This is a genomic window from Salinivibrio sp. PR919 (assembly GCF_001995355.1).
Taxonomy (GTDB): Bacteria; Pseudomonadota; Gammaproteobacteria; order Enterobacterales; family Vibrionaceae; genus Salinivibrio; species Salinivibrio proteolyticus.
Genome location: NZ_MUFL01000011.1, coordinates 1 through 57,671 on the forward strand (window position 1 = coordinate 1; position 57,671 = coordinate 57,671).

The 57,671-nt window shown below is 50.9% G+C and carries 46 protein-coding genes and 6 tRNA genes; 13 read left to right on the plus strand and 39 right to left on the minus strand.

Features of this window, described 5'->3' with window-relative positions; genetic code table 11:
- From BZG83_RS03335 to BZG83_RS03345, 3 genes are all read left to right on the plus strand, one after another.
- The coding region (locus BZG83_RS03335; protein WP_131825048.1) for an aminotransferase class III-fold pyridoxal phosphate-dependent enzyme at positions 1-422 on the plus strand (422 nt) is incomplete at its 5' end.
- Positions 423-449: 27 nt separating this feature from the next.
- Positions 450-1,280, plus strand: coding sequence for a 3-keto-5-aminohexanoate cleavage protein (locus BZG83_RS03340; RefSeq protein ID WP_077479370.1), 831 nt, complete (start codon positions 450-452; stop codon positions 1,278-1,280).
- Positions 1,281-1,422: 142 nt separating this feature from the next.
- Positions 1,423-2,394, plus strand: a complete 972-nt coding sequence (locus BZG83_RS03345) for a TAXI family TRAP transporter solute-binding subunit (RefSeq protein WP_077479371.1) — start codon at positions 1,423-1,425, stop codon at positions 2,392-2,394.
- 74 nt (positions 2,395-2,468) lie between these two features.
- On the opposite strand, the gene mltA is transcribed toward BZG83_RS03345, so the two are convergent.
- A complete protein-coding gene (gene mltA, locus BZG83_RS03350; RefSeq protein WP_069586646.1) occupies positions 2,469-3,548 on the minus strand; it encodes a murein transglycosylase A in 1,080 nt (359 codons plus the stop codon).
- 235 nt (positions 3,549-3,783) lie between these two features.
- Here mltA and BZG83_RS03355 point away from each other — a divergent pair, with 235 nt between their 5' ends.
- Complete coding sequence (locus BZG83_RS03355; protein WP_069586647.1) at positions 3,784-4,008, plus strand: hypothetical protein; 225 nt, start codon at positions 3,784-3,786, stop codon at positions 4,006-4,008.
- A 73-nt stretch (positions 4,009-4,081) separates the two neighbouring features.
- Here BZG83_RS03355 and BZG83_RS03360 read toward each other — a convergent pair whose 3' ends face one another.
- Complete coding sequence (locus BZG83_RS03360) at positions 4,082-4,432, minus strand: DUF2850 domain-containing protein (RefSeq protein ID WP_101494780.1); 351 nt, start codon at positions 4,430-4,432, stop codon at positions 4,082-4,084.
- 240 nt (positions 4,433-4,672) lie between these two features.
- Here BZG83_RS03360 and argA point away from each other — a divergent pair, with 240 nt between their 5' ends.
- Positions 4,673-5,998, plus strand: a complete 1,326-nt coding sequence (gene argA / locus BZG83_RS03365; protein ID WP_198929721.1) for an amino-acid N-acetyltransferase — start codon at positions 4,673-4,675, stop codon at positions 5,996-5,998.
- A 15-nt stretch (positions 5,999-6,013) separates the two neighbouring features.
- Here argA and recD read toward each other — a convergent pair whose 3' ends face one another.
- The 5 genes from recD to BZG83_RS03390 all read right to left on the minus strand — a co-directional run bounded on the left by recD (position 6,014) and on the right by BZG83_RS03390 (position 18,457).
- Positions 6,014-7,852 carry an exodeoxyribonuclease V subunit alpha gene (gene recD, locus BZG83_RS03370; protein WP_077479373.1) on the minus strand — a complete coding sequence of 613 codons (1,839 nt, stop codon included), beginning with the start codon at positions 7,850-7,852 and terminating at the stop codon, positions 6,014-6,016.
- Positions 7,849-11,430 carry an exodeoxyribonuclease V subunit beta gene (recB, locus tag BZG83_RS03375; RefSeq protein WP_077479374.1) on the minus strand — a complete coding sequence of 1,194 codons (3,582 nt, stop codon included), beginning with the start codon at positions 11,428-11,430 and terminating at the stop codon, positions 7,849-7,851. Before recB ends, recD begins: the two co-directional genes overlap by 4 nt.
- Before the next feature lie 151 nt (positions 11,431-11,581).
- Entirely contained in the window at positions 11,582-13,828 is a 2,247-nt protein-coding gene (locus tag BZG83_RS03380; protein WP_077479375.1) for a CehA/McbA family metallohydrolase, read from the minus strand.
- Positions 13,829-14,258: 430 nt separating this feature from the next.
- Positions 14,259-17,639 (minus strand): exodeoxyribonuclease V subunit gamma, encoded by a 3,381-nt coding sequence (recC, locus tag BZG83_RS03385; RefSeq protein WP_077479376.1) that lies wholly within the window; start codon positions 17,637-17,639, stop codon positions 14,259-14,261.
- Between the two features lie 134 nt (positions 17,640-17,773).
- Positions 17,774-18,457 carry a DNA-3-methyladenine glycosylase I gene (locus tag BZG83_RS03390; protein ID WP_077479377.1) on the minus strand — a complete coding sequence of 228 codons (684 nt, stop codon included), beginning with the start codon at positions 18,455-18,457 and terminating at the stop codon, positions 17,774-17,776.
- 83 nt (positions 18,458-18,540) lie between these two features.
- On the opposite strand from BZG83_RS03390, the gene BZG83_RS03395 reads away from it, so the two are divergent.
- The 4 genes from BZG83_RS03395 (at position 18,541) to pheA (ending at position 22,296) form a co-directional block, all read left to right on the plus strand.
- Positions 18,541-18,849, plus strand: coding sequence for a YebG family protein (locus tag BZG83_RS03395; protein ID WP_069586683.1), 309 nt, complete (start codon positions 18,541-18,543; stop codon positions 18,847-18,849).
- 225 nt (positions 18,850-19,074) lie between these two features.
- Entirely contained in the window at positions 19,075-20,106 is a 1,032-nt protein-coding gene (gene dapD / locus BZG83_RS03400) for a 2,3,4,5-tetrahydropyridine-2,6-dicarboxylate N-succinyltransferase (RefSeq protein ID WP_069586682.1), read from the plus strand.
- 396 nt (positions 20,107-20,502) lie between these two features.
- On the plus strand, positions 20,503-20,853 hold the full coding sequence (hpf, locus tag BZG83_RS03405) for a ribosome hibernation-promoting factor, HPF/YfiA family (protein WP_077479378.1): 351 nt from the start codon (positions 20,503-20,505) through the stop codon (positions 20,851-20,853).
- Between the two features lie 258 nt (positions 20,854-21,111).
- On the plus strand, positions 21,112-22,296 hold the full coding sequence (gene pheA, locus BZG83_RS03410) for a prephenate dehydratase (protein ID WP_077479379.1): 1,185 nt from the start codon (positions 21,112-21,114) through the stop codon (positions 22,294-22,296).
- 56 nt (positions 22,297-22,352) lie between these two features.
- Here the strand turns inward: pheA and BZG83_RS03415 are convergent, their stop codons facing one another.
- The 3 genes from BZG83_RS03415 to BZG83_RS03425 form a co-directional block, all read right to left on the minus strand.
- Complete coding sequence (locus tag BZG83_RS03415) at positions 22,353-23,054, minus strand: hypothetical protein (RefSeq protein ID WP_077479380.1); 702 nt, start codon at positions 23,052-23,054, stop codon at positions 22,353-22,355.
- Positions 23,055-23,221: 167 nt separating this feature from the next.
- A complete protein-coding gene (gene tyrA, locus BZG83_RS03420) occupies positions 23,222-24,355 on the minus strand; it encodes a bifunctional chorismate mutase/prephenate dehydrogenase (protein ID WP_077479381.1) in 1,134 nt (377 codons plus the stop codon).
- A gap of 3 nt (positions 24,356-24,358) precedes the next feature.
- The gene (locus BZG83_RS03425; RefSeq protein ID WP_077479382.1) at positions 24,359-25,435 is read right to left on the minus strand and encodes a 3-deoxy-7-phosphoheptulonate synthase; all 1,077 of its coding nucleotides are present in this window, start codon (positions 25,433-25,435) and stop codon (positions 24,359-24,361) included.
- 186 nt (positions 25,436-25,621) lie between these two features.
- Between BZG83_RS03425 and BZG83_RS03430 the strand changes: the two genes are divergently transcribed.
- Together BZG83_RS03430 and btsR are read left to right on the plus strand one after the other, a co-directional pair.
- Complete coding sequence (locus BZG83_RS03430; RefSeq protein WP_077479383.1) at positions 25,622-27,319, plus strand: sensor histidine kinase; 1,698 nt, start codon at positions 25,622-25,624, stop codon at positions 27,317-27,319.
- The gene (gene btsR / locus BZG83_RS03435; RefSeq protein ID WP_077479384.1) at positions 27,316-28,035 is read left to right on the plus strand and encodes a two-component system response regulator BtsR; all 720 of its coding nucleotides are present in this window, start codon (positions 27,316-27,318) and stop codon (positions 28,033-28,035) included. The genes BZG83_RS03430 and btsR overlap by 4 nt, the downstream gene beginning before the upstream one ends.
- 20 nt (positions 28,036-28,055) lie before the next feature.
- Here the strand turns inward: btsR and BZG83_RS03440 are convergent, their stop codons facing one another.
- The 7 genes from BZG83_RS03440 to ffh all read right to left on the minus strand — a co-directional run bounded on the left by BZG83_RS03440 (position 28,056) and on the right by ffh (position 33,738).
- On the minus strand, positions 28,056-28,445 hold the full coding sequence (locus tag BZG83_RS03440) for a DUF2799 domain-containing protein (protein ID WP_077479385.1): 390 nt from the start codon (positions 28,443-28,445) through the stop codon (positions 28,056-28,058).
- A 101-nt stretch (positions 28,446-28,546) separates the two neighbouring features.
- Positions 28,547-29,971 carry a carbon starvation CstA family protein gene (locus BZG83_RS03445; RefSeq protein WP_077479386.1) on the minus strand — a complete coding sequence of 475 codons (1,425 nt, stop codon included), beginning with the start codon at positions 29,969-29,971 and terminating at the stop codon, positions 28,547-28,549.
- A gap of 227 nt (positions 29,972-30,198) precedes the next feature.
- Positions 30,199-30,552, minus strand: a complete 354-nt coding sequence (gene rplS / locus BZG83_RS03450) for a 50S ribosomal protein L19 (protein WP_069586885.1) — start codon at positions 30,550-30,552, stop codon at positions 30,199-30,201.
- A 28-nt stretch (positions 30,553-30,580) separates the two neighbouring features.
- Positions 30,581-31,336: a tRNA (guanosine(37)-N1)-methyltransferase TrmD gene (gene trmD / locus BZG83_RS03455; RefSeq protein WP_069586884.1), complete on the minus strand. Its 756-nt coding sequence runs from the start codon at positions 31,334-31,336 to the stop codon at positions 30,581-30,583.
- A gap of 25 nt (positions 31,337-31,361) precedes the next feature.
- The gene (gene rimM, locus BZG83_RS03460) at positions 31,362-31,889 is read right to left on the minus strand and encodes a ribosome maturation factor RimM (RefSeq protein ID WP_077479387.1); all 528 of its coding nucleotides are present in this window, start codon (positions 31,887-31,889) and stop codon (positions 31,362-31,364) included.
- Positions 31,890-31,917: 28 nt separating this feature from the next.
- On the minus strand, positions 31,918-32,166 hold the full coding sequence (rpsP, locus tag BZG83_RS03465) for a 30S ribosomal protein S16 (RefSeq protein WP_069586882.1): 249 nt from the start codon (positions 32,164-32,166) through the stop codon (positions 31,918-31,920).
- Between the two features lie 198 nt (positions 32,167-32,364).
- A complete protein-coding gene (ffh, locus tag BZG83_RS03470) occupies positions 32,365-33,738 on the minus strand; it encodes a signal recognition particle protein (protein ID WP_077479388.1) in 1,374 nt (457 codons plus the stop codon).
- 184 nt (positions 33,739-33,922) lie between these two features.
- Here ffh and BZG83_RS03475 point away from each other — a divergent pair, with 184 nt between their 5' ends.
- Together BZG83_RS03475 and BZG83_RS03480 are read left to right on the plus strand one after the other, a co-directional pair.
- Positions 33,923-34,720: a cytochrome C assembly family protein gene (locus BZG83_RS03475; protein ID WP_077479389.1), complete on the plus strand. Its 798-nt coding sequence runs from the start codon at positions 33,923-33,925 to the stop codon at positions 34,718-34,720.
- A gap of 107 nt (positions 34,721-34,827) precedes the next feature.
- Positions 34,828-36,111 (plus strand): HlyC/CorC family transporter, encoded by a 1,284-nt coding sequence (locus tag BZG83_RS03480; protein WP_077479390.1) that lies wholly within the window; start codon positions 34,828-34,830, stop codon positions 36,109-36,111.
- Positions 36,112-36,199: 88 nt separating this feature from the next.
- Here the strand turns inward: BZG83_RS03480 and BZG83_RS03485 are convergent, their stop codons facing one another.
- The 22 genes from BZG83_RS03485 to BZG83_RS03590 all read right to left on the minus strand — a co-directional run bounded on the left by BZG83_RS03485 (position 36,200) and on the right by BZG83_RS03590 (position 57,569).
- Positions 36,200-38,779, minus strand: coding sequence for a LuxQ periplasmic sensor domain-containing protein (locus BZG83_RS03485; RefSeq protein ID WP_077479391.1), 2,580 nt, complete (start codon positions 38,777-38,779; stop codon positions 36,200-36,202).
- A gap of 6 nt (positions 38,780-38,785) precedes the next feature.
- A complete protein-coding gene (locus tag BZG83_RS03490; RefSeq protein WP_077479403.1) occupies positions 38,786-39,832 on the minus strand; it encodes a substrate-binding domain-containing protein in 1,047 nt (348 codons plus the stop codon).
- A 361-nt stretch (positions 39,833-40,193) separates the two neighbouring features.
- Entirely contained in the window at positions 40,194-40,712 is a 519-nt protein-coding gene (gene luxS, locus BZG83_RS03495) for an S-ribosylhomocysteine lyase (protein ID WP_077479392.1), read from the minus strand.
- Between the two features lie 30 nt (positions 40,713-40,742).
- Positions 40,743-41,351, minus strand: a complete 609-nt coding sequence (locus BZG83_RS03500) for a transglycosylase SLT domain-containing protein (protein ID WP_443216367.1) — start codon at positions 41,349-41,351, stop codon at positions 40,743-40,745.
- A gap of 17 nt (positions 41,352-41,368) precedes the next feature.
- Entirely contained in the window at positions 41,369-42,946 is a 1,578-nt protein-coding gene (gene gshA, locus BZG83_RS03505) for a glutamate--cysteine ligase (RefSeq protein WP_077479394.1), read from the minus strand.
- Between the two features lie 97 nt (positions 42,947-43,043).
- The gene (locus tag BZG83_RS03510; protein WP_077479395.1) at positions 43,044-45,890 is read right to left on the minus strand and encodes a M16 family metallopeptidase; all 2,847 of its coding nucleotides are present in this window, start codon (positions 45,888-45,890) and stop codon (positions 43,044-43,046) included.
- An 11-nt stretch (positions 45,891-45,901) separates the two neighbouring features.
- Positions 45,902-46,324 carry a YqaA family protein gene (locus tag BZG83_RS03515; protein WP_077479396.1) on the minus strand — a complete coding sequence of 141 codons (423 nt, stop codon included), beginning with the start codon at positions 46,322-46,324 and terminating at the stop codon, positions 45,902-45,904.
- 64 nt (positions 46,325-46,388) lie between these two features.
- Positions 46,389-47,345 carry an NADP-dependent oxidoreductase gene (locus tag BZG83_RS03520; protein ID WP_077479397.1) on the minus strand — a complete coding sequence of 319 codons (957 nt, stop codon included), beginning with the start codon at positions 47,343-47,345 and terminating at the stop codon, positions 46,389-46,391.
- A gap of 169 nt (positions 47,346-47,514) precedes the next feature.
- Complete coding sequence (locus BZG83_RS03525; RefSeq protein ID WP_069586871.1) at positions 47,515-48,645, minus strand: sodium ion-translocating decarboxylase subunit beta; 1,131 nt, start codon at positions 48,643-48,645, stop codon at positions 47,515-47,517.
- Between the two features lie 9 nt (positions 48,646-48,654).
- A complete protein-coding gene (gene oadA, locus BZG83_RS03530; RefSeq protein ID WP_077479398.1) occupies positions 48,655-50,439 on the minus strand; it encodes a sodium-extruding oxaloacetate decarboxylase subunit alpha in 1,785 nt (594 codons plus the stop codon).
- A gap of 32 nt (positions 50,440-50,471) precedes the next feature.
- Positions 50,472-50,717 carry an OadG family protein gene (locus tag BZG83_RS03535; protein ID WP_077479399.1) on the minus strand — a complete coding sequence of 82 codons (246 nt, stop codon included), beginning with the start codon at positions 50,715-50,717 and terminating at the stop codon, positions 50,472-50,474.
- A gap of 532 nt (positions 50,718-51,249) precedes the next feature.
- A tRNA-Arg gene (locus BZG83_RS03540) sits at positions 51,250-51,326 on the minus strand.
- A gap of 25 nt (positions 51,327-51,351) precedes the next feature.
- Positions 51,352-51,428: transfer RNA gene (locus tag BZG83_RS03545), tRNA-Arg, on the minus strand.
- Between the two features lie 55 nt (positions 51,429-51,483).
- Positions 51,484-51,560: transfer RNA gene (locus BZG83_RS03550), tRNA-Arg, on the minus strand.
- 32 nt (positions 51,561-51,592) lie between these two features.
- Positions 51,593-51,685, minus strand: a tRNA-Ser gene (locus BZG83_RS03555).
- Positions 51,686-51,694: 9 nt separating this feature from the next.
- Positions 51,695-51,771, minus strand: a tRNA-Arg gene (locus tag BZG83_RS03560).
- A gap of 24 nt (positions 51,772-51,795) precedes the next feature.
- Positions 51,796-51,888 (minus strand) — tRNA-Ser (locus BZG83_RS03565).
- A gap of 200 nt (positions 51,889-52,088) precedes the next feature.
- Positions 52,089-52,286 (minus strand): carbon storage regulator CsrA, encoded by a 198-nt coding sequence (gene csrA, locus BZG83_RS03570; RefSeq protein WP_069591103.1) that lies wholly within the window; start codon positions 52,284-52,286, stop codon positions 52,089-52,091.
- 442 nt (positions 52,287-52,728) lie between these two features.
- Complete coding sequence (gene alaS, locus BZG83_RS03575) at positions 52,729-55,311, minus strand: alanine--tRNA ligase (protein ID WP_077479400.1); 2,583 nt, start codon at positions 55,309-55,311, stop codon at positions 52,729-52,731.
- 146 nt (positions 55,312-55,457) lie between these two features.
- Positions 55,458-55,907 (minus strand): regulatory protein RecX, encoded by a 450-nt coding sequence (locus tag BZG83_RS03580; protein ID WP_232112028.1) that lies wholly within the window; start codon positions 55,905-55,907, stop codon positions 55,458-55,460.
- The gene (gene recA, locus BZG83_RS03585) at positions 55,907-56,953 is read right to left on the minus strand and encodes a recombinase RecA (protein WP_077479401.1); all 1,047 of its coding nucleotides are present in this window, start codon (positions 56,951-56,953) and stop codon (positions 55,907-55,909) included. The genes BZG83_RS03580 and recA overlap by 1 nt, the downstream gene beginning before the upstream one ends.
- Before the next feature lie 133 nt (positions 56,954-57,086).
- Positions 57,087-57,569, minus strand: coding sequence for a CinA family protein (locus tag BZG83_RS03590; protein WP_077479402.1), 483 nt, complete (start codon positions 57,567-57,569; stop codon positions 57,087-57,089).
- Between the last annotated feature and the right edge of the window lie 102 nt (positions 57,570-57,671).

The window sequence follows — 57,671 nt, forward strand, 5'->3', positions numbered from 1 at the left end:
CCTTTATGGCTCATCCAACGGCATGTGCCGCTGCCTTAGCAACACTCACCACACTTGAGCAAGAAGGATTAGTTGACGCGGCGGAAAAACAAGGTGAGGCGCTTAAAACGGCGCTACATCATCAGTTTGATTCACACCCTTTTGTCGGCGACATTCGCGGACGTGGACTGTTTGTCGCGTTAGAGCTCGTGGCAGACAAAACCAGTAAGCGCCCCTTTTCATCTGATCTCGCGCTCCATCAAACGATAAAACATACCGCCATGCATAACGGGCTGATGTGTTATCCCATGGGCGGTACCATTGATGGTAAGCAGGGGCACCATATCTTACTCGCACCGCCCTATATCATTGAATCAACTCATATCGCAGCCATCACCGACAAGCTAGCACTAACATTAGAGATGTGCTTGCCTTCTCAATAACGATACATTGATAGACGAGGGAAAAGAATGCAAGACGCAAGGACGATCATGGTTGCCCCCAATGGTGCACGCTTACAGCCCACACACCACCCGACTGTGCCTATCACCGGCAAACAACTGATCCACTGCCTGCACGAATGTGCAGAGGCAGGCGCAACCATGGCACATATCCACGCCCGAGATACACAGGGGACGCATAGCCTTGATCCCGCGCTAAACCAAACGCTATATCAGCAAGTGATGGATGCCGTCGGCGATCGTATGGTGATTCAACTCACCACCGAGGCCGTAGGCCGCTATTCTCCCCAGCAACAAATGGCTCTGATCCAAGCCGTCAAACCGGAAGCCGCTTCCTTTGCACTCAGAGAGCTTGTTCCTGATCATCAACCGACACACCAAGCCGTGAAAGATTTTTTTGCTTGGACAGTGGAGGCGCGCATCTACAGCCAGTTTATTCTCTATCACCCTCAAGAATTGGCACGCTATTACGCGTTACGAGAGCAAGGCATTCTTCCCTCGCAAGGTCATCACCTGCTTTTTGTTGCGGGCCGCGACCGAACGCCTCCCAGAGGCGCACCGGAAGATATCGTCGCCATGTATCAAGCTCGTCACTTAGATGAAACTGTTCCTTGGTCTGTCTGTGCATTTGGCCAGCGTGAGCTTTCCTGTTTAACCACGGCCGCCTTGCTAGGAGGAGATATGAGGATTGGTTTTGAAAACAACATCTTCGATGTCCATGGTCGCGCAGCCCCCAATAACGCATACCAGATCACACAACTGCGCAACACGCTGGAAAAGCTGGGATATTGTACTAAACCTGTACAAGCATTGAGGCAAACCATGACCCAGTCGTTTTAACCCAATACTATTGCTTGCAAATATTGTTAAAAGATTGAAAAAATAGCGCGGTGACACTTTTTTGTCATATTTGCATCGAGTGTCATACCATCTTCGAGGGTGCGCCCGGATAGCAACCTCTAACTAAAAAGGAATCTTAAGCATGAAAGCGATGAAACCGACTCTGATTGCGCTCAGCTTTTCCGCTGCACTAGGAACCGCAGCAACCGCTCAAGCAAATCAGTTTGTGACCAYTGGTACCGGTGGTGTTACTGGTGTTTATTACCCTACGGGTGGTGCAATCTGCCGTCTGGTCAATAAAAGCAAAGATGACCATGGTATTCGCTGCTCAGTAGAGAGTACGGGCGGTTCTATTTACAACATCAATACTATCCGTGCTGGCGAGCTAGATATGGGTATCGCCCAGTCTGACTGGCAATATCACGCTTACAAAGGCACCAGCAAGTTTAAAGACCAAGGCGAGTTCAAAGATCTGCGCGCGGTCTTCTCGATCCACCCTGAACCCTTTACTGTGGTCGCACGTGCGGACGCAGGGATTAAAACCTTTGATGATCTGGCTGGCAAACGCGTCAACATTGGTAACCCAGGCTCAGGTCAACGCGGTACCATCGAAGTATTGATGGACCAAATGGGTTGGGATATGGACAAGTTCGGCCAAATCTCTGAGCTAAAGGCGGCGGAACAATCCAAGGCATTGTGTGACAACAAAATTGATGCCATGGTCTACACAGTCGGCCACCCAAGTGGCGCAATCCAAGAAGCGACTACCGCCTGTGATAGCGTGCTAGTGGAAGTGGCGAACGATGCAGCTARACAGCTGATTGCTGACCGTGATTACTACCGTAAAGCCGTGATCCCAGGTGGCATGTACCGTGGTAACGATAGCGATGTCACGACTTTCGGTGTCGGTGCGACCTTTGTATCATCGACTCAAGTACCAGACGACGTGATTTACAACGTCGTGAAAGCAGTGTTTGAGAACTTCGATGATTTCCGCCGTTTGCACCCTGCCTTTGCGAATCTGAAGAAAGAAGAAATGGTAAAAGATGGCTTGTCTGCACCGCTTCACCCCGGCGCGGCACGCTACTATCGTGAAGCAGGTTTGATTGAATAATCAATCACGCTCAAAGGAAAAGCGAGCATGCAATGCTCGCTTTTTTATCGCTTCAACTCCGTGAATGACACTCTCTAAGGCTGACTCGCAAGCTGGGGTGCCAACGCTTCAAGCTTCCAAACTCGGCCAAAGTGTTTGTAATGCCCCGCTCGCTCTCCAGCGTCATTGCCCATACCGTGGTACAAATCAAGATGATTTTCTTTCACCGCCCCACCGGTATCTAATGCCATTAACAGTTTGAGTACATGCTCTCCCGTCCAGTTGCCTTGCTCATCCAACTGAGGCACTTCAGCAAGTAGCACACTCCCCATCGGTAAATAACGTCTATCCGCCGCCACAGACGCGCCGGCTTTCAATGGAATACCTGCCGTGCCACTCACGGGATCTGCCGCCTTAGGCGTAAAGAAAACATAAGAGGGATTTTGCTCCAGTAACTCACGAACTTCCTCTTCACCATGAGCCGCCACCCAGTCTTTGATCGCTTTCAGCGACATTTTTTCACGCGGCACTTCGCCGTTTTCAATCAAGACTTTACCGATGCTGACGTAAGGGTGCCCATTCTTGCCACCGTAGGCAAAATACTCGAGTTGGTCGTTATCGCCAAAGTGGACAAAACCACTGCCCTGAACTTCCATAATAAAGTTATCAATCAAAGAAGCGCTGTAGCCCAGCTCTAATCCCAACCCATCTAAGGCTCCATCGTAAATCGCTTTGCGATCTGGGCAGTCGTCATCGCAAAAGGGTTTGGCATAAACCGGATAGCGGAACAAGGCATCGGGTTGATGACGCATCTCAATCACTGGTGAGAAATAACCGGTAAACATCACGTTACCAAAGTCATCACCACCGCCCATTTGGTCGACACCCAGTCCAAACTCAGCAAGTGCTTCCACATTGCCTCCTGCATCCAACCACGCTTGCAAGCGCTGGTATACCGCTTGATGCTTGGCCACTAGCGAAGGCGATTTCGCTTTCACTTCGGCTAACTGATCATTAAACAGACTAAAGTCACGTGGGCTATCAGACACCACGTGTGGCACTGGAGTTAAAATTGATTCAAACCGCCCATCAACATATTGTTGACCACGGTCAGTGGGACGTACACACCCTGCGAGTGCAACCACACACCCCATCACGACTAACGCTTTTTTCACACTGTAATCCAATCAGTAGTTTGTAGCGCTAAGGCTCGCAAAAAGACCTACACTTCGCAATCACTTCTCATTGCTAAGTTGTAACTGCCTGCAAATCAATACACGTTGAATGTGATCAAATCTATCTTACCTGCCTGAAATAGGCGACATTCATGAAAGTGTCATATAGTTGTTATGTACTGTGTCTGAAACAAAATTGCATAATAAATGCAACATCAAGGGAGTACGGGTTGCTATGGATCTGAAAGTTGGGCGTTCAACGCTTCTTGATACCGATGCAGTGGAATACCAATGGATTCGAATGATGGCCAGTGAGGGCTGCACTCGAAACACTATCAATACCAGCATTCAACGTTGTCTCGGTGGCGATGAAACCACCGCCGATATCCTTCGCCGCGTGGCCATGAAGCAGTGTTCGGTTAATGAACTGCTTTCATCTCTCGACGCGGTTAAATACTAGCGTGTAAAGTGGCGCCATATTGCCATTGATCGCAATTGGCGCCTCTTCACTTGCAGCAACGCTGCGCGCAAACTTAATTCGCCTTACCGAACATAGACGTATAGTGCGCTGGCGATAGCCTTTCTAGCGTTGATTTATTCTCTACGCGATACAGATACTCTTGTGTGCCAATCGTGTACGACAGCTCATCGCCATCAAACGTATAAGCGGTAGTCGCACGACTTCCATTGGTATAAATACCATCCGAGCGCACCTCAAAACGGTCAGCCGCATAAGGGGCCACCTCTAGTTCCACCCACTCACCGTATAAATCTTTTTTGGTCATATCAGGGGCAAAAAACTCGGGGCGAGTTGCCACCAGAAAACTGGCGCCACCCGCTAGAATAATAAACACCAGTAAAAATATTTGTTTGGTCAACCGCACGCTACAACCTCACTCACTGATAATCAGGACATTTTAACCAATCCCATTGTCTACTTTAGACGCAGTTTGCAAATCTTGTGAGTTTGGTTCCCAAACAGACGCTAATTTGCCCCGTCACCTCGCCTCTTTATCGCACGGGCGCGCAGACGACAGCGCATAGTAAACTGACTAAAGGCTTGACACTTATCACCCAAAGAGAATAAAAAGGCACTATAAGTGAATATTTAGATGGAAAGGCATGTGAAGATAAGAAGTACCGCACTGGTTAAAGGATTTCGTCAATCGGCGCCGTATGTCAACGCTCACCGAGATAAAACCGCGGTGATCATGCTGGGTGGCGAGGCGATGGCGGATGAGAACTTTCAGAATATCGTCAATGATATCGCCCTACTCAATAGTCTGGGCATGAAACTGGTGTTGGTGTTTGGCGCCCGCCCGCAAATCAATCATGCTCTTAATCAGTACGGACTGGAAACGCCTTATCACAAAGGTATTCGCATCACCGACAGCCACGCGCTTGAAGTGGTCAAACAAGCGGCCGGTCAAGTGCAGCTCGACATTACGGCGCGTTTATCCATGGGGCTGAATAACACGCCCATGGCCGGCGCTCAGATCAATGTGATCAGTGGCAATTTTGTTATCGCGCAACCCTTGGGCGTCGATGAAGGAATTGATTATTGTCACAGTGGCAAAATTCGCCGTATCGACATTGACGGCATTCAGCGCCAGCTCGATCAAAATGCGATTGTGCTAATGGGGCCGGTAGCCAGCTCAGTGACGGGGGAATGCTTTAACCTCACCTCCGAAGAAGTGGCGACTCAAGTCGCGATTCGGTTACGCGCAGACAAGTTAATTGGCTTTTGCTCCGAACAAGGGGTCTTAAACCAAGACAATGAGGTAATTTCTGAGTTACTGCCCACCCAAGCCCAGCCACTTCTARAAGCCAGAGAAGCCGCTGGCGATACTGGCTCTGGCACCAGTCGCTTTTTACGAGGCGCGATTGCTGCGTGTCGCGCGGGCGTTACGCGTAGCCATTTGATCAGCTATAAAAAAGATGGGGCATTAATCCAAGAGCTGTTCTCGATTGAGGGGATCGGCACCCAGATCGTGATGGAGCGTGCCGAAAAAGTGCGCCAAGCCCAGATTGACGATATCGGTGGGATCTTGGATTTGATCCGACCTTTGGAGCAACAAGGGATCCTAGTGCGCCGCTCGCGAGAACAATTGGAGCAAGAAATCCCCCGCTTTACCATCATCGAACGCGATGGATTAGTGATAGGCTGCGCCGCACTCTATCCGTTTAGTGAAGCGCGCACCGGCGAGATGGCATGCGTCGCCATTCATCCAGACTACCGTGATGGCGACCGCGGCGTCATGCTCCTCAATCACCTCAAACAACGCGCCAAAGCCAAAGGGCTCGAAACCATTTTTGTGCTCACCACCCACAGTCTGCATTGGTTTTTGGAACAAGGCTTTTTGCTCTCTGATGTGTCAGCACTCCCTAACACTCGCCAAGAGCTGTACAACTATCAGCGGCGCTCTAAGGTGCTGACTTTAGCGCTTTAGCGGGTTTCGCCACGCTCAAGAGGCCAACAAGGCATCCGGCAAGCCACTATAACGGGCGGTGCGTGCGCCCACACCGTGGCGCAGCACCGGCCAAGACGCGTAAAGATCAAGTTGGTGCTTCGCCCGCGTGATTCCGGTGTAAATCAGCTCGCGGGTGATCACCGGTGAAATAGTGGGCGGACACACCAACACTGTATGCGCAAACTCCGAACCCTGTGATTTATGCACCGTCATCGCAAACGCAGTTTGATGGGCGGGCAGACGGCTGGCAAGCAAATAGCGCACTTCACCATCGTGGGTTTCAAACGCCACCCGGGTGATCCCCGCGTGTTGTACCGCAATCCCAATATCACCGTTATACAACCCCAGGGCATGATCGTTTTGCAAAATCATGATTGGTCGGCCGTGATACCAGGTGTCACGCTCTTTGGCGATCAGCCCTGCCGACGCCAAATGTTGCTCAATGGCTTGGTTGAGGCCAGCGACGCCAAACGGACCTTCAGTCAATGCGCATAACAATCGAAATTGGCTAAAGGCACTCAGCACGTCCGCCATTGATGACGGATTTTCGAGCGTTGCATTGTCGAGTGAGGTTAAGTAATCGCGATATCCTGTCACCGCTTGTTGCATCAGGGTCTGATAGCTGTCATCACTCAACACATGGTGGATAATATCGCCATAGCCGCGTTTTAACACCGCCCCCACCTCAGCCATTTCTCCTCGGTTCACCGCAAAGGCGAGCTGGCCAATGCCGGATTCGGCATCAAAACGATAACTTTTGCGCAGCAGACAAAGGGCACTGGCGATCGCTGGCGCATGTGGGTTTTCGGGTACGTCAAAGCCTGTTAACTGGCTTAAACGCGCTGCTTGCGCCGATGGATAGCCCGCCTCGGCGTACTGACAAATATCGCCTAGCACCGCCCCCGCTTCCACAGAGGCAAGCTGATCTTTATCCCCCAGCAAGATAATGCGTGTTGAGGGCGCCAAGGCATCGAACAGCTGCGCCATCAAGGGCAAGTCCACCATCGAGGCTTCATCGACAATCAACACATCCGCATGTACGGGATTATTTTTATGATGGCGAAACGCGACTCGCTGCGGAATCGCCCCTAATAATCGGTGAATGGTACTTGCTTGGGTCGGCAGCGCCGCTTTCACGTCATGATCAACAGACAAGGCGGCAATCGCCCGTCCTAGTGATTCAGTCAATCGGTTAGCCGCTTTGCCGGTCGGGGCCACCAGCTTAATAGTGAGCGCTGCAGACGTTGTACGCTCGGCGTGGTGCGACGCCACCAGCGCCGCCAACAAACGGGCGACGGTGGTGGTTTTCCCCGTACCCGGCCCACCCGAAATCACCGCAAAAGGCTGGGTCAACGCGGTGGCTGCCGCCACTTTTTGCCAATCAATCTCCGCCTGTGAGGCGGCAAATAAGCTATCTAGGGTTTGTCTAGCCTCATCCGGTACCGATAGCGCCGTGAGACGCTGGCGAATATGCCCCGCCACTTGCTGCTCGGCATGCCAGTAGCGATGCAAATACAATCGATGCCCGGCAAGCACCAAGGGCGTCGCCTGCGTCCCGTCAGACACGACTGAGGCCTGTRCCAATTGCTCGCTTGGCGCTTGGTTATCAATGTGCGCCAATAAAGACTGCCAAGCGACGTCACTGGGTGGCTGCCACTGGTGCAAATCAAGGCAGACATGGCCTTTGCCCACTTCACGGCTCAGCAGCGCCGCCCATACTGTGATAGTAGCCTTATCTAATTGGGTTTCTTCTTCGCCCATCAAACAAGCAAATTGCACATCAATCGCTCGTAATTCCCCGCGCTGGTATAGTGCCATTAATGCTTGTTTCATACCGACTCTCCAGCAAAGAGGTTGTCCAAGGCGTCAATCAGCGCCTTGTCGGGACGGTGCGCGAACACACCGGTCTCGCCACTATCACTGGCGCCCCGTAAAAAGAAATAAAACACGCCCCCCACATGGGTGTCGTAATCATAATCTGGGATCCGCTGGCGCAAAAAGCGGTGCAGCGCCAAGGTATAGATCTGGTACTGAAAGTCGTATCGGTGCGCGATCATCGCCTCTTTGAGCGCATCAGGATGGTAATCGGCCAAACTGTCCCCTAAATGGTTCGACTTCCAATCCAGCACGTAATACTTGCCATCGGCGCGGAAGGTCAAATCGATAAAGCCTTTTAGCATCCCGCGCGCCGTGTCAAAGGTGAGCTGGCCAGCTCGGGCTGATAACGCATCATATCGCGCGGCGAGTCGATTCAATCGCTGGCAGTCTAGTGCAGCCAAAGGCATCACGAACTCCATCTCCGTTAATCGACTGGCGTTGTCAATTTGGTTGAGCATCAACCCGTGCTCATTGAGCGGGTGTTTCAATACCTGTGTCATCCACTGCTGCAATATCGGGCACCACTGTGGGTCATAGTTTTCCAAGCTAAGATGATGGGTAATAAGCTCAGCGACTTCTTCACTCATCAAGTCGGCGGTAAAGTCCACTTCTTCAAATAAGGTGTGTAAAAAGGTACCGGCTCTCGCGCCTTTGGGAAACGCAAAAACCGACCAAGGATCCACCGCCACATCCGCCGTCTCCTCGTCAGCGAGATCATCGTCCGCGTCCAAGTCATAACTGGCCAATGTTGGTAAAGCGCTAATGTGATGGCTTTGTTTTAACAGCCCTGAGTAACTGGTTAAGCGCCACTGACGGTCAATCTTACCGTCGAAGTGACGCGCGCTTAGCGCCTCGTGCGCGCCCGTTTGAGGGGCATAACGGCTATCATCTGGCTCGGGTGGCGCGACCACAGCCACCGCATCGCTCGCGCTTGCTAATCCAGCCAAGCTCTCGGCCAGCAGGCTAGCATCACCGGCTTCTCCATGCTGGAGCAAATAGCCGAGGGCCGTTAAGTGCAAAGCCGAGTCTTTTTGCCGACTGTTACCTTGTTTAAGGGGCGCACAGCCGATAAAACACCCATACACGGCGCGCGTCACCGCCACATACAGCAAGCGGATATCTTCAGCCAGCCGCTCTTTTTCAGCCCGTTCTTTGCCTTCATCGACATTATCCAGCGCCAGCACCGGCTGATACTGTTCATCGTGATAAAACGGTTGGCTGCTTTCGCGATACTGACAAGCAAACGGCAAGTAAACCAAATCGTATTCCAAGCCTTTCGATTTGTGGATGGTGACGATTTGCACCAAATCACGCTCCGACTCCAACCGCACCTGCTGCTCTTCCGATTGTTGAGCCGGCTCGGCCATTCGCTCTTGTAGCCAGCGGATCAGCGCGTGTGGGTTGTCCAATTGCTGGCTGGCACTTTGCAGCAACTCCGCGATATGCAAAAAATCGGTCACACAGCGCTCGCCTTGCGGCATCGCCAACCAGTTTTCTGCCACTTGGCGAGCACTGGCGACTTGGCGAAGCATCGGCATCACGCCACGGCGCTGCCAAGTGTCACGGTAATGGCTAAAGGCCACCACCTCTTGCTCCCACAAGGCTTCGTCTTGATTGAGTAACGCCAGCTGCTCGGCGGTCAAGCCAAATAAGGGGCTGGCTAGTGCCGCTCGCAACTTACGCTCGTTTTCAGGCTGCATCACCGCCACCAAGATGCGCTCAATATCACTGGCGACAGGGCTGGCGAACACATTATCACGGTTAGAAAGATAGACAGACGCCACGCCTTTTTCGGCCAGCGCTTGCTTGACCAGCTGTGCCTCGCGTCCGGTGCGCACCAACACAGCGATATTGTGCGGCTGAATGTCGGCTCGGCCGGAAGGCGTTTGTAGATAACTATTGCCCGCCACCGATTGATTGAGTACCTGAGTGATATGCTGTGCGGTACTCACCGCTAAGGTCTGTTCAAAATCTTGCTTGGTACACAATTCATCCGGGCTGTGATGCCAAAAGGTGAGCGCGGGCTGCTCGTTTCCCTCCACCACCAGCGCTTTTTGTTTGGCACTAGGCGAAGAGGCCACCGCTAAAAAGGGAATGCTGTCTTGATAAACGAACGGTGCCTTCGCACGTGAGAACAAGGCATTGACCCCGCGCACCATACCATCTGTCGAGCGCCAGTTAGTGGCAAGGTTGTAGTGATCAACCACCTGCGCACGGGCATGAATATAGGTGAAGATGTCGGCACCRCGGAAGGCATAAATCGCCTGCTTAGGGTCGCCAATCATCATTAAACCGGTGCGCTCCCCCCCTTCTTCTTGCTCTTCGAATACAGCGGCATCGTCCGCCACTGGCGGCTGATAGACAGTGCTAAAAATCTGATATTGCAGCGGGTCGGTGTCTTGGAACTCATCAATCATTGCCACCGGATATAAGCTGCGAATACGCGCGGCCAACTGGCCTTGGCTATCTTGGTCTAGTGCGCTGGCAAGCTGAGAAAGGAGATCGTCAAACGAGAGCCACCCTTGACGGCGTTTTTCTTGGCGGAGCAGCTGCCGAACTTCTTTAATCGCCAGCGCGGTTAATCCCGGTTTTAACGTCGGCGGCTGATCAACCAATTCCTGAATTTGATCAAATAGCGCCAGACTCGGTGGCTCAGCTTTACTCTTGGCCGCTAATGTCTGTTGGGCGAATTTTTCCAATTTGTCGGGCAACTGGTAATCAAGCGTCTCGGCATTGGCCCATTGTTCCATCGCATTCAGCCAGTTTGCCAGATGATCTTTGCGATAACTGCGGCCATCGAGCTTGGCGGCGCTGAGCTGGTCGGTGATTTGCTCCCCTGCCTCGCGCCATGCGCGCTTCACCGCATCAATCTTGGCAATCGCCGCTTGGTGTGCCGCCATGAGATCTTCGCCAAGGTCAGGCGCCTTGACCGTGACAGCAGGCCCGGATAAATAGGGCGCAATCTCTTTTAATAAGGCCTCCGGTGCGGGCCAGTAGCTGCTCACCACACCGGCTAACGATTTAGGCAACGGATAAAAACGACGACGCCAAAAATCGGCCGCCGCGCGCGCTTTAATTTGTCGCTCGTCGGTGACAAATTCATGACTGAACAGGCTGCCCGATTCAAACGCATTTTGGGTCAGCATCCGCTGACAAAAACCGTGAATGGTATAGATAGCCGCTTCGTCCATCTGACGCTCGGCCTCTAACAGTCGCTGCGCCGCAGTTTTATGATCGCTAATTTCTGCCAGCAAAGGCTCAATGATAGGGTCGTCACTCTCACCGCGCATAAAGGCAAAACGCGCCTCATGAATGCGGCGCCGAATACGGTCTTTCAGCTCTTGGGTTGCCGCTTCGGTAAACGTCACCACCAGTATTTGCTCTACCCGACACGGCGCTGCGCGGCCATGCCCAAGCAACAATCGCAGGTACAAGCCAGCAATGGTAAACGTCTTGCCGGTGCCGGCGGAGGCTTCGATTAATCGGGCGCCATCAAGTGGCAAGGTGAGCGGATTGAGGATCTGCGGTTCCATATCATTATTTCATCGCCTAGTCTGCCCGCTATTGTAGCAACCCCTTGGGGTAAAACATATTCCAACCAAGACAATCAAGCGGAGCCCACTAACGTTACGATCAAAAAAGGCCAGCATGGCTGGCCTTGGTTCATTGATTGAGACGTAACACTTACGACTGAAGCCAAACTGGGTTGGTCCATGCCGTGCTGCCGTCTTTGTCTTCCACTTCTAGGTTGATCCAACCTTCTGCATCCGCAGGAATAGGCAGTGATAGCTCAAGACGCTGTGTGCTCTCTTCAGGGTTAATGGTAATGCTGTTTAGCACCTCACCACCTTGACCGATTAAACGCACTTCTTTGAGACCATCCGCGGCGACCACGTTAATATCCCATTTATCACCTGCCTTGGCGGTTTCACCAAACATGATGTTTTGTGGGTACAAGATTGGTCCCTGGGTGGCATAGCCGTGACCGGCTTTTAACGCTTTGGCAAAGGCGAGCGGCGTCAATTCGCCGTCAACGTGCGCCATCATACGAATACGACCGGTAAGCTGGTTCCACGCATCATGGGTATCGGTACCGGCTGTGAGGTACATGGCTTCGCCGCTATCCCACATATCATGCGCTTTTTTCAGGGTCGGCTCGTTATCGACACGTGCGTTGAGCTCCATGAGATCGAAACGGTCGGTCTTACCACCCGGCACCGCATCTTTGGCGATATTAGTGAAGTAGCCATAATCGTTATATGGGTGGTTCATCGGCACCACTTCTGCGCCCATCTCATGCGCAGCATCAATCAAGGTGTGCACGTCATCAGTACCCGGATCGACCGTCAGCGCGGCGCCATTGTCGATGGGGAATGGGTTCATGTGTCCCCACGATGGCGAGATCTCAATCGATGGAATGAAAGGTACGCCACGTTTTGCTGATAGGTCAGCAAACACTTTGTGATTAATGGTGGAATCGTGATCGCTGATAAAGGTCAGATCCAAGTCAGTTGCCARCTGAGCACGCACCACGATTTCTGGTGGGGTTACCCCTTCCAGCACATTGCCGTGGTGGTGCAAGTCAGCGCCATACCAATGGTTACGGTTCGGGAAAGTCACCTGAGGCACTTTCACCACTTGTTGGTTGGTTTTGCCCGACTCGAGCGTTACATCCAAAGTTTGTGATTCTGCAGTAAAGCCCGCACCGGCGTTAATGCCTAACTTGTATTCACCCGGTGCCAGTTTTAGCTCGGCATGGCCTGCAGGCAGCAAATCAGTGAAGAAGGTACGCTTACCCAAAAATTCAACCGGTGGCGCTTGGCCTTCAATGATAGTCACACGCGCATCTTTGGCGACACCAGACACCGCTTCTTCCACGTTAAGTGCAAGCGTCGCAGGGCTTTTCAGCGATGTGAAGTCCAGTGTCTGCTCACTGTCAGCACTCACGGTAATAGATTGCGGTTGGCTATTCGCATGGCCGGTCGCCGTGCCATAGACTTGGTACTTGCCTTCTGGCAATGCCATGTTGTATTGACCCTCTTTGGCAAGCGTCCACGCGTAAGGGTGACCGTCTTTTTCAATCATCACAATCGCATCGGCTGGCACCTTACCGTTGTCGGCGCGCAATTGGCCGCTAATGGTGCCCGTCGCTTCGCCATGACGCTCAGCTTCCGCTTTAACAATCGGTGCCATATCGCCGTTGGGAACAACCTGCAGCTTTGAGTCAAAGGTACGGGTCTCGCCCGCTTTAAGCGTGTGGCCCAAATACATATCGCGGCCATTGTATTTGATGCGATCAAAATAAGGCGCGTGCAGTGCGAAGGCCCAATCACGGTCATACGCGACCATGCGATCGGCAAGGGCGTTATCCGCCATCGCTTCTTCATTGCCCTCAAGACCCGGTACCGCGAATTGATAGCCCGTATCCGGCCAAATCGTGTGGCCAGATTCCAGCTCAAGATCGTCTTCGCCTTGGTTGGTCATCACGGTTTTGAGTCCAATCGAATCAGAGCCCGCTTCCAAGGTGTACCAAGTGGTAATGTCGACCTTGTCGAAGTTACGGCTCACTTTGATCACCGCTTTTTCATCGCTGTCTTCCACAATGTCAATCGACTTACGATCGTTCGGCCAAGCCGACCAGCTATTAGGGATGAAATCTGCAAAAGCGACTCGGTCTAGATCAATTTTGCCATTTTTCACCGCCGCGAGGTCCACCAAGGTACCACGTGGCACGCCCCATGGTGGCGCAGACTCAACCGCCAATGCGAACGCGACATGCTCGTTTTTTACCGTGATATCCTGGGCGTGTGTTGCCTCGCCATCGGGAATCGCCGTTTTACCCTGTGTAATGCTGACGTCGGCGTGCGCTGAGGCACCCAACAATAGGCCGGACACTAGGGTCGCCACTGCGCTTTTTGAGAATTTATGCATGAAGGCACATCCTTTTTTTCATGATTTGTTATATGAATTTTCGATGACATTGTGCGTTAACTTAATTACACGTTCAAATAAAAAACCATCAAAAACCACGAAACAAACCCAAAAAACATACGCACACTAATCTTATAAAAACACACAATTTACTGATATAAATAAACAAATATATAAATCACAGCGACAAAATAATCGCAAAACTAATGTTTAGACCACAAACAAATTAATCCGTTAAACGCACGCATTTGGTTAATAAACAAACAACAACGTGATAACAAACCGCTTTTTTAGTGTCGCGTGATGCACCGCATTTAGCCGCCTCGTTCATCGTCCGAGCAAAGGATGTTCCGGTTAGATATTCTTTTTTTACGCATAAAAAAGCCAGACAGGACGTCTGGCTAATAAGGTACGGCAGGGAGATAAGACGCTAACGCTTTTGCCGCTGCGCTAGCATCGGCATTAAGTGGCGATCGCCTGTCGCTAGCAGCGCTTGGCCGAGGCYCTCTCGCCATTGMGGCCAAACACGGTAGATATAAGGATCTTGCCCTTCGCCAGGATTAAAGCCTCCTACAAAGGCATCGCGTATCGCTTTTAGGGCTTTGTCTTGGCCGGTTTCACTGTTATCAAAGCCTTTTTTGCCATCTCGGGCTTTTATCCCCGCTCCGACTGAGCTTGGCAGATAGGTAAGCGGCTGGTTGAGGCCCTGTTGATAGTCTTCAACCAAGGCTTGTAGGTGTGCTCGCGCGTCATCTTTGCTGAGTGGGGAAAACTCGATGGTTTCTTTCACTCCCACCAGCGTACTCGGCACGGCTTCGCCCATTGCGCATTGGCATAAATGATCAATCCATACCGCAAGCTGATGACGCACGGTCAGATCGCCGCAATGAAAGCGGACCAAGCTGTCTTGATAACGCCGATTGAGCCAACCTTGCAATTGCACCTCACCCAAGGCAGTGGGAAGGGTCAGATTAAGCTCAAGATCGGGGCGCGGCGCGGCGAGTAAAGGCGTTAAACGTTGGTACATATCACGGATCACCGTAACTTGCGTATCCAAGGTCAGCTCGCCAAAGTACGCCAAGGGCAACTTGCCCTGTCCTCGCTGTCGGGCCATAAAGTCCTGCACGCTTTGGGGACTGTCATCAGTCTCAATAAAGTGCGCTAACAGCTGATCGCGCAGTTGAAAACGGTGCAAGGTATCTAAGCTAAAGGGTTCAAATTCTTCTAACGGCGCTTCTAACTGCTCAAAGAAGACTTTCAAGCGGCGTTGGAAAAAGTAGCGCACGGGCAACCGCCAAAAGCGCTGCAACTCAGCCAACTCAATCACAGGATCGATATGACTATCCGGATCAGGGCTTAACGCATCACCAATAAATGCCGGCAGTTGCGTCCCTTGCCCTTTGGCAGCCGGTAGCCACTCTTGTGCATAACTTCCATCACCGGAAAAGGCATCAGGGCTAAAGGGCGTTAGCGGATGGAACTGGATAAGTTTTTCTTCCAACCGCTGGCGTGACTGGACTTCAGGTAAATCGCGGTCACCGGCCAAACAGTAGCCTTGGGTACAATATTCAAGCAGCTCGGTAACCAGCACCGACGGGACTTTTAAGCTGTTATCTTGCACTGAGCGCCCGACATAACTGATATATAAACGCTGCTGTGCTGACTGCAGCGCTTCTAAAAACAGGTAACGATCATCGTCACGGCGCGAGCGATCCCCTGCCCGCGTGCGRCCSACCATCAAATCAAAKCCGACRCTAGGCACAGTGCGCGGGTACACGCCATCATTCATCCCAAGCAGACACACCACGTTAAAGGGAATAGAGCGCATCGGCATCAAGGTGCAAAAGTTGACCTGCCCGGCCAAAAAGCGCTGGCTGACTCGTTCGTTATTGAGGCGACCATTAAAGTAATCGCGCACCACGGGCAAGGTTAGCGTGTGGGTAAAGGCGGCATCGCTAAGCTGTGTCAGCCAACTGTCTAACTGGGTACGGATTAATTTGACTGCTAACTCTTCATCCCCTTCAATAGCGAAGCAATCATCTAGCATTTGAGTCAACCGCGCCACCCACGCCTTGCCATCGCACTCAATCGCTAACTGCTGCTGGTAGTAAATTAAGGTGTCGATAAACAGCCCTAACCGCCCCGCCAGCTCCGCATTAAGCCCTTGGACTTCATCATAAGGGACGGTGTCTGCAAACAAGCCGGCCTCACTCGGCATCGCGTAGCCGAGTAGCATACGTTTCAGGCCAAATAGCCACGTATTCTGATACTGCTCGGGCAAGGCAAATTGGCTCGCGGTATGGGTATCAAGCCCCCAGCGAATGCCGGTTTCTTCCACCCACTGCTTAATCTGATCAAACTGTTGGCTGTCGATGGCGAAACGGCGCAACACCGCCGGCACCTCAAGAATTTCCAACAGCTCCGCCGCACTGCATCGACTATCAGGCAGGGTGAGCAGGCGCAAAAAGGCGGCTAACACCGGGCTTTCTTGATCGGCGCTACGATCTGAGATGGAAAACGGAATAAAACGCTCACTCGGCGCATTACCAAACACCGCTTGAATGGCGGGGCTGTAGGCATTGATATCCGCCACCATCACAATCACATCGCGGGGGCTCAGTGATGGGTTGGCCTCAAACATCGCGAGTAGCTGATCGTGCAGCACTTCGACTTCGCGCATCGGGCTGTGACAGGCATGGATTGCGATCGAAGCATCATCTGGCTCGATTTCTGTTTTCGCCGTACTGGTTTCAGTCTGCTTGGGATCGCCCGGCTCATTCAAATCCAAAATATCGGCTTGGATGTGATGCAGCAGATTATCGCGGTTGACCTCAACAAAGCCGCTATCAATCTCATTGCAGGCCATTTCCGAGAGCAGCAGTAAGTTGTCGCGCCCCAGTTTTCCCATCGACGCCAGCAAGCTGTTCCCTACTTCACCGTGCTCGGGCTCATCAAGTCCGAGTGCCAATTGGCTCTCGGCGGGGATGTCTTCAATTCGGCTGATTTTATCCCGCGCCAACGCGGCACGTTTAGCCAGATAGCGCTTGTCGCGAATATCGCCCCAATAGTAACGGCATGGGTTGGTGAACATAAAATGCACCTCCACATGCTCGCCCAGTGCTTGCAACGCATCCAGATAGCGTGGTGGGAGCGCGGAGATGCCAAACACAAAGACCCGCTCAATATCAGCCAGCCCCGCAGGCTTGTGCTGATGGCTGGTTAAGGTATCGATAAACTCTTGATAAAAGTTAGCGCGATGGTAAGGCGATTGGCCCAGCGCCAAAGTATGATCGTATAAGCGGCGCCACAGTTTTTGCTGCCAAGGCTGCACATCGTCAAGCTCAGGCACCGGTTGTTCTTGCTCCCATGCCAGCACCCACTCGGGGCGATAGACCAAATACTGGTCGAAAATATCGGCCACTTTTTCGGCCAGCTGGTAGGCGCGTTGCTGATCCTGGCTATCTTCCAAATACGCGGCTAAATCAGCGAACTCTGGCGCATCCAGACAGCTGGGTAAGATGTCCATTAGCTTCCATGTCATCGCCTCTTTGTTGAAATCACTGCGCTCAGGCACGCCATCTAACACCCGCACAAACAGCTGCCAGATAAAGGTAGCGGGAAGCGGGAATTCGACGTTGGCGACAATCTGCTGCTCGTTGGCGAGTGCCATTTTTAACCACTGCGCCATGCCGGGGCTTTGCACCAGAATAAGTTCTTTTTGAAAGGGGTCAGACAGCGGACGCTGTTGGATCAGGGAAACCAACAAGGATTTYAACAGATCGAGCTGATTAGAGTGATAAACAGTAAACACAAGGCGCTCACATGGGAAAGATAACTGGCATCGATTGTGGCCGATTGCCGTACTAAGCGCAAACCGCCATCGATACGCCGCGACCTCGCACACGGCTTGCTAACCGTGTGATGGCACAGCAAAACGCTGCGCGATTAAACGCGATTGTCACCCACACTGAATGCGATCAGCTGGCTGATATGGTTCAGTGAACGGCCTGACTCTTGTTGCCACTCATTAAATGCCTGTTGCGCTGCTTGCATCGCCCGCTTGGTCTCTCGACCGCTATCAACGATTTTAGTCGCACGCAGGTAGTGCTCGATATCACGGGTGAACAAGAAGGTGTCCTTGCCCATTCGGCGCAAAGTATAAGCGCCCGTATTACCGCCTAAACGCTTACCGTGCTTTTTTAAATACTGCCACAAACCGACAATATCTTCGCTGGGCCAATCGGCGACAAACTGGCTAAAACTGCCGTGCGATTGCTGCACGCGGTGGATCATTTCCGCGTTGTGCGGAATGGTCATCACCTTGGTAAGATGACGAATAATCGCTGGGTTGGTGGCTTTTTCTTCCCACATTTCCGGTGGCATCAGCAGCATTTTCTCAATATCAAAGCCCCAGAACACCTCTTCAAATCCGGGCCATTTTTTACGCACTACCTGCCAACTAATCCCCGATTGAAACACCTTCTGGCTAAACGCTGCGAGCCAGCGATCATCTGGTATCTCACACAAGGCATCATGTTCAAGCGGTGCCACCAGCATATGCTCTAATGCACGTTGACCACCTTTACGTTCGGCGGCACGTTGATAAATAGTGCTAAATTTTTCTCTCATGTCACAATCATGGCAGGGTCAGTAGACAATGGCCCTTATCGTACTGTATAAAAAGACAGTAAATCAACGAAGAGAGGGTGATTATGGCCGTTATCGTCAAGTACGTGGTCGAACGCGAAGGAGAAGAGAAGATGACATTTACCTCCAAAGCCGAAGCCGATGCCTACGACAAAATGTTGGACATGGCAGACGCCTTGTTCGATCTGATTGAAGAAAGCAAACTGGTAGACGACGAAGAAAAGCGTGAAGCCTTGTCGCTATACCTCGCTGAACATAAAGACTCTGTCCTCGAAGCGCTGGGCGCCAAGCGCAAGGCGGCAAAGAAAAAGCCGGCTAAAAGCGAGACCAAAGCGGACACAAATAGCGACGACAAAGACGCCGACGCAGCTTAATGTTGTGATTGCTGACCCTGTTAGGATCCGCGAAAGAGCAAGCCCAGTGGCTTGCTTTTTTTATGCCCGCCCCCTTCACCACCTATGCATTAAGGCGCATCGCTGCCCCGACCTGTGCGGTTTTTTCGTCAGCCGCCGTTTGATCGCTTCCAACCACYGCCGCTTGTCTTTAAGATGAAGYGTTWGATGTTTTAAGCCCAAATATACACAAGGAGATCTTCCCCGATGGCAAGCTTTGCTCTGGCGCTAGGTACAGCGACCAAAAACCAGGACGGTAAAATCATTGARGCCTAYTTCCCGGCACCGCTACTCAACCCAAGCGATGAGCTGGTTAACGCGCTTAGCGCCCTCACCGACTATACGTCGGGTAACCAGGTGATCGAGGTAGCGCCTGAAACATGCGGTGCGATCAGCGAAGCCTTCTCAGCGGCTGACGCCTCTCAAGCGGCAACCTTTGCCAATAAAGCGCAGCAAACCACACAACCCTTGGTACTGGTGATCCTCGAAAATGACATCAAGCCAGCGTCAGTGGCGGAAGGCTTCCTCAAGCTTCAACTGATCTCACACCGCTTAGTCAAACCACACGGTGTGGTACTTGACGGACTCTTTGGTCTGCTACACAACATTGCTTGGACCAACCAAGGCCCGATTGACTTGCCAGAACTGCCTGAGCGTCAAATGGAAGCTCGCCTGAAGGGCGAAACATTGACCGTTGAGTGCGTGGATAAATTCCCGAAAATGACCGATTACGTGGTGCCTGCTGGCGTGCGTATTGCGGATACCGCCCGAGTGCGTTTAGGTGCCCATGTGGGCGAAGGTACGACAGTGATGCACGAAGGCTTTATCAACTTTAATGCCGGTACTGAAGGTGTCAGCATGGTTGAGGGCCGAATCTCCGCGGGAGTCATGGTCGGCAACGGCAGTGATATTGGTGGCGGCGCATCAATCATGGGAACCTTGAGCGGCGGCGGCCAGATTGTCGTTTCAATTGGCGAAAACTCACTACTCGGTGCCAACGCCGGCCTTGGCTTCCCATTGGGCGATCGTTGCACCATCGAGTCAGGCCTGTATGTCACCGCAGGTACCAAAGTCACCATGCTCGACGCCGACGGGAATGCGGTCGAAAGCGTTAAAGCACGTGACTTGGCGGGCAAAGCCGATCTCCTGTTCCGTCGTAATTCAAAAACAGGGGCCGTTGAGTGTTTGACCAACAAGAGTGCGGTTGAGCTCAACCACGAGCTACACGCGAATAACTAATGCCTTGATTGTTTATCAGCGCATCATCAGGCGGCCATCATGGTCGCCTTTTTTATGCCCAGTTAGCTGGAGCCACTATCGTTTCACCGCAGTGCACCAAAACGCACCAGCTGATTTGTGGCACATTTTTAACCACAGGGAAAAGTAGGAAAATACACAGGCGCGACGCGGCCCTGACTGGCGGGTAAATCAGCATTCGTGACCTCTCCCAAGGTAGCATTTTTGTCTTTAAGTTCAAGGGATTTCATGCTTAACAAATGTCAGGATCCGTGAAGGCTCACAGTTCAACTTTTCGTTTTTTCTCCCCCCTTTAAACTTGAGCCAAGTCACGTTATCAAAGGAGGAAAGCGGTAATCTGAATATGAACCTAATACAGGGGAACAAAGAGGAACGAGTATGAGAGTGGAAATTGCAGGCAAAAACATCGAGATCACTCCCGCCATCCGTGAGCGCATCGAAAGCCGCTTTGATAAGTTGGCCAAGTGGCAGGTGGCACTCATCAATCCTCATGCTGTGATCAGTAAGGAGCCAAACCATCAGTTCAAAGTAGAAGCCAAAGCAGGGTTGCCAGGATCAACCATCGTGGCCTCTGCGGAAAGCGATGACATGTATAAAGCGATCAACGAGGTGGGCCAAAAGCTCGAAAAGCAATTAAATAAGGCCCAACACAAAGGCGAAGCACGCCGCAACGACAAATCAACGGCAACGGTTGCAATGGAAGAAAACGCAGCCGACGAGGAAATCTAACCCGCATTGCATTACCTCACCCGCTAAACATGTCAGCCCCGCCCCCGCGGGGCTTTTTGGTGCTTGACAGCATCCCCCGCTGTCAATATGGTTAATTGACACGCAAACATAACAACCAAGGCCCTATGCTGATTATTGCTCGTTTCTTTCGCTTCTTTTTTATCTCGCCTGTGCGGGAGGAAGCGTGCTAAGCCTTAACAGCATGGCGCTCTAACCTCCCAACCGGGAGGTTTTTTTGTATTAGAACAAGGATAATGTATGCCAGACACGCCACTTTCACTGGACGAGATCCGCACGCGGATCAGCCAGTTAGACCATGAATTGCTGACTTTACTGGCCGAGCGCCGCCGCCTCAGCGTGGATGTCGCGAAAAACAAAATCGCGATTCAAAAACCGATTCGCGATCAAGCGCGAGAACAAGCCTTACTGGAAAAATTGGTCAGTGATGGCAGCGCCCACCAACTGGACGCCCACTATGTGCTGAGTATTTTCCACACCATTATTGAAGACTCGGTGCTGATTCAGCAGCGTTATCTGCAAGCTCTGGCCAACCCCGACAATCAACGCCCAGTGGCACGGGTTTCCTTTTTGGGCAGCCAAGGTTCGTACTCCTATCTCGCCGCGCGCCAGTACTTTAGCCGCAAGCAGACTGAATTGGTTGAAATGGCCTGTGACAGCTTTAAACAAGTGGTCGAAACGGTAGAAACCGGCCATGCCGACTATGGCTTATTGCCTGTTGAAAATACTAGCTCAGGGTCGATCAATGAAGTGTACGATCAGCTGCAGCATACCCGGTTATCTATCGTTGGCGAGTTAACCCTTCCCATTGCTCATTGCTTACTGACCGTTGGTGACCAAGATCCCAGCCATATTGATACCCTGTACGCGCACCCCCAACCTCATCAGCAATGCAGCGAGTATGTCGATACCTTAGGCAAAATCAATAAAGTGTACTGTTCAAGCACCGCTGACGCGATGCAACAAGTGGCAGATTTAAACCAACCTAATGTGGCTGCCATCGGCCATGCCGCCAGTGGTGAGTTGTATGGCCTCACGGCAATCAAAACAGACATAGCGAATCAGCAGCAAAACTACACCCGCTTTATTGTGGTGGCCCGTAAGCCGGTGAAAGTGTCCAAACTTACGCCTGCCAAAACCACATTCATTATGTCGACGTCGCAGCAAGCAGGGTCTTTGGTGGAGTGTTTGATGGTATTGCGAGAGCGCGGCATCAATATGACCAAGCTGGAATCTCGGCCCGTGCTCGGCAACCCATGGGAAGAGATGTTTTATGTCGATGTTGAAGCCAATATGGCCAGTGATGTGATGCAAAGTGCACTGGACGAGCTCACCACCCTGACCCGTTATCTAAAAGTGCTCGGTTGCTATCCGTCAGAGACCATTTCTCCCACCGAGGTATCGCTGCCGGACAGCAACGAGTAACCGTCACTGACTATCAACGCGAAAAGCCCACAAAGTGGGCTTTAGCTGATTAATAATCACTCTTTAAACGTTTTATTAGTGGCTGTATCCGTACTGAATTTATAGGGATACTCTTCGTTCAAAGCCCCAACAACCGCCAACCAGTGACGACGAGCTAATGACTTTGGAAGAATAGGCTGTGGAATCAAAGACCATCTAAATAAGTTGAACCCCCAAGATATACCTCCGACAGGGTAAAAGATCCCATCTACTTCGCTTAGCCCAAAGAGCATACCTTCCCAACGCAACGTTCGATGGGGCGGAGCCGTCCAACTTGGATTATCGCGAAATACCTCTCCCTCACTATAAAATGGGTAACTGTTGTTGCGCCTTTCTTGACTACCTACATCGACAAAAGTCCATCCAGACTGACCATTGCCAAACGATGCATGCTTTCCTGAAAACTGCTGCTCTCCAGACGTCGTGACTATATGCAACCAGTGCGTCACCTTGTGGGATGAGACTTCAATAGCGGGAAAGTTTGGCGCCAAGCAATCGTGACTGCCAACTGGAACAAATCGAACCGTAAAGGCCTCTTTGTCTAACCATGTGGGCATCATATGTTCGGTAGCCGCTTCATCATCAAAGCACGCGGAGTAACGTCCATGTTCGAGGTTCACAGCCAGCAATGCATTACGATAGAGCATCAATGCGATAAAAGAAGCAAAGAACACGGTAAAAAGGATAAGTGAAAGATATATCAGAGTGCTTTTTTTCATTGTTTGATTGCATACCAAATAAGAGCGCCTTAAAAACCATATCAAATCAACGGATCAAAGTTCTCTTTTTTGTATAAAATACAGACAAATGCACACTGTAAAAAAACCAGCCAAGCGGCTGGTTTGGGTATAGATTTATCATCTATTGTCGGAGTGGTTTACATAAGCTAGGTCGCGGTGCGATGGGTGGCGTCGTTGGCTTGTCGCAACAGGCCTTGGCTTTCTTGTAAAAAACGTGGGGCATAGTCGCCAAACCAGTTTTCTACTTGCGCGAATGCATCAACAAAGGTGGCTTTGTCGTGCTGTTCAAGCAAATCAATCGCTTCCCCAAAACGCTGGTAAAAGCGCTTAATCATCGCCAAGTTTTGCGGTGAGGACATAATAATATCCGCATACAAGCTTGCATCTTGGGCAAACAGACGCCCCACCATGGCAAGCTCCAAGCGATAAATCGGTGAGCTCAACGCTGTCAGCTGGTCCAAGTTGGGGTTTTCTTCTGCCAGATGGACCCCGTAAACAAACGACGTAAAGTGACGCAGCGCTTGGATCAGTGTCATGCCCTCATCATGCTCAACAGCACTGATCCTGTGTAGTCCCGCCCCCCAAATACGAAATTGCTCGAGCAGCCATTGATAGGCTTCTGGCTCGCGGCCATCGCAGTAAACAATGACCTGCTTAGCCAGGCTAGCCACATCAGGACCAAACATGGGGTGCAGCCCCACAACGGGGCCTTGATGCGCCGTTAACATGGCTTGTAGCGGGCCAGATTTAACGGAGGTAAGGTCTGCCAAGATACAGTCTTTCGGAAGCTGCYGGAGGGCGCTAATCACGGTTTCGGTGACATCAATCGGCACAGAGACCACCACCATGCCGGCATCTGCGAGCAATGCCTCTGCGTTGTCCCAATCGTTTTTCTCCAACACAGACACTTGATAGCCCGATAAACGGAATAAGCGTGCGAATAAGCGACCTAACTGCCCTTCTCCGCCAATCACCACAATGCGGCGCAAATCCGGGTTTAGGCATTTAAATCCTGAGTCGTTTTCGCTGCTGTACGACTCGCGCATTGTGCGTCTCAGCACATCTTCAATCAAATCGGGCGGCACCCCTTGCGCTTCGGCTTCTTCTCGTCGAGACGCTAACATGGCCGCTTCACGGTCAGGCGCATAAATGGGCAAGCCATGCTGACTTTTTACCTCTCCCACTTCCGCAACTAGTGCCAGTCGTTTGGCGAGTAGAGTTACCATTTGTTTGTCGACATCATCAATTTGATCGCGCAGTCGGCTTAGTTCCGCCACCATGATTTAGTCCTGTTGAATCCGTTGTTGTAGAGAAGTTGCCAACGCTTGGTGCGTATGACGCAGCAATTGTTCGGTAGACGCCCAATCAATGCAAGCATCAGTGATCGAGACGCCGTACGCCATCTCTTCTTTGGGCAGATCCGCTGACTGATTCCCCGCATGGATATGGCTTTCTAGCATCAGACCGATAATAGACCGGTTGCCCTGATTGATCTGGTGGATCACATCTTCAGCGACCAAGGTTTGGCGACGGTAATCTTTGCGAGAGTTCGCATGGCTACAATCGACCATCAGCGATGGCGTCAGGTTAGCATCGCGCAGTTGCTGCTCACACTCGGCCACAGAGACTGAATCATAGTTGGTTTGCTTGCCGCCACGTAAAATCACATGGCCATTGGGGTTACCTTGTGTGGTCAATAATGCCACTTGGCCGGCTTGGTTAATCCCCATAAAACGGTGCCCTGAAGCAGCCGCTTTCATCGCATTGGTGGCGGTGGCCAGATTGCCATCCGTACCATTTTTAAAGCCAATCGGCATCGACAGGCCACTCGCCATTTCACGATGGGTTTGTGACTCGGTGGTACGAGCACCGATGGCAGCCCAACTAAACAAATCGCCAATGTATTGTGGACTGATGGGATCGAGCGCTTCGGTGGCCAGCGGCAATCCCATTTCAGCAAGCTCAGTGAGCAGACTGCGTGCTTGCTTTAAGCCAAACTCAACATCAAAGCTGCCATCCAAGTGTGGATCATTGATAAGCCCTTTCCAACCCACTGTGGTGCGTGGTTTTTCAAAGTAAACCCGCATCACAATAAACAAGTGATCGCTCAGCTCATCCGATAGGGCTTTCAGACGACGGGCATAGTCTTTCGCCGCATCGACATCATGAATGGAGCAAGGACCACAGACCACAAGCAGGCGATGATCACGCTTGTTGATAATATCTGCCACGGTCTGACGAGCCTGACTAATCGCCGCTCGGGTACTTTTGGTGATAGGAAATTGATCGCGAAGTTGCTCTGGTGTGAGAAGCACTTGTTCATCGCGAATGTTGATATTGGTTACCGAATCTTTCTGCATGACCCTGCCCTAAAAGATGTTCACTATGTTTTACATAGACAATACCAGCCCATATTTTAAAAGCAATAGTAACTGTATCATTTAAATTACGGTGTAATTTTTAATTTACACATGCATTTTTAATTAGAGTCTTTTATCACCAACAGTTACTATAACGGAGAACTCTAGTTACCCCTTTTTATTGTTATGGCGTTAGTGCTTTCGTTGCTGCAGCAGATGAGCGTGTATCTTGTGATCGCGTATTTGCTGAGCAAAACTCCTGTGTTTATGCCGCTGCTCAGTATTTCTGGGCGGCTATCGCACAAGTGTGTCTGCTATGTGCTTTTTTCCGGCTTCTGTATTCTCGGCACCTATTTTGGGTTGCACATCCAAGACGCAATCGCGAATACCCGCGCTATCGGTGCCGTGCTTGGCGGTCTGCTTGGCGGCCCTGTGGTGGGGTTTTTGGTCGGCTTAACCGGCGGACTACATCGCTATAGTTTAGGAGGGTTTACAGATTTAGCTTGTGCGATCTCGACCACAGCAGAGGGCGTGATTGGCGGCTTAATGCACCGCTACTTGGTCTCTCGCAACCAAACCAGCCGCTTGTTTTCCCCTACCGTGGTCCTGAGCGTGACGTTTGTAGCAGAGCTGGTACAAATGGCCATCATTCTCGCCGTCGCCGAACCCTTTAGTCGTGCTTATGAGCTCGTCAGCGCGATCGCCGCGCCCATGGTGATCGCTAACTCAGTCGGCGCCGCGATGTTTATGAGCATTATTGTTGATCGCAAGACGTTGTTCGAGCGCTATTCAGCAGCGTTTTCCAGTAAAGCACTTAAAATTGCTGAACGCTCGGTCGGTATTTTAAGCAGCGGGTTTAATCAACAAAGTAGTGAACAGGTCGCCGCCATTATCCAGCAAGAAACCGGCGTGGGGGCTGTGGCAATCACAGACCGCGAGAAAATCCTCGCCTTTACCGGCATTGGTGATGACCACCACTTACCCGGTACCCCCATTGCGTCCGATTATACCCGACGTGCTATTGCGGATGACCAACTCATCTATATCGACGGCGCGGATACCCCTTATTGCTGCTCACTGTCTCCCCATTGCAAACTGGGCTCTGTGTTGGTGATCCCGCTGCGTGGCGGGGATGGCTATGTGCTAGGGACGGTGAAGCTTTATGAGCCAAAACGTAAACTGTTCTCGGCAATCAATGTCACCATGGGAGAAGGGATCGCGCGTTTGCTCTCCAACCAAATTTTAACTGGTCGTTATCAGCGCCAGCAAACCTTGCTGACCCAAGCGGAGTTAAACTTGCTACGCGCCCAAGTGAACCCTCACTTTTTATTTAACGCGTTGAACACCATCAGTGCGGTGGTCAAGCGCGAGCCAGAGCGCGCCCGTCAGTTAATCCAGCACTTATCCACCTTCTTTCGTAGTAACTTAAAACAAAACCGTGAAACCGTCTCGCTTGAGCAAGAGCTGAACCATCTTGATGCCTACCTGGAACTCGAACATGCCCGCTTTGCCGATCGAATGAGTGTTGAAAAGCAGATTGATCCGGCTATCTTGCACGCGGTGATCCCCAGTTTCACCTTACAGCCTTTGGTTGAGAACGCGGTGAAACATGGGATCAGTCAATTAATGGCCGACGGTCAAATCATCATTCGTGGTTGGCAAGAAGGCGAGTGCCTGTATTTACAAGTCGAGGACAATGCAGGTTTCTATCAACCAGCGGCACAGCATGCTGGGCTGGGGCTTCGTATTGTTGATAAACGGATACGCGGATTATTCGGCGGACAATACGGGCTTAAAATGACCTGTCAGCATGATCACTGGACTCGTGCCACCGTGACCTTGCCATTAACCGATACTGCCCCAAACAAGGAGACCATGGCATGATTCGAGCGTTAATCGTGGATGACGAATTGTATGCACGTGAGGCCTTGGAAGATGAGCTGCTAGGATTAGGCGGTGTAACCATCATTGGTCAATGCAATAACGCCATTGATGCACTAAAAACCATTAATCACACCCGCCCCGATGTGGTGTTTTTAGATATTCAAATGCCTCGCGTCACCGGCCTTGAGCTGCTTGCAATGCTTGACCCCGAGACCATGCCCAAAGTGGTGTTTGTCACCGCCTATGATGAGTTTGCCGTACAAGCCTTTGAGGACAACGCATTTGATTATTTGCTCAAGCCCATCGAAACCGCGCGCTTAAAAAAGTCACTCGACAAACTGTCGCGTGAGTTAAACCGACAAGAGGACTATCAGGCGATCACACSCGCACTGGAGCTGCTCCCTTGTGCGGGCCATAACCGGATTACCTTAGTGCCTCACCAGGATGTTGAAGTGGCACGCACCTCAGTAACTGGCGTGACACTACTCACCGCCAATGGAGAATCCGTCACCCATTTAAGCTTGAAAGTCTTAGAAGACAAAACGCCCTTAATGCGCTGCCACCGGCAATTTTTGGTGCACCCTGCCGCCATTCGGGAGATCCGGCTGTTAGATAATGGGCTCGCGGAGGTGGTGACCTCCTCCGCTCATTCGGTACCGGTAAGCCGACGTTATCTTAAGGCACTGAAAGATAAACTTGGTCTTACCCATAATTGATGCCGGCACCGGCTTTAGCGCTAGTAAAACTGGCTATTCGCTTGGCTTTGGTAATCGTTATAGCCACGTTGCCACTCCATACGAAAACGCTGTGAACCGGGTCGGCTTTCGCACACGCCCATATAGGGGTTGCCATCCAACCCGAGTTGATACGCATGTGCAGGATTGCAGTATGCGTCAATGCCATGAATATAGCCTTGCTCGTAGTCGAGGTAATTGGCGGTCATACGGTCGCCCGCTTTGTTCACCAGTGTGCGTAAGTCGTTTAAGGTTCGCTGTGGTAGCCCGCGCTGGCCATCTTGCTCACCCAGTCCATACCAGTTTTGCTCATCCACTAACGCTTGTGTAGTCGACGCTGCACACCCCGTCATCAGCACAATAGTCAGTAACGAAAAAAGCGCGTATTTCATGCCACCATCCTTTTGATCAAAAAAGCCCCAGCGAGTGCTGAGGCTTTGATCTTAGCGCATTTTATACGTTATTGCTGTAATACCAATTGGTTAGGATGGCATCATTGCTCGTCAGCAATCAGCTGAGGATTCGGCTTATAGACCACGAGGAACGCAATACYCGCCACCACCGTTGTTACCAGGCCAATGATGGTCGCTGTGTTCATCGGTAAGCCAAAGCCAATGTCGGCGTTGGCTAAGTAGGTCACCGTCACTGCGGTCATAAACATCGCTGGAATAGTGCAGACCCAGTGCAGCTTATCACGCTTAATTAGGTAGGCTGCCGCGGCCCACAACATGATCATCGCCGTGGTTTGGTTGGCCCAACCAAAGTAGCGCCAAATCACGCCAAACTCGGCCTTGGTGATCAAGTAACCCACCACAAACATAGGAATCGCAATCAGGAGACGTTTCATCAATGGCTTTTGCTGAATATTCAAAAAGTCAGCAATGATCAAACGCGCAGAACGGAACGCGGTATCCCCTGAGGTGATAGGCAATACAATCACACCTAATACCGCCATAATGCCCCCGACGGTGCCCAAGAGCGAGGTAGAGACCTCATGCACCACAGCGGCAGGACCGCCATTGGCGAGCGTTTGGTTCAACGCATCCGTAGATTCGTAAAAGCTTAATCCTAAGCTACACCAGATAAGCGCAATCACACCTTCACCAATCATGGCGCCATAAAAGATAAAGCGACCCGACTTTTCATTCTGCATGCAGCGCGCCATCAATGGCGACTGGGTGGCATGGAAACCTGACACCGCCCCACAGGCAATAGTGATAAAGAGCAGTGGCCACAATGGCAGATCAGTGGGATGGAAGTTAGTGGCAAAATCGAGCCCTTGGCTGTAGAAGCTGTGATCGCTCGCGGCCAAACCAATCATTAAGCCAACCGACATAAAGACCAATAAGGCGCCAAAGAACGGATAAAAGCGGCCAATAATCTTATCGATCGGTACCACAGTCGCGAGGATATAGTAAGCAAAAATGATCGCCACCCATACCGGTACACTCATCGCCGATAAGCTACCTAGCAGCTTGGCAGGGCCCAAGACAAAGACCACGCCCACCAGCATCAAGAGTAACACCGCAAAGAAGTTCATAAAATGTTTAGCGAAGTTACCTAAGTGCTCGCCGACTACCGCAGGAACCGACGCGCCTTTTGCTCGGACACTCAGCATACCTGAGAAATAGTCATGGACCGCACCGGCAAATATACAGCCAAACACAATCCACAACATGGCCACCGGTCCATACAAGGCACCGAGGATTGGACCAAAAATCGGCCCAAGGCCTGCAATATTAAGCAGTTGAATAAGATAAACTTTTTTATCAGATAGCGGGACGTAATCCACACCATCGTTCATGCTCATGGCGGGTGTCGCTTGTTCGGGTTTTGGACCGAACACCTTGGTAATAAAGGTGCCATAAGTGAAGTAGCCGGCGATCAAAGCCACTACGCAGAGTAGAAACCAGGACATTCTCGTTCTCCGTCTCGATACGCAGCGATGCTGCTAATCAGTGAGTAAGGTACGGATGCCATTTTGCCCTATTGTTTGTCTATGTCTTGCGCTYTTTCAGTGAGTGGCAACATAGCAAGTTAAATGGTCRTGACGGGCATTAAGTGGTTTCGTGACCTGACTGTAAGAGAACAATAAAAAAGCCCGTCCATCGGGACGGGCTTTCTGAGCAATAAACGCCGGAGCGATTACTTCTTGTTAAGACGCTCTTTGATTCGAGCTGACTTACCAGAACGCTCACGCAGGTAGTACAGTTTGGCACGACGTACTGCACCGCGACGTTTAACAGTAATGCTGTCGATAACTGGCGAGTGAGTTTGGAAAGTACGCTCTACACCTTCACCGCTAGACATTTTACGTACGGTGAATGCAGAGTGCAGGCCACGGTTGCGCTTAGCAATTACCACACCTTCGTATGGCTGCAGACGCTCACGGTTACCTTCTTTTACTTTAACCTGTACCAGGACAGTGTCACCTGCTTGAAACTCAGGCAGGTCTTTTTTCATTTGCTCGTCTTCGAGCTGCTTGATGATGTTACTCATTGTCTATAACCCTAGAATAAACTGAAACTCAATTTGATTCGGCACTTGCTCGATGCTCTTTAATGAACTCGGCAAGTAGTGATTCCTGTTCGTCAGTCAGAGCTAGGTTTTCCAGGAGCTCTGGTCGTCGTAGCCAAGTGCGACCTAGCGATTGCTTTAATCGCCAGCGACGAATGTCCTTGTGGTTTCCGGATTTTAGCACCTCTGGTACCGCCAACCCATCTAACAACTCAGGACGCGTGTAGTGTGGACAGTCTAACAACCCGTTGGCAAAGGAGTCTTCCTCTGCTGACGCCATGTCGCCTAAAACGCCCGGTACAAACCGAGCAACAGCGTCTACTAACGTCATCGCGGGCAGCTCGCCCCCACTGAGCACAAAATCTCCCACCGACCATTCTTCATCGACGTGAGTTTGTATAATGCGCTCGTCTACCCCTTCGTACCGGCCACAAATCAAAATAAGTTTTTCATTGCTGGCCAGTGATTCGACCCCCGCTTGGTCGAGCTTACGCCCTTGCGGAGAGAGGTAAACCACTTTCGCGTTATCGCCTGCGGCTTGTTTGGCAGCGTGAATGGCATCGCGCAACGGCTGAACCATCATTAACATACCGGGGCCACCGCCGTAAGGTCGATCATCAACCGTACGATGTTTGTCTTGGGTGAAATCACGCGGATTCCACGTTTCGACGTTTAACAGCCCTTTTTTAACCGCTTGGCCCGTGACTCCAAAATCAGTGACGGCTCGGAACATTTCTGGAAAAAGGCTGATAATGCCAACCCACATATTTCCGCTCGCTTACTGTTGGAGTTTAAAAACCAGGATCCCAGTCAACTTCGATCCGTTGAGCAGTGCGATCAATCGACTTGATGACCTGCTCTTCAAGGAACGGAATTAAACGTTCCTTTTTGCCAAAAGCATCTTTCAGGTTGGCTTTAACGACAAGTACGTCGTTCGAGCCCGTTTCAAGCATGTCTGTCACAGTACCGAGGTGATAGCCTTTCGTATTCACCACGTCCATGCCAAACAGCTCACGCCAATAAAACTCTTCATCCGATAACGCTGGCAGTGCTTCAGCACTAACGGCGATTTCGGCATTGGTCAGCATCTGCGCGTCTTCGCGCTGATCCAGCCCTTTGAGCTTGGCAACATACCCTTTGTTGTGGCGCTTCCAGTCTTCTAACTCGAAACGTTGCCACTCGCCACGCACCTGGATAAACCACGGTGAGTAGGCAAAAATGCTCTCAGCTTCTTCAGTGTAAGAAAAAATCTTGAGCCAGCCTCGAATGCCGTATGACGAGCCAAGCTTGCCGACGACGATAGTTTCTTGCTCACTCATTTCTTCTTTTAACCCTGACACTGATTGCTTACGCTGCTTTCGCTGCGTCTTTGATCAGCTTAGCAACACGGTCAGAAACCGCAGCGCCTTCGCCAACCCAGTGGTTTACGCGATCCAGGTCAAGGCGTAGTTTCTCTTCCTGGCCTTGAGCTACAGGGTTGAAGAAACCGATTTTCTCGATGAAGCGACCGTCGCGCGCCTGGCGGCTGTCAGCTACAACGATTTGATAGAATGGGCGTTTTTTCGCGCCATGACGTGCCAAACGAATGGTTACCATATCGTCCTCATTTGCATTACTTAATAAAATTGGCCCCGTTTCGCGTAAGCAATGCGGGGCCTCGTGCCAAAATAAAGCTCGGGAATTTTACTCTTTATTGCTGTGATTGCAACTGGTTTAGCCAAATTTTCACCAGCTGTCCCAAGCCTCACAGCGAGTTGTCATGCAGGCTGACGCTTCATCCGCCTGCAAAATGGGTTAGCCCATAAAGCCACCACCAGGTCCACCCGGCGGCATCATGCCTTTCATCTGACGCATCATGTTACGCATGCCGCCTTTTTGCATTTTCTTCATCATTTTTTGCATCTGGGTAAACTGCTTGAGCAGACGATTGACGTCTTGCACTTGGGTCCCAGAGCCGGCTGCGATACGTTTTTTGCGCGAGCCTTTGATGATCTCAGGGCGTTGACGCTCACGTGGGGTCATCGAATTGATGATAGCTTCCATTTGCACGAACATCTTATCATCAACGTTATCTTTCACGTTGGCCGGTAAGTTCGACATACCCGGGAGCTTATCCATCATCCCCATCATGCCGCCCATGCTTTTCATTTGCTGCAGTTGGTCACGGAAGTCGCCCAGATCAAAGCCTTTCTTTTCTTTGAACTTCTTGGCCATTTTCTCGGCTTTGTCTTTATCGACATTACGCTCGAGATCTTCGATAAGTGACAGCACGTCACCCATACCCAAGATACGGGATGCCACCCGGTCAGGGTGGAATGGTTCCAGTGCGTCAGTCTTCTCACCCACACCCAAGAATTTAATCGGCTTACCGGTAATATGGCGAACCGACAATGCAGCACCACCACGCGCATCACCATCGACTTTGGTCAATACCACACCAGTCAGTGCTAACGCATCGTTAAAAGCCTTGGCGGTGTTCGCGGCGTCTTGACCGGTCATGGCGTCCACCACAAACAAAGTCTCGACTGGGTTTATCGCATGGTGAACGTCTTTGATCTCGTCYATCATTGCATCGTCAACGTGCAGACGACCGGCGGTATCGACGATCACCACGTCGTAGAATTTGAGCTTCCCTTCATCGAGCGCTGCTTTGGCGATATCTACTGGGTTCTGGTCTGCGCTCGACGGAAAGAAATCAACGCCAACTTCACTGGCCAGTGTTTCCAACTGTTTAATCGCCGCGGGGCGATACACGTCAGCCGATACCACCAGCACTTTTTTCTTATGGCGCTCTTTGAGCATCTTACCCAGTTTACCCACACTGGTGGTTTTACCGGCACCTTGCAGGCCCGCCATCAGGATCACCGCAGGAGGCTGGGTGGCAAGATCAAGCTGCTCATTAGCATCGCCCATCACCGCTTCCAGCTCGGCTTGAACGATCTTGATGAATTCTTGCCCCGGGGTCAGGGTTTTCGATACCTCAATCCCCACGGCGCGCTCTTTAACGCGTTTAACAAAATCACGAACCACAGGGAGCGCGACATCGGCTTCCAGTAGCGCCATACGCACTTCGCGCAGGGTTTCCTTGATATTGTCTTCCGTTAATCGACCTCGGCCGCTGATATTTTTTAGCGTCCGGGATAAACGTTCTGATAAATTTTCAAACATGCGTTACTCGCCCACTCGTCCTATTGGCCCATGACATTGACCGTCAGGGTGCAATCGCTGTCGCGAAATTAATTGAGATTATACCGCAATCCCCCCATCGCTTGCATGTATCGATAGCGACAGAGATTGAGGCAAGGTATACTCACACCTTCATTCTTATTGATTAACTGACTGATCGGTGACGATGGATATTCTGACAGCCTTATTGGCATCACTGCTTTATCTGGCCGCCATTTTGCAGATCATCCCCGGCTTGTCCAGCAACAATCAGATTAGTGCGAAGCCGGTCTTCTTTACTGCACTGGCTGCGCTGGCATTGCACGCATATCTGCTCAAGGATTTAATCCTTTCTGGCAGCGGGCAAAATTTAAGCATACTCAACGTCGCGTCGTTGGTAAGTTTCATCATTGCTATGATGACTACCGGCCTGATTTTCCGACTCCGTTTATGGTTTTTGCTGCCGGTTGTCTATGCCTTTGCGGGGTTAAACCTCGCCAGCGCGACCTTGCTACCCGGTGCCTTTATTACCCATTTAGAGTCACACCCTGAGGTGTTGTTGCATATCTCCTTGGCGCTGTTTGCGTACTCGACCCTGATGATTGCAACCTTGTACGCACTGCAGCTGGCTTGGCTCGACTATCAGTTAAAACATAAAAAACGTCAGGTCATCAACCATAACGTCCCACCTTTAATGATGGTGGAACGCCAACTTTTCAACATTATTTTAGTGGGTCAGAGTTTACTGACGTTCACCTTAATTACTGGATTTGCTTTTGTCGATGATATGTTCGCGCAAGGAAAAGCGCATAAAGCCTTCCTATCGATGGCAGCATGGGTGGTCTATGGTGTGCTACTATGGGGCCACTATCAATCTGGCTGGCGTGGACGTCGAGTGATTTGGTTTAGTATTGTAGGCGCCTTTCTACTCACATTGGCCTACTTTGGTAGCCGATTTGTTCGCGAGATCCTTATTGCGGGTTAATCGTCACTCTAGAATGCATGATGGGTGCGCTCACCACCCAAAGGCATGTCAGTGTTATACTCTCGAGCAGACGCTCACATTTTAAAACAAACGTAAGGAACAGTTCGTTGGACGACATATCGACGGGAATATTAATTTCCTTCTTGGTATTGCTTATCGTCATTTCCGGGTATTTTTCCGGCTCTGAGACAGGCATGATGGCATTGAATCGATATCGATTACGCCACCTTTCTAAACAGGGCCATACCGGTGCCAAGCGCGTTGAAAAACTGCTAGCACGCCCGGATCGCTTGATTGGACTCATTCTAATCGGCAATAACCTCGTCAATATTCTTGCCTCTTCTATTGCGACTGTCTTAGGGCTACGTCTTTATGGTGATGCCGGTATTGCGATTGCGACCGGTGTCCTGACGATGGTGATTTTGGTGTTTGCAGAAGTGACACCGAAAACCTTGGCAGCCTTATACCCTGAGCGCGTTTCCTTTCTCAGCAGCTTTGTACTCACCATCTTAATGAAGGTGTTTTACCCGGTTGTAAGCTTGGTGAACTTCATTACTAACGGCTTTCTACGCTTACTTGGCTTAGGCGTGAAAAGTGATGGGAAAGACAATTTAAGTACCGAGGAGTTGCGTACCATCGTTAATGAGGCCGGCAGTTTAATCCCTCGTCGTCACCAGCATATGCTGATCTCGATCTTAGAGCTCGAAGAGGTGACGGTAGACGATATTATGGTGCCACGTAACGAAATCACAGGGATCAATGTCAACGATGACTGGAAGTCTATTATGCGCCAGCTTACCCATGCGCCACATGGCCGTATGGTACTGTATCGTGACACCATCGACGAAGTAGTCGGCATGTTACGGGTACGAGAAGCGTACCGCTTGATGGTCGAGAAAAACGAATTCAATAAAGAGACCTTGTTGCGCGCTGCAGATGAAGTGTACTTCATTCCAGAAGGCACCCCGCTCAACGTACAGATGCTGAAATTCCAACGTAACAAGCAACGCATTGGTCTGATTGTGGATGAGTACGGCGATATTATCGGTTTGGTGACCTTAGAAGACATTCTCGAAGAGATCGTGGGGGAATTTACCACCTCACTCTCGCCAAGCTTAGCCGAAGAAATCACTCCGCTGACAGATGGCGGTTACCTGATTGAGGGTAGCGCCAATATCCGTGATTTGAATAAGAGCCTGAACTGGGATCTCCCTACCGACGGCCCCCGCACATTGAACGGTTTGATCTTGGAGCACTTGGAGGATATTCCTAATAGCCGCCTAAGCGTGGAAATTGACGGCCACCTAATTGAAATCGTCGATGTTGCCGAGAATATGATCAAACAAGTTAAAGTGCTGCCAATCCAAAAGCAGAAAGTCACCACCGAGTAGAACAGAATGCGCCGTTAAGTTTTCTAACGTTAGAACTACTTAACGGCTCTGCCTTTTTCCCGTTATATTGACCTTATACGCAAACCTCTCACTGATCAGCGGGGCTCTGCTCTACCATTGCTTGGTGCTCAGTTTGGTAATAACGCAACGCTTCAACAAAGCTGTCTTCTTTGATGGGTTTGACAATCACATAATTTGCCCCGGCCTCATAAAAGGCTTCATGCACACTGCCATATGCATCGGCAGTACACGCATAAACCGGCACATTAAGCCCTAGATCTTGGCGAATAGCCTTAGTGGCATCAATGCCACCCAAATTGGGCATTTGGTTATCCATCAACACAAGATCATAGGTGCTTTCGCGTAAAGATGTAAGTGCTTGCTCACCATCTTTTACCCAATCCACGCTGATGTCGTGTTTTTTGCAGAACGCTTGTGCCACCATCGCATTAATCTTGTTATCTTCCACTAACAGCACGCGCTGAATGCCCGCCTGTTTGGCGTCAAACACGGTGCTTTCCACCATGGTTTTAGGTTTATTATCTACATGTTCGACTGGCACCGTCAGCGTAAAGCAGCTGCCTTTCTCCGCTTCACTGGTCACCTCAATCGTACCGCCGAGTAAGTCGAGCAGACTCTTGACGATGGAAAGCCCCAATCCACTGCCGCCGTATTTGCGCGTCACACTTGAGTCAGCCTGAACGAAAGGATCGAATAAGGTGTCGAGTGCGTCTGCACTCATGCCCACCCCTGAATCTTGCACTTTTATAATCAAGCGGTGCTGATCCCCCTCCATTGGGGTAAGTTTGACTTCAAGCGCCACATTACCCTGATGGGTAAACTTCACCGCATTACTCATCAAGTTAAACAGTATTTGGGTCAAGCGTGATTGATCAGAGCGTATCACGGTGTCGTCTGCGAGATTAGACTCAATAATCAGTCCAATACGCTTACTTTCGCATAGCGGCGTATAGATGTTTTCTACCGTACTGATGATATCGTGCAAATAAAAATCACCGTACTCGATGGTCATCTTACCTTGCTCAATTTTGGACAGGTCCAAAATATCATTCAGAACAGTCAGTAAGTGCTCACCACTTTGGTACAAACTTCCCAATAGCTCGCTCTGCGCTTTATCTTCCACTTTATCGCTGAGTATTTGGGTAATGCCCAGAATGCCATTGAGCGGTGTCCGGATCTCATGGCTCATCTTAGCGAGGAATTCTGATTTTGCTCGGGCGGAGGCTTCTGCCGCTTCTTTGGCACGTTGGCTTTGCTGCTCTGCTTCAATCAACGACGTAATTTCCTGCCCTTGCCCGATGACAGCTTTGACTTGGTTATCGACCATCAAAGGGGCAAGGTTCCAACGATACACGCGGTTATTGATATGGATATTGACGCCTTTAAGAATGGTACCATCGACGGCACGCTTGAGATACGGCGAGATAGCGCGCATAAACTGCATGTACATCCAGCTCGTTTGCTGCGCATCGGCATCATAATTCAGTTTTAATTTGGCCGCCGGGTTAATACGCGTGATGGCAAAGTCGGTATCCCAAACAATAATGGGTGAGAGCGCATAATCAAACAAATCCTGCAATGACCGCTCTTTTTCGTAAAGGGCATCAAATGTCGATTCGAGTGTCTGACCGATGTGATCAAACTCTTCAATATCAGAGCCCGCAAAAGGCAAGGTTCGCTGGCGTGAGGTCGCGCCCAATGTATAACGCATCAACTTATCGAGTGAGCCAGCAATACGGGTTTTTACAAACCGGTTGACCCAAATAGCCGCCACTAAAATCACTAACGTGGTAAGTAAAAGGTTGATCCCCATTTGGCGCTGTAACGCGAGTACATTGTCATTGCGTTGCGCCGACAGTACGGCGATGTTTGAGTTTTCCCCTTCAATACGCAAATTAGCGTGACTGATAAGATAGTTGCGAAACGCTTGGCTWCTCCCCTTAGTGGGTAAGGTGAGTTCGTTAGCGAAATTATCATCCCCGGTCAGTGTGGAAGCGAGCGTTAACTCTTTAACCGATAGCCAAACGGCTTGCGTACCACTGGCTCGCTGCAGACTTTTGGCAAAAGAAAAATTGCCATTGAGCATCACCGCAACATACAGGTAACCGCCCAACTTACCACTGGCTTGGAAAACGATCGGGGTTTTACGCATAAGCACATACCCCTGCTCCATCTCGGTAGTAATGGTGGTCAGTGTCCAGCGGTTGATATCTCGCAGCTGTGCGCGCAAGCGCTCAAGCCCTTTGTCATCAATGCCATGAAAAAGGCTACTGCCATCGTGCCATAGCAACTCGCCATCACGGGCAATAAATCGGAAATCAGGGGTATTGGCGGCATCTTGCTGCTCTTGCTCGATAAAATAGTCATCGAGAGCAATCCGATCGCCTCGTGCCACCAAGGCTTGCAATGTCATACTGGATGCATTGGTATTTTGGTGGATCTGCAGCGAGTCTAGGCGACTATCAAACACATTCTGTAACAGGCGTGACGTTTGTGTCAGCGTGCGCGTCACTTCCTGATTAATACCCGCCAACGTCAGCTGATAACTCTGGACATAAACGCCCACGGTCACAAACAAGAAAAACACTACGATAAGACGCGTGAGTAGCTGTGAAAGTGACAGTTTTTTGGAGCCTGACATAGTCATGATGCGTTAATCCGAGTATCTGAAAGCCTGCTTCTTAAGCGCATTAATACGCTCAGGACTGTCCTCTTTCGTGACAATTTCAAATCGGCCTGAGTATACCACGGGCACAGGCTGATCCTGCAGATCGCGTTTAATCGCCTCAGCCATTGCCACACCTGTGTCATCATTCATTCGCATCACAGTAACGTCTAGGTCGCCACGTTGTAGGGCGTCAAGCTCTGCTGAACCGCCCCCCCAGCCATTGATCACGACCTCATGCCGATTCAATTCTTCAAGCGCATCAATTGCACCAAAGGCCACGTCCGTAGCGCATGCGTAAATAAAATCGAGGGCTGAGTTATTGTTCAATATTGCTTTAGCCGCTTCATAGCCTGACGCTTGGTCACCTTTGGTGTAGTAAGCGGACAACAGGTGATTGTGACTGTGGTTATTCATCGCATCGATGAATGTATCGCCACGCGCATCACTGACATAGCCTTGAGAAAAATACAGCACCGAATAAGAGGCGCCTTGCGGATAACGGGTACTAAAATAGTCTGCTAACGCTAAGCTTCCTTCTTGGTGGTCAAAGCCAACATACAGAAACGGCTGATTGCCCTGCCACGACTTAACCGGTGTGGTGATATTTTGCAGGATCAGCTTGGTTTTGTTTTGCGACAATACATGGTTAATAAATTTACGATGGCGAACACTGTTGAGAGTAAAAATCAGGTAGTCTGCGCCATCACGAAGTGCTGCGAACAAGGAAGCACTTTGCTCGCGAATATCGTTGTTGGGCCGTGTGGTCACTTGCTCCAATTCATACGGGATATTCAGCGCTTGCAGCCGGCGTTCTAAAGCGAGGATATTGCGCTGCCAATAATCCGAAATCTGCTCTCCCGGCACGACGACTGAGATTTTAATCGTTTTAGGAGACGTCTTGAGCGGCTCCGGCTCTGCTTGCACTTGGCGATCAAGTTGCTCAGTCAGCGCATTTTGTTCAGGATGAAGGTCGAGGTATTCACTGTAAGACCAGTAATCATTAAGGGCAGCCAGCGCGCTAGGCGTCATCATCCAGATAATGACGCCACATATTGCACGAACAATATTGAGATGAGTGGGTTGCCACTTACTTAATTTCACGTTGGGTCTCACTACCTTATTACTTGCCAGATACCTATCAGCTTAGCGAATACCCGCACATYGCACAGCACCGAACTTCAGAAGCGTGCTTCATTAAGCAAAAAAGCTGCAATCGCGCATACCCCTTCACGTAATTTATCCAACAATTAAGACATTCGGGTTTTTATTCCCAATGGCGGTAGCTGGTGACATAGCAAAGAAAGAGGTCAATAGTATAAAAAACGCCACCGGACGGTGGCGCCTGAATGTCTACTTTTTCGTATTCAATGTCGTATCTATCTATGCAACGACCTTAATCCACACGTAAGGTTTGTAGCATCGACTCAGGTAGCGACAGATCATCGTTTTTATTCACGGTGATCCCAGCATCAATGATCGCACGTGCAATATCCTTCGCCTCAGAGAGAGAATGCATTGCATAGGTGCCGCATTGGTACTCATTCAGCTCTGGGATTTTATCTTGCGACGGTACCGTTAATACATCTTCCATCGCCGCTTCCCAAGCGCGTCCCACGTCGCTTTCTTTAGGTTCACCAATCAAGCTCATATAAAAGCCCGTCCGACATCCCATCGGGGAGATATCAATGATCTCAACATCCTTGCTATTTAAGTGCTTGCGCATAAAGCCTGCAAACAAGTGTTCCAGCGTATGGATGCCTTTTTCCGTCAAGATCTCTTCATTGGGTCGGCAAAAGCGCAGATCGAACACGGTGATCGTATCACCACCGGGCGTTTTCATCGTTTTAGCCACGCGCACTGCAGGTGCATTCATACGGGTATGGTCGACCGTAAAACTATCCAATAACGGCATTTTGCCCTCCTTTTAATTCATCACTGTGGCTTAGAAAGGCCACCAGCTCAGATTGTCCTCTAAACGTTGCCGACAGCCTTTAAGCTGCCAGCCATAGTCCTTGGCTTGCTGCTCTACTTTTCGCGCGACGCGTTTGAGTCCGGGTTTGCGCTCAAAAGAGCCGCGCTGAAAACCGCCGCGTCCTTCATGGTAAGCCAAATATTGTCGGTACACATCCCATTTAGACACACCGAGTTGACGATAGGTTTCGTTGGTGTACCAACCAATAAATTGCAATGCATCATCGAAGTTGGTGCGCGAGCCGCCATTACCGGTTGCCTTTTGATAGTCCGACCATGCTGGGTCTTGCGCTTGTGCATACCCATAGGCACTACTCACACGTCCCCAAGGCAAAATGCCTAGGACATAATCGCGAGGCGGCAAAGCATCATGGACAAACGCACTCTCTTGTTTCACGAAGGCCATCGCGACTTGGATGGGTGTTCCCCACGCCTTTTCCATCTCCACCGCCGCTTCAAACCAATCTGGATTCTGATCAAAAATCGCACATAGGTTATTTGGATTATCCGGCGGGGGCGTTGCACAGCTAGACAGCAATAATGCCGCCCCTAGTGCCGCGAAAATTCGCCTAAAACGCACCCAAGTCATCCTCCGATTTACCAGCTTTCTGCCATTGGCACATCTTTGAAATAGTCTTTCAAGAAGGCCTCAAAGCTGAGAGTGTCACTGGCTTCGACATCTTTTTGACGGGCGATACTGGCATCTGCTTCTTGCAAAAATTCCGCATCACTGTGGACACGATAGTCATCGCCTCTCAGCGCTGTCTTGTGCGCACTGGCTAACCCTAAGCCCACATTACCAATACCACCTTGGGCAATAATATCGGCAAGCAAGCGCCCAGAGAGGGTGAGTTCAGGGTTGTCAAAGCAAGCCATCATTTTATCGCAGACGGTTTCGTAGCGATTATCGCCCACCGCTCGGTCCATCACGACAGCCAATTGTTTGAGCTCAGCCATCACTTGCAAACCCCACTCCGCTTGTGAGCGCTGATGGCCGTTACATCCGGTGGTCAGCAATAAGCCTGGCTTGCGCCCCTCAATCACGATCTTGTTCCAGTTCTCGCGCCAGCAATTGAGCTCCGCATCCGTCATCGGGTCTGACGGTGAGAGCGCGCACCAACTTACAAAGAGATCTAAGAAATGGATTTGGTCTTGTTCAATACCAACCGGACTGTAAGGGTTAACATCTAGCGAGCGCACTTCAATGTACTCGACACCGGCACGATCTAGCGCTTCTGTGGGCTTTTCACCACTTTTCGCATTGCGTTTCGGACGGATAGGCGCATAGAGTTCATTCTCTATCTGCAAGACATTGGTATTGAGCTGGCGATAGCTGTCACCATCACGGATCCCAAGTTTGGCAAACTCGTGAGAAGGGGTGCGAATCGCACTGCGCAGCCCTTCCAAATATTGCTCAAGGGTATTAAAGCCGATTCTTAGCTCGGCTTGTGCGTTGTTGGTATAGCCTAAATCACTGAGACGCAATGAGGTTGCATACGGCAAATAACAGGTGCCTGAGGGCAAATGCTCAAACGGCAACCGGGTCTGTGCATGCTTAATAAAAGTGCCACACAAGGCAGGTGACGCACCAAACAAGTACGGGATCATCCAACCGTGACGGTAGTAGTTACGGATAAGATCAAAATAGCCTTGCGTGACTTGGGCTTGCGTCACGGACTCCGTGTGGTAGAGATGCTGCCAAAACGTCTCTGGGAGGGAGATATTAAAATGCACCCCAGAGATCACTTGCATCACACTGCCATAGCGATGTTTGAGCCCTTGGCGATAAAGTGTTTTCATCCGCCCGATATTCGAGCTGCCATATTGTGCCAAGGTAATATCGTCTTCAGAGGCGACCACACATGGCATGGACATGGGCCATAGCTGCTCGTCACCCATTTGCTTGTAAGTAAAACGGTGAATGTCTTGCAGCTCATCGAGCATTCCGTTGACCGATGTATTGACGGGCGTAATAAATTCCAACAAAGACTCCGCAAAGTCCGTAGTGATCCATCGATGCGTTAGCGCTGAGCCAAGTGCATCTGGATGCGGCGTCTGTGCCAAGTGCCCGGTTGGCGTGATCCGTAAGGCTTCACGCTCCAGTCCTCGGCCAATCCCCTTTAATGCTTCTGGGTTTTGCGCCAAACGCGCTAACCGCTGGGTGAAATCAGTCAAAACGTTTCTCTTACCTTTGTGCTGCGTGACGGGTTAGGATAAACAAGCTATCACTCAAAAGCCATCACGCAGCGACATGTGTTTACTCGAAGCGGCGTTAGCGATACTCAAGCGTAAGCGGATTCACCGGCAAACCAAGCGCTTTCAGCTCTGGCGCAAGCTGTTCGGCATCTCCGACAACGATGATTTGATAGTCATTCGGATTAAACCAACGTCTCGCTGCCTGATTTAAGCGTTCAAGATCAATTGTCTGAATGATCGCTTGCTGCTCATCGCGGTAGTTGTCGGGCAAGCCAAATTCCTCAACATGGGCAATTAAACCTGCCTTTTCCCACGGGGTTTCATAGCTCAGCGCATCTCGTTGCCCGCTCGATTGGCGCAGGTAAGCGAGCTCTTGCGGTGTGAAACCATTTTCCGCCGCATTGGCCATTTCCTGCCAAAGCTGGTTGATTGCATCAACCGTCGCGTCCGCACGGACATCAGCATCAAACTCAATGGTGCCGAGTTGACGCCCACTGTACACACCGCCACCGGCGCCATAGGTATAGCCTTTATCTTGGCGCAGGTTCTGATTAATACGTGAGTTGAAGTTGCCGCCAAGGTTAAAGTTGGCCAGGCGTGTGATAAACATCTCGCCGGTCGCATCATAAGGCATACCGTGGCGCACCATACGGATACTGGTTTGCGGCGCTTTCGGTTTATCTACAAGCCAAATTTGTGGCTGTTTTTCATCCCGAGGAACCGCGCGGGCGATTTGAGGCTGCGAACGAGGCGCCTCTTGCCACGGTGTTATTTGGTTCGCCAACGTCACGGCTTGATCGCGTGACACATCCCCCACGACCACGAGCTGGCTGCCTTTCAATACATAGTGTTGGCGATAAAACGCACGTACATCATCGATGGTCAGTGCCTCAATATCTTCCATTACGCCACCTCGTGGTGACCGGAATACCGCGTCTTGGAACAAGAGCTCTCGAGTAGCTTGGTCTGCAAGCCAGCTGGCATCATCGGCACGCGAAGCCATCCCTTCCAGCAGTTGCGCTTTTACCCGCGTGAAGTCTTGCTCGGAGAAGGTAGGCGCACTTAACGCTTTGTGAACGAGTTGCAGGGTTTCACCTACATGTTTTTTCAGCGCAGTAATCGTGATATAGGTTTCATGCTCATCGGCTTCAATACTCGCCTGACTCCCCAATTGCTTCAAAGCTTGGGTTAACTCCGCCGCGGTCATCCCCGCCCCACCTTCGGTGACCATTTGGGCAGTAAGGTTGGCGAGACCACGCTTGTCATTCGGCTCCATTAAGGTACCGGCAGGCAAGGTCATATATAGGGTAACCGTCGGCGTTTCGCGACTCTCCGTCCCAGCGAGATGAATGCCATTATCGAGGTCCGCACGATAAATCTTCGGCACGTTCACCGTCACACTACCGGACGCTGGAGGCACTTGGGTGCGATCGATATTTTCCGGCGTACGACGGGGGGGCAGCTTCTCTTGTGAAGGCGCGACGCTTTGCGCGTAGTCGGGGCGCTGATACACAAAGTTAGCTGGCTTCGCCACCAAATCCGTACGCTCGTAAGGCACGACACTCAGATACACGGCAGGCTTACCTTTCAGCCAGCGGTGGAAACTTTCCATCACGTTTTCAGGGGTCACCGCCTCAAGACGCGCTAAACGTGCTTCTAAGCGATTGGCATCACCAAATAAACTGAAGTCACTGGCCAACTGCTCGACTTTACCGTCCACACTTTGCAGCGCGAAAATGTCATCCGCTTCAGCCATGGTTTTGATGCGAGCAATACTTGCCTTCGATACCCCTTGTTGTTCAAAGGTCGTAAGCGCGTCCATCAACAGGGTTTCAACCTCAGCCAATGATTGCTGCTGGCTACCTACACCATAGAGCTCAAACGTACAAGCAAGCTCACCGCAACGGTGAGAAGCGCCCGCGCTCAACAGCTTACCTGATTGCACCAATGACTGATAAAGCAGGCTATCACGATCTTGTCCAAGCACGCTGGCAAGCACACTCAAGCGGGTACTGGCATTTGTGTCTGGCGTACCGGTTGGAAAGGTAATGACCAATACGGGTTGGGAGATTTGGTCTTCCAAGGTGACATAGCGGTCCGCCTCAAGCGTGACGGGTTGTGGTTCAGGGTCAGCCACTTCTGGGCCAGCAGGAATATCACCGAAGTACTTGTTCACCCAAGCCAGCGTTTGTTGTACATCAATATCTCCACCGATGGTCAAAGTGGCATTGTTTGGTCCGTACCAGCGTAGGAAAAATTGTTTCAAATCCCCCACATCGACGCGATCAAGATCCTCAACATAGCCAATCACAGGCCAAGAATAGGGGTGTCCTTCAGGATAAAGCGCTTGATTAATGGTTTCATTAACACGGCCATAGGGCGCATTATCGATGCGATAAGCGCGTTCGTTTTTCACAGTATCACGCTGCACTTCAAATTTACGTTGTGAGACAGCTTCTAGCAAAAAGCCCATTCGGTCCGACTCAAGCCATAGCACGCGCTCTAACTCATTGGCGGGAACGGTTTGATAGTACTGAGTGGTATCGCGATCGGTCGAGCCATTGTTATACCCCCCTACTTCTTTGATCCGTTTTCCATGATCATCCACATGCTTGGAGCCTTCGAACATCATGTGTTCAAAGAAGTGTGCAAAGCCCGATTTACCCGGTTCTTCACGGGATGAACCGACGTGATAACGCATATCGACTTTCACCRAAGGATCGGAGTGGTCTTGATGCAACAGAACGGTCAGCCCGTTATCGAGACGAAACTCTTGATAAGGTACCTGTGCGCTGCCCTCAGGTGGCGACACGGTTTTGATCCAAGTAATACCTTCAGGGGTTGGCGTGGCTTGTGGGCCAAGTAACTGACACCCTGTCAGTGAGGCAAGAACAAAAAACGAGACAAGCAATAAACGTTGCATATGATAATTTCCTACCCGGCTACCCAATGATATGACAAGACAAGAATAAGGTAGCGCGCTGTTTTTGCAGAAAAAATAACTAGCCAGCACCAAGACTGGCGTAAACGTAGCCACCCGGCGACGACACATAAGGGATCGCCAATGGCGGGCACCCAACTTAACAATAATGCGGCATAACCGTATCGCTTTAACCACGCCTGCGCGTGGCGATCCCAGCGCCGCTTGGGTTGATAGTCAGGTAACCAACGACCAATCGCATAGTTGGTCATACCGCCTAGCGTATTGCCCACACTGGCAATAGCAATAATGACGCTTTCGGGGTAGCTATGGTGATGAAGTAAATACACCATATTGGCTTCAGAGCCACCCGGGAGCAAGGTGGCACTGAGAAAGCTGGTTGCAAACAACATAACCAGCGATGACCAATCGCCCATTCGACCGCAGACTCCCCTATTGGTTCAGGCGTTTAGGCCCTGAATGACCACTCTTTTTATCCATTTATGCAGACGGCATTTCGAGGACGCGTTTACCACGCGTATGACCGTCTTCAAGGGCAATATGTGCTTGTGCAGCCTCCGCTAACGGATACACAGCCGCAATATCAATCCGTAAATCACCTTGGTCAAGCATGTCGAGTAGGCGCTGAGTTTGCCATGTATTGGGCTCCACCAGCATCCCCGTGGCTTTCAAGCCCCGCTCGGCCGCTGCTGAGGTGATCATATCGCGGGTATTGGTCGGCACGGTCACCACACGACCGCCAGTGCGCAAACTGGCGAGCGCATCAATCCCAGTTTCTCCCCCAACCAGATCAATCAGCACATCAAATTCACCATGAGCGGTTGCCCAATGGGTTTGGTGATAATCAACCGGTTTTGCATCAAGCTGACGCAAGAAATCATGATTAGACGGCGACGCGGTCGCGTAAACATTCGCCCCGGTTCGAACCGCTAATTGCACCGCCAAGTGACCCACGCCACCGGCACCGGCCAAGATCAGTACTTTTTCGTCTACCCGTAATTGCGCGTGCTCGAGCGCTTGCCATGCGGTAAGGCCTGCTAGTGGTAAGGCAGCGGCGTCCACCATAGGCACACTCGGTGGAACGGTCGAGAGTAATCCTGCGTCAGCTACTACGTACTGGCTATAACCGCCACCATCAGTGGGAAAGCCAATCATACCGGCAACGCGGTCGCCCACATCAAACTTGCTTTCGTTAGTGCCATTAGCCACCACAACACCCGCAACATCATATCCCGGCACCCAAGGCAATTTGTCTTGGTTATGCTCTGCGGCCCAGCCGTGGCCTGCACGCGTTTTTGCGTCAATCGGATTCACACCTGCCGCTTTTACCTGAATCAGCACTTGTTCTTCAGACGGAGACGGAATGGGACGATTAACGGCGGTTAACACCTCAGGTCCTCCAAATTGGGGGATCGCAAGAGATATATTGTTCGACATAAAGACTCCTTTCGCATGCCGTTGCACGGTTGAGTCACCTGACTCATCGCTTCATAGCAACGCACTGCGTAATCGCAAAGCGTAAACCTCTAGTCTTAACAAAAACGGCGATAGACACAATGCCTACCTCCGTTTTCTTTCGCCTTTTCTCGTCACAAGGCAGGGCGCGTTATCCGACCAGCGCCAACAAGATACCCGCTGCCACCGCGGAGCCCAACACACCAGCCACATTGGGCCCCATGGCATGCATTAACAAGAAGTTGTGTGGGTTGGCATCTAAACCAACTTTGTTGACAACCCTTGCCGCCATGGGCACTGCCGACACGCCTGCTGCGCCAATCAGCGGATTGATCGGATCGCGGCTAAAGCGGTTAAGCAGCTTTGCCATAAGCACGCCGGCGCCAGTCCCAATACTGAATGCCACAGCACCGAGCACCAAAATGCCTAACGTCTCAAACTGAAGAAACTTATCCGCTTCTAATTTAGAGCCCACCGCCAAGCCAAGGAAAATGGTGACAATGTTAATCAGCTCATTTTGCGCGGTGCCGGATAAACGGTCGACAACCCCACATTCTCGCATCAAGTTCCCGAGGCAGAACATGCCGACCAGCGGTGTTGCCGACGGCAAGAACAAGATGGTCATCATTAATACCGCCAGCGGAAACAGCACTTTCTCAGTTTTCGACACATGGCGTAACTGCTTCATCTCGATTTGACGCTCTTTTTCCGAGGTAAACAGCTTCATGATCGGAGGCTGAATAATCGGCACAAGCGCCATGTAACTGTAGGCGGCGACTGCAATGGCACCGAGCAAATCCGGCGACAGTTTGCTGGCGAGGAAGATTGCTGTCGGCCCATCCGCACCACCAATAATGGCAATCGAGGCGGCATCCTTGAGCGTAAATGCCATCCCGGGAACCAAGTTGAGCAAAATGGCACCAAACAAGGTAGCAAAAATGCCGAACTGTGCCGCCGCACCCAATAGTAGCGTGCGCGGATTGGCAATCAGCGCGCCAAAATCGGTCATCGCGCCAACACCCATAAAAATCAATAGCGGGAAGACGCCCGTATCGATGCCGACATGATAGACGTAATAGAGCAAGCCGCCCGGCTCGTTAAATCCGGCATTAGGAATGTTCGCCAGTATCGCCCCGAACCCGATGGGCAAAAGTAACAAAGGTTCAAACCCACGGCGAATGGCCAAAAAGAGCAACAAGCAACCGACGGCGATCATCACAAGCTGAGGCCATTGGAAATTCGCCAAGCCCGTTTCTGACCACAAGATCATTAATCCTTCCATGTTGCCCTCTTACCCTAAGTGCAATAGCGGCATACCCACGGTCACCGCATCGCCTTCTTTTACTTGGACATCCTGAACTGTGCCTGCTTGCGCCGCTCGGACCTCGGTCTCCATTTTCATCGCTTCGAGCACAATCAATACATCCCCTTCTTGCACGTGCTCACCCGGCGATACCATCACTTTGAAGATGTTACCCGCCAAAGGAGCAGTGACGGGTTCGCCTTGTGGTTGAACGGCGCTAGGTTGAGGGGCTGATACCACTGGCGACGCGCTGGGCTGAATGTCCCCTAACGCGCCATCTGGACCTACATCTACGTTAAAGACTTGCCCATTCACACGCACGCTATAGGTTTCAATCTCGCCGCCTGACGTCGGCTTGGTGGCCACAGAGGCAGGCTCTGCTTCACCGGTTGGTGCAGGTTCAAAGGCATCGGGGTTACCGCGATTTTGTAAGAACTTCCATCCCACTTGCGGAAATAACGCGTAGGTTAAGACATCATCGATTTTGTCGTCTGCCAAAGGTACGTTTTCGGCGTCGGCTTTTTCAATCAGAGCCTGCGTGAGCGCATCCAGCTCAGGCGCTAATTTATCTGCAGGGCGGCAAGTAATCGGCGCTTCACCATCCAGCACTTGGGCTTGCAGCTTCGCATTGACTGGTGCGGGCGCTTTTCCATATTCGCCTTTAAGTAGCGCCGCCGTTTCTTTGGTAATGCTCTTATAACGCTCGCCAGTCAGAACATTAATCACTGCTTGCGAGCCGACAATTTGGGAGGTGGGCGTGACCAATGGAATATAACCAAGATCTTCACGTACACGCGGGATCTCATCGAGTACCTCATCCAAGCGGTCGGCCGCTCCTTGCTCTTTAAGCTGGCCTTCCATATTGGTGAGCATGCCGCCCGGCACTTGCGCGATCAGAATACGTGAGTCGACGCCCTTGAGCTGCCCTTCAAACTGCGCATACTTTTTCCGGACCGTTCTAAAATAGGCAGCCACAGATTCCAGCTTATTGAGGTCAAGCTGCGTATCACGCTCTGTGTTCTCCAGCATCGCCACCACGGTTTCCGTTGGCGTATGGCCATAGGTCTGGCTCATCGACGAAATCGCGGTATCTAACACATCGAGTCCTGCTTCAACGGCTTTAATGGCCGTTGCAGTTGATAAGCCAGTCGTGGCGTGACAGTGCAGCGATAAAGGGATATCACACGCCGATTTGATGCGGCTCACCAGCTCATAGGCTTCATAGGGTTTTAGCAAGCCAGACATGTCTTTAATACACAGTGAATGACACCCTAAATCTTCCAATTGCTTGGCAAGATCTGTCCATGTGTCCAAGGTATGAACAGGGCTTGTGGTATACGAGATCGTTCCTTGTGCATGTGCCCCGACTTCTACCGCGGCACCGACCGCCGCTTTGAAATTGCGCACATCATTCATGGCATCAAAAATACGGAACACATCCATCCCGTTGGCATGCGCACGTTCGACAAATTTATGCACCACGTCATCGGCATAGTGGCGATATCCCAGCAAATTTTGCCCACGTAACAACATCTGCATTGGCGTGTTCGGCATCGCCTTTTTCAGCTCGCGCAAGCGCACCCAAGGATCTTCCCCCAAGTAGCGAATACACGCGTCAAAGGTCGCCCCACCCCATGTTTCGAGTGACCAAAAACCTATTTGATCAAGCTCGGCGGCAATCGGCAACATATCGTCCAAACGCAGGCGCGTGGCAAACAACGACTGATGGGCGTCACGAAGCACCACATCGGTAATAGCTAACGGCGTAGACATAACAAACTCCTTTTTTATATGTGCCTTACCACTCAACGCTGGCGTTGGCGATATTGCTGAACAGCGACAGTAATCGCAGCAATCACATCCGGGGATGTTCCCGGCTGAGCTTTAACGGGGGTAGACGTGACAGACGATGCTGGCGTAGGCGGGGTAGGATCGCCAAAGCGAGCTAGCTGACGTACCAGAAAAATCAGAATTGAAAGAAATACGAACACCACTGACATGCCGGTGAGCATGAGCATCAGTGCCTGTTCTAAAAGCGGGCCCAGTTCCATGGTTATCGTCCTTGTCACCTATTCCCCTTTAACGATGATTTGATTCCTCACAGGGTTTAAAGGGGTATTTAATCGTTTGCGGTCAAAATACTAACTATTTGCACAAATGACAATCGATGTGTTGCGTTTTTGTTACCTTACAACGCACGCCATCACCGCGCCAGACGCGATAACCTTAATTTGACGCTTACGTAAAGGTAAATATATAGATTGCGCATTTAACGGTGAGTACTGAGGGTCTATCAGAATTGCGAGCTTGTCTATGCAAGGGCTTCGATGCGGGAATCAAAATGATTGTGCGAATTTTGGAAAAAACCTTTTTCTTCTCCACAGCCAATCGCTTTTAGCGTCTGATAAAAGGAGAAAGCGTTAATGAACGCATCACAAGGATTGACCAGTAGGAAGGTCACATGAGCGAGAAAAACAGACTGAACGGTCGGTATTTACAACAACGATCGATGAGAGAATAACGCGAACTGCGAAGTGGTGACGAGCAATAAGGAGAGATGGATTTGGGACTAAAGCAAAGAAATGGCGCGTCCGGGAGGATTCGAACCTCCGACCGCCTGGTTCGTAGCCAGGTACTCTATCCAGCTGAGCTACGGACGCGCTGACGGATTTGCATGATTGAAGATGGCGCGCTCGGGAGGATTCGAACCTCCGACCGCCTGGTTCGTAGCCAGGTACTCTATCCAGCTGAGCTACGAGCGCGTGTCGACAATCGGTTCATCCTGAACATCGTTTGCAAGTCTTCCGTGAAGGATGATGGCGCGTCCGGGAGGATTCGAACCTCCGACCGCCTGGTTCGTAGCCAGGTACTCTATCCAGCTGAGCTACGGACGCACATCAGTTTTACAWGGCAGGCTTGTAAGTCATGGCGGTGAGGGAGGGATTCGAACCCTCGATACGGCTACAAACCGTATACTCCCTTAGCAGGGGAGCGCCTTCAGCCACTCGGCCACCTCACCACAAGTAAATGGCGCGTCCGGGAGGATTCGAACCTCCGACCGCCTGGTTCGTAGCCAGGTACTCTATCCAGCTGAGCTACGGACGCACATCTATCTTGCTTGCAGCAACATGGCGGTGAGGGAGGGATTCGAACCCTCGATACGGCTACAAACCGTATACTCCCTTAGCAGGGGAGCGCCTTCAGCCACTCGGCCACCTCACCGTCGCTGCGGGGGCACATATTACTTTGAGCCACAAATATGTCAAACACTTTTCGGGCAAAAATCGCTTAGCCCCAAACAAATGGACAATTATCACCCAAAGGTCGGCTTTTTTGTTGGTTTATTGGTCGTTTAGACGTAGTTATGCTGCAACTTTCTGACATAAAAAAGGCCGACCTAGGTCGACCTTTTCTGCACTCAATTAGTAGTCGTTCTGACCACCGGCTGGGGTGCCTTTCTCTGCTTGTATACGCATGTAAATTTCTTCACGGTGTACAGAGACTTCTTTTGGTGCGTTCACACCGATGCGAACTTGGTTACCTTTCACACCCAAGACGGTGACGGTGACTTCATCACCAATCATCAAAGTTTCGCCAACACGGCGAGTCAAAATCAGCATTCTTCTACTCCTTGAGTATCAATCTTTTACTTATTCAATCAGTGTCTGAGCCAGATAACCCGCCTGCGTTCCGGCCCGCTATCTGTGATCGTATGACCATTTCCCTGCTCGTGATGCTAATGCGACGGTTAAATAAACGCCGCAACACACACTATGGCTGAATTATCAGGCCATATCCAGAAAAGGGCAGAGAAATTTACTGTTTTATCATCATGCCGTTAGCGATGTTAGCGCTTGACCTGAGATAACAGTGTAAGAGAAATCTGTGTTGCACTGGTTGGCAAGGACGTAAAACCTAAGCCATATCACGTCTTCTCGCCAGCGCATGCCTAAGGCGTTGCACTATACAGAATCAAAAAAAAAGTGCAATTATTAATCTAGATCACAAAAAAGGGCCGACTATGGCGACCCTCTTGACTTTAACACTTAGCTGTGATCTCGATTAGAGGCGCTCTGCCAGCCATGCATCGACAGATTGAATCGCTTGCGGTAATGCAGCCACATCACTGCCGCCCGCTTGCGCCATATCTGGGCGACCACCACCTTTGCCGCCGACTTGTTGCGCGACAAGGTTGACTAACTCACCGGCTTTAACTTTGCCAGTCAGATCTTTGGTCACACCGGCAATCAGACCGACTTTACCATCGGCAACGTTACCGAGCAGAACAATCCCGCTACCCATCTGGTTTTTCAAGTCGTCAACCATGCTACGCAGCGCTTTGTTATCTGCGCCATCGAGCTGGCTCACAAGCACTTTAACACCGTTAAGTTCTCGGACTTGATTGATAAGCCCGGCACTCTCTTGCGCCGCCAGTTTTTGCTTAAGCTGCTGAATTTGCTTCTCAAGCGCCTTGGCTTTGCCGTGTGCATCGTCAAGCTTGGCTTCATAGTCAGCTTGTTGCTGATACACATGCTCAATCGCATCTTGTCCGGTGATCGCTTCAATGCGGCGTATACCCGCAGCAATGCCACCCTCAGAGGTGATCTTAAACAGGCCAATATCACCGGTACGGTTTGCGTGCGTCCCGCCACATAGCTCGATGGAGAAGTCACCCATGGTCAGCACGCGTACTTTGTCATCGTACTTTTCGCCAAACAGAGCCATCGCCCCTTTTTGTTTGGCCGCATCGATATCCATCACATCAGTTTGCACGCTGTGGTTGGCGCGGATTTGCTCATTGACGATTCGCTCAACCGCTTTTAATTCGTCGTGACTGACCGCTTCTAGGTGCGAGAAGTCAAAACGCAATCCGTCTGGGCGAACCAACGAGCCTTTCTGTGCCACATGCTCACCTAAGACTTGACGCAGGGCTGCGTGAAGTAAGTGAGTGGCAGAGTGGTTAAGTGCAATAGCTTGACGACGCGCGGCATCAACCTGCGCCTTCGCTGTGCTACCGACAAGCAGTTGCCCTTCTACTATACTGCCGTAGTGCGCAATGGCCTGACCAACTTTTTGCGTATCTGTCACTGCAAAGCGGCCTTGCTCGGTAATCAGCACACCAGCGTCACCACATTGACCACCCGCTTCGGCATAGAAAGGGGTATGGTCGAGAATCACAACCGCATGATCACCCGATGCGAGCGTCTCAACAGAGGCACCATCGACAAAAATCTCGGTAATGCTTCCTTCGCCCTCTGTGCCAGTGTAACCGCAGAAGTCTGAACCATGCTCCACTTTGATGGCTTGGTTGTAATCAGTACCGAACTGACCCGCTTCGCGCGCACGCTGGCGCTGTGCTTCCATCGCCGCTTCAAACCCGTCTTCATCGATGCGATAGCCACGCTCACGGGCAACATCGTTGGTTAAATCAGCCGGGAAGCCATAGGTATCGTAAAGCTTAAAGACGGTTTCGCCGTCTAGCACATCCCCTTGCACTTTATCCAAGGCTTCTTCCAGCATGACCATGCCACGCTCAAGGGTGCGACCGAAGTTTTCTTCTTCGATTTTAAGTACTTTTTCGACCATGGTTTGCTGCTCACGCAGCGCTTCACCAGCCGTGCCCATAATCGCCGCCAAGGGGCCAACGAGCTTGTAGAAGAAGGCACCTTTTGCGCCCAGTTTGTTACCGTGGCGCACCGCACGACGAATGATGCGACGCAACACGTAACCGCGGCCTTCATTAGATGGCATCACGCCATCAACAATCAGATACGCGCACGAACGGATGTGGTCTGCCACCACTCGCAGCGATTGGTTACCCAAATCATCGACACCAATGTTGTCAGCCACTTGTTTGATCAGTTGCTGGAACACATCAATTTCGTAGTTGGAATGAACGTTTTGCTTGATGGCCGCAATACGCTCGATACCCATACCAGTATCAACCGATGGCTTCGGCAAGTTTTCCATGGTGCCGTCAGCTTGACGGTTAAACTGCATGAAAACGATATTCCAGATCTCGATAAAACGGTCACCGTCTTCTTCTGGAGAGCCCGGAGGTCCACCCCAAATATGGTCGCCATGATCGTAGAAAATTTCAGAGCATGGGCCGCAAGGTCCAGTGTCACCCATTTGCCAGAAGTTGTCTGACTCGTAAGGTTTACCGCCCTCTTTATCACCAATGCGCACGATACGATCAGCCGGTACACCGATAGTGTTGTGCCAGATATCGAAAGCTTCATCGTCGGTTTTATAAACGGTAACTAATAGCTTTTCAGTCGGCAGGCCAATCGTTTCGGTCAGAAATTCCCACGCGTACTGAATCGCGTCTTGCTTGAAGTAATCGCCGAAGCTGAAATTACCTAGCATTTCAAAGAAGGTGTGATGACGTGCTGTGAAGCCGACATTTTCTAAGTCGTTGTGCTTACCGCCCGCTCGTACACAACGCTGCGCAGAGGTGGCGCGTGAGTAGTCACGTTTTTCGATCCCTAAAAAGGTATCTTTAAACTGGTTCATACCTGCGTTGGTGAACAAAAGCGTTGGATCATTGGCAGGCACGAGCGATGAGCTGGGCACAATCTGATGCCCTTTGCTTTCAAAGAACTTGAGAAACGCGGTGCGGATCTCATCAGTGCTCATATACATTGGCTAATCCTGATAATCGAGTGTTGCGTTAGCAACCGGTCGTGGTAATGACGCGATGGTAACATAATTTTATTTGCGCCATTGTAAACAACCGATCGCGTACGGAAAAGAGACAGTGCAGGATTCAGCGATAATTGATGAGGAATTTAGTCGTTGGAGAGCGCGTATTGGATTTGATCGAAGTTAAAGCCCCGTGATTGCAAAAAGCGCATCCGCTTGGCTTTGAGTTTTTGATCCGCCGGTGGGATCACACCATCAATATCGGCATATTTGCGCTGTGCAGTTTCTTTCGCCAAGGCAAACCAATCAATTTCAGCCGCTTGTTCTGCTTGAGAAAGTAACTCGCTATCGACCCCTTTACGCTTGGCATCTTGGCAGATGCGCAACCAGCCATGTTGTTTGCTGACCCCTTGGCGTAATAGGCTCGCCGCAAAACGGGCATCATCTAACCAACCACGCTCTAAGCAGGTTGCCAGGGTGCTTTCAATCGTTTCGCTATCAAAGTCACGCTGCTCAAGCTTTTGACGCAACTCTTGTACAGAATGATCGCGGCGGGCTAATAAGCCCACCGCAATCTCTTGGCACGATGACGACATTACAAATCGTCTTCTGTTTCTGCCTGCGCGTCAGCCTCTACCACTTCGTTATTCAATGCGGTTTGCAACAGCATTTCACGCAATGTGGTATCGAGCTCTTTCGCAATATGTGGATTTTCTTTGAGGTACTTACAGGCGTTAGCTTTACCTTGGCCAATTTTATCGCCTTTGTAGCTGTACCACGCACCCGCTTTCTCGACCAGCTTGTGCTTGACCCCAAGATCAATCAACTCGCCATGCAGGTTAATGCCTTGGCCATAAAGAATTTGGAATTCAGCTTGCTTAAAGGGCGCCGCGACTTTGTTTTTCACCACTTTCACACGGGTGTCGTTACCGACCACTTCGTCGCCTTCTTTGATCGCACCAATACGACGAATATCCAAGCGCACCGATGCATAGAATTTCAGTGCGTTACCACCCGTGGTGGTTTCGGGGTTACCGAACATCACACCAATCTTCATCCGGATTTGGTTGATGAATACCATCAAGGTGTTGCTGTTTTTGATGTTAGCGGTCAACTTACGCATCGCTTGTGACAGCATGCGTGCCTGAAGGCCCATGTGAGAATCACCCATCTCACCTTCAATTTCCGCTTTTGGTGTCAACGCCGCTACCGAGTCAATCACGATCATATCGACAGCACCGGAGCGGGTCAGTGCATCAGCAATTTCTAGCGCTTGCTCACCKGTRTCTGGCTGWGASACCAAAAGGTTATCRATRTCGACACCYARCTTRCGGGCGTAAACAGGGTCTAGTGCRTGCTCAGCRTCGATAAASGCACAGGTTTTKCCCATTTTTTGTGCTTCGGCAATCGCTTSTAGMGTCAGSGTYGTTTTACCCGATGATTCCGGACCATAAATTTCAACAATACGGCCAAATGGCAATCCCCCCGCCCCTAGCGCAATATCCAGAGACAATGAGCCGGTCGATACGGTTTCGATGTCCATGGTACGGTCATCGCCAAGGCGCATAATAGAGCCTTTACCAAATTGCTTTTCGATTTGTCCAAGCGCAGCGGCAAGCGCCTTTTCTTTGTTATCGTCCATTTCAGTCTCCAAGAAATAAAACTCAATCTATGCGACGAGAAAGCTGTCGTTAATGCGGTCAAGTATACTGTCCATTTATACAGTGTCTAGAGCTGATCAGAAAAAATCTGATGTGTCCCACAACCCAAACTCGTTACTGTAGCCGATTTAAAACATGACCAAGTGCGTGCGCAATGGTTTGCTCGCGCACTTGACGGCGGTGGCCATCAAAGTGACAGACTTCGGTCTCGGTTTCATCCTCTCGCCATGCCCACGCAAACCAGACGGTGCCGACTGGTTTTTCTTCACTCCCTCCTGATGGCCCGGCCACGCCGCTAACGGCAATCGCAACATCTGCGTTTGCACGCTCACGCGCGCCCTCAGCCATTGCCGTCACCACAGGTTCACTCACTGCGCCATACTGCTCGAGCGCCATATCAGGTACCTTCACCAAACGCTGCTTCGCGTCATTGCTGTAAGTCACGAAGGCTTGATGGAACCATTGTGAACTACCCGCAACATCCGTCAGGCAATAGGCGATTCCCCCACCCGTGCATGACTCAGCGGTGGTGATGGTCAATTGTGCATCAGCCAGTACATCACCTAGCTGCTTTGCCAGTGAATATAAGTGGTCCACGCGTTTCTCCTTTTTCATGGCACCGAAATCCACATGACGTGGCTTTACCCTGTGCCCCGACATCACGTATTCTAAGCGGCCTTAACGTTCCATTTTGCAGGT

What these genes read in the sequence shown, in the direction of transcription:
- BZG83_RS03515 (WP_077479396.1), bottom strand. Translation starts at nt 46,324, where the DNA reads ATGGGCGATTGGTCATCGCTGGTTATGTTGTTTGCAACCAGCTTTCTC.
- trmD (WP_069586884.1), bottom strand. Translation starts at nt 31,336, where the DNA reads ATGTGGGTTGGCATTATCAGCCTTTTTCCAGAAATGTTCCGAGCCGTC.
- luxS (WP_077479392.1), bottom strand. Translation starts at nt 40,712, where the DNA reads ATGCCGTTATTGGATAGTTTTACGGTCGACCATACCCGTATGAATGCA.
- csrA (WP_069591103.1), bottom strand. Translation starts at nt 52,286, where the DNA reads ATGCTGATTTTGACTCGCCGTGTTGGCGAAACTTTGATGATTGGTGAT.
- BZG83_RS03490 (WP_077479403.1), bottom strand. Translation starts at nt 39,832, where the DNA reads ATGATGACGCCTAGCGCGCTGGCTGCCCTTAATGATTACTGGTCTTAC.
- hpf (WP_077479378.1), top strand. Translation starts at nt 20,503, where the DNA reads ATGAGAGTGGAAATTGCAGGCAAAAACATCGAGATCACTCCCGCCATC.
- BZG83_RS03340 (WP_077479370.1), top strand. Translation starts at nt 450, where the DNA reads ATGCAAGACGCAAGGACGATCATGGTTGCCCCCAATGGTGCACGCTTA.
- BZG83_RS03580 (WP_232112028.1), bottom strand. Translation starts at nt 55,907, where the DNA reads ATGTCGTCATCGTGCCAAGAGATTGCGGTGGGCTTATTAGCCCGCCGC.
- BZG83_RS03440 (WP_077479385.1), bottom strand. Translation starts at nt 28,445, where the DNA reads ATGAAATACGCGCTTTTTTCGTTACTGACTATTGTGCTGATGACGGGG.
- BZG83_RS03430 (WP_077479383.1), top strand. Translation starts at nt 25,622, where the DNA reads ATGGCGTTAGTGCTTTCGTTGCTGCAGCAGATGAGCGTGTATCTTGTG.
- BZG83_RS03390 (WP_077479377.1), bottom strand. Translation starts at nt 18,457, where the DNA reads ATGAGAGAAAAATTTAGCACTATTTATCAACGTGCCGCCGAACGTAAA.
- alaS (WP_077479400.1), bottom strand. Translation starts at nt 55,311, where the DNA reads ATGTATATGAGCACTGATGAGATCCGCACCGCGTTTCTCAAGTTCTTT.
- BZG83_RS03525 (WP_069586871.1), bottom strand. Translation starts at nt 48,645, where the DNA reads ATGGAAGGATTAATGATCTTGTGGTCAGAAACGGGCTTGGCGAATTTC.
- BZG83_RS03520 (WP_077479397.1), bottom strand. Translation starts at nt 47,345, where the DNA reads ATGTCGAACAATATATCTCTTGCGATCCCCCAATTTGGAGGACCTGAG.
- BZG83_RS03535 (WP_077479399.1), bottom strand. Translation starts at nt 50,717, where the DNA reads ATGGAACTGGGCCCGCTTTTAGAACAGGCACTGATGCTCATGCTCACC.
- BZG83_RS03355 (WP_069586647.1), top strand. Translation starts at nt 3,784, where the DNA reads ATGGATCTGAAAGTTGGGCGTTCAACGCTTCTTGATACCGATGCAGTG.
- BZG83_RS03475 (WP_077479389.1), top strand. Translation starts at nt 33,923, where the DNA reads ATGGATATTCTGACAGCCTTATTGGCATCACTGCTTTATCTGGCCGCC.
- BZG83_RS03425 (WP_077479382.1), bottom strand. Translation starts at nt 25,435, where the DNA reads ATGCAGAAAGATTCGGTAACCAATATCAACATTCGCGATGAACAAGTG.
- rpsP (WP_069586882.1), bottom strand. Translation starts at nt 32,166, where the DNA reads ATGGTAACCATTCGTTTGGCACGTCATGGCGCGAAAAAACGCCCATTC.
- rimM (WP_077479387.1), bottom strand. Translation starts at nt 31,889, where the DNA reads ATGAGTGAGCAAGAAACTATCGTCGTCGGCAAGCTTGGCTCGTCATAC.
- pheA (WP_077479379.1), top strand. Translation starts at nt 21,112, where the DNA reads ATGCCAGACACGCCACTTTCACTGGACGAGATCCGCACGCGGATCAGC.
- rplS (WP_069586885.1), bottom strand. Translation starts at nt 30,552, where the DNA reads ATGAGTAACATCATCAAGCAGCTCGAAGACGAGCAAATGAAAAAAGAC.
- oadA (WP_077479398.1), bottom strand. Translation starts at nt 50,439, where the DNA reads ATGTCTACGCCGTTAGCTATTACCGATGTGGTGCTTCGTGACGCCCAT.
- BZG83_RS03395 (WP_069586683.1), top strand. Translation starts at nt 18,541, where the DNA reads ATGGCCGTTATCGTCAAGTACGTGGTCGAACGCGAAGGAGAAGAGAAG.
- BZG83_RS03415 (WP_077479380.1), bottom strand. Translation starts at nt 23,054, where the DNA reads ATGAAAAAAAGCACTCTGATATATCTTTCACTTATCCTTTTTACCGTG.